We start from the raw sequence: 47683 nt of genomic DNA, 5'->3' as shown, positions 1-47683 counted from the left end.
GAAAAGCAGATGCGCGACCTGCTGCCATGGCTGCATAAAACGCTGGTTCCTGCCGGTACCGGCCACACCAGCGTCAATATGATTGTCCCGGAATAATCACTGACCACGGTCTGAACCGATAAAAATCCGCTGGCGCGCTGCTGGCGGATTTTTTTTGCCCATTATTCGATCCCGCTCGACACTTCCACCGCATAAAAATAGTAACCTTGCGCAATCAGTCAGGGCTGTTACCTGGCAGAAGCACAAGGATGCTGCGCAATGAAAACCACCCCGCATTACTGCCGGTTTGACCACGGCACCGTGACCCTGCCTGAAGGTTATCTTGACCGGACGGTAAATGTGTTTATCCCTGAACAATCCGGCGCACCGAGCCTGAATATCTCTCGCGACACGCTGACCGACAATGAAACCACGGCAGCGTATATCGATCGCCAGCTGGTATTGCTAAGCCAGCAACTGACCGGCTGGAAACTACAGCTACGGGAAAATGCCTGGCTGGGCGATCAACCACGGGCGGGGGAATGTGTGCACAGCAGTTATCTGCACGCTGGCCGTCGTATCTGGCAGCAACAGGCAATATTTGCCGTCGATCAGACGCAACTGCTGGTGTTTACCCTGAATAAATCCAGTCCGCTCAATGCCGATGACACTCAGCTGTTCAGCAGCCTGCTGGGCAGCTTTGCTGTTCAGCAGCCTGCTGGGCAGCTTTGCTGTTCACCGTTAACAACAAGGATTGTTGCTATGTATGAAGCCGCACGCGTCGGTGACGATATCGGTCACTCGCATGCGCTGGCCGGGATGCTGGCTGGCACATTGGTGGGTGGCCTGATTGCGGCGGCCGGTGGCATTGCCGCCGGAGCCCTGTTAGTTGTCGGGCTGGGCGCTGCCTGTTGCTGGTCGCTGCCAGTCTGGCGGTCGGTTATCTGGCCGGCGAAGCCGCCGCTGCCGCACGCGACGAGATTAGCGAGAGCGGCAGGCACAAGGTACGCAAAAGAGGCACCATCCGCAGCGGCTCACCCGACGTATTTATCAACGGCAGGCCTGCCGCGATTGCCGGTGAGAGTGAGGTACATTGCGACGACGACAGCCACTCGATGGAGATGGCCGAAGGCTCATCCCGCGTTATCATCAACGGCTGCCCGGCGGTGCGCATCGGTGACCGCACCAGCTGCGGCGCGAGGGTGAGTACCGGTTCGAACAATGTTTTTATCGGCGGCGAGCCGGTGCAGACCGGGAAGATCAAAGCCGAAGTGCCGGAATGGCTGTATCAGGCCTCGGATCTGACCTTGCTGTTCGCCGGCCTGCTCGGCGGTGCGGGCGGCGTGGCGAGCAAAGCCGGGGCGCTGGCGAAAATGCTCAGCAAACTGCCGGGAATTAACAAGCTGGGGCGTGTCGCCTGCCGCGCCGGGGCGCTGATGGCCGGCGCGACGGCGGCAGGTATCGTCGCGCGTCCGGTGGATATCGTCAGCGGCCAGAAGTTTCTCAGCGGCGACGACGAGCTGGATTTCGTCCTGCCGTCGCGTTTAGCCGTGCAGTGGCAGCGCTGCTGGCGCAGCGGCAACCCTGGCTCAGGCGTACTGGGCCGCGGCTGGAGCCTGTTCTGGGAAACCCGCCTTGAACGCTGGCACGACGGACTGGTGTGGCGCGCACCGTCCGGGGATTACGTTTCCTTTCCCATGGTGCCACAGAGCAGACGCAGCTGGTGCAGCGAAGAGAAGTGCTGGCTGGAGCATCACGCCGACGACAGCTGGTCGGTATACGACATCAGCGGCGAACGTTATCACTACCCGCCGCTGGCTGACGCCCCTTCCCTGCTTTCGCGTATTTCTGACGCCTGCGGCAACGATATCCTGCTGCACTGGCATAGCGACAACACCCTGCGCGAACTGATCGACAGTGCCGGGCAGCGGGTGACGTGCCGTTATCAGAACGGACGGCTGACTGGTGCCTGGCTGGATGACGACATCTGCCTGGTCAGCTACGCTTACGACGACAGCGGCCAGCTGATAACCGTCAGCGGTCGTGGCGGTAGCGTGCGCCGCCGCTTCGGCTGGCGCAACGGGCTGATAAGCAGCCACGAGGATGCAAATGGCCTGCTAAATGAATATTTGTGGCATGAACTTGAAGGCCTGCCGCGTGTGGTGGCGTACCGCAACAGTGCCGGTGAGAAGCTGGGTTTTCACTACGATTTTGCCGGCGGCCAGCGCAGCGTGCAGCGCGACGACGGTGCGCGGGCAGAATGGCTGCTGGACGACGATGACAACATTGCCTGCTTCACCGACTATGACGGCCGTCAGACCAGCATGCTGTATAAAGACGGGGAGTTGTGCGGTCTGGTGCTGCCGGGCGGCGGCGTTCGCCGTTGCCAGTGGGACCGCTATGGCCGCCTGACCAGCGAAACCGACCCGCTGCAACACAGCACCCGCTGGCGCTGGCACCGACTGAGCGATCGCCCGGCGCAGGTATTCCATCCGGACGGCAGCCAGCAGCACTGGCAGTATGATGCTTTCTTGCGGCTGGTCAGCGAAACCGACGCGCTGAATAACGTCACCCGCTGGCACTACCCTGATAACGAGGAGAGCCTGCCCTGCCAGGTCACCGACGCCACCGGTGGCGTGATTTCGCTGAGCTGGAACCGTCAGGGACTGCTGACCCACCACACCAGCTGTTCCGGCAGCATCACCTGCTACCGTTATGACCGATTCGGCCAGCTGGTCAGCACGGAAGATGCACTGGGCAATATCACCCGCCGCGAGTGGACCGCTGCCGGACAACTGTGTGCGCTGATTTACCCTGACGGCAGCCGCGAGACGCTGGAATGGAACCCACGCGGCCAGCTTAGCGCCTGGCGCGACCCGGCTGAAAGCGCGACACACTGGCAGTACGATGCATTCGGGCTGCCTGTCGGCATAACCGACCGCATCGGCCGCACCCTGCGCTGGCACCGCGATCCGCGCGGTAACTTACTGCGGCTGGAGAATGGCAACGGCGGCGAATATCACTTTGCCTATGACGCAACGGGCCGCCTGATCGCCGACAGCGGCCCTGATAAACTGCGGCGCTTTTATGATTATGGCGATGACGGTCAGCTGAGCATGATGCGTGAGGCCGGTCAGCCCGCCGCCGACGGCGGTATGGCGCAGCGTTTTCACTACTTTCGCCACGACGAGGCCGGACAGCTGGAGTGGCGCGCCCATGACCACGCGGAGTTTTACTATCACCGCGACAAACGCGGCAGATTGACGGAGCTGGAGCGCAGACCGACAGCGGAAGGTGCCGTGCGCGGCGTGGAAGCCGACCGGGTCAGCCTGAACTATGACCACGCGGGCAACTTGCTTAGTGAACGGGGTGTCAACGGCAAGCTGGATTATCGGTGGGACGAGCTGAGTAATCTGTCGTCGCTGACACTGCCGGGCGGGCAAGCGCTGTGCTGGCTGCGTTACGGCGCAGGCCACGTCAGCGCGGTAAAGTTCGGCGAGCAAATGGTCAGCGAGTTCACCCGCGACGCGCTGCAACGTGAAACGACGCGCAGCCAGGGTCAAAGATTGCAAAGCCGCGAATATGACCGGCGGGGACGCCGCATCCGGCAATACGGCCTGTTGCACACACAGCCTGCGCTGCCGGAGCGGCAGATTGCTGAGCGCGCCTTCCGCTATAGCCTGCGCGGCGAACTGGCAGGCGTCCGTGACAGCCTGCGCGGCGATATCAGTTATGGCTACGATGCCGAAGGTCGCCTGAAGAGTCATTATGAACCGCGTCAGGGGCTGGCGGGTGCTCACTTTACTTATGATAACGCGGATAACCTGGCTGATAGCGCGCATCCGGCCACCCCGGATAATCGTCTCCGGTGCTGGAACAGTCTGTCTTTCAGTTACGATAGCTGGGGCAACCTGACCTGTCGGCGTAACGGTCTGCAAGAGCAGTGCTACTGTTACGATGCGGATAACCGACTGACCGAGGCGCGCGGCAGCGGCCCACAGGGCAAGTTTACCGCCCGTTATTATTATGACGCGCTGGGACGCCGCACCCGCAAAGAAGTGACGACAGTTCACGGCAGCACAACCCGCCATTTTCTCTGGCAGGGTTACCGGCTGTTGCAGGAGCAGTCCGGCGAGCACTTCAGTACATATATTTATGACCCGGACGAGTACTGGAGCCCGCTGGCGCGGGCTGATCATCTGGCAGATGACGCTCAGGGGGATATTTACTGGTTCAGCACCGACCTGAACGGCGCGCCGCTGGAAGCCAGCGCGGAAAACGGGGCGGTACACTGGAGCGGCCACTACACAAGCTGGGGCGAAGTCATCCGGCAGAGTGACGGCTTTCTGCATTCAGTCGGAAAACCTCTGACACTGCGCCAGCCGCTGCGCTATGCCGGTCAGTACGCCGACGATGAAACCGGGTTGCACTATAATCTGTTTCGCTACTATGATCCGATGGCGGGACGGTTTACGACTCAGGATCCGATCGGGTTAGAAGGCGGTATAAACTTATATGCGTATGCGCCTAACCCGCTGACGTGGATTGATCCGCTGGGGTTGAGCCGGGAGTGTTCAACAGTACGAACCCGGCATGTACCTAACCGTCATATAAGGCGCCACAACAATATAGGCAACAGTAAGTTTACACCTAAGGAACTAAGTAAGTTACAAATTAAAAGCAAATACAAAAAACCGGGCCAATATCAAAAGTTGGAAGATAGAACAATGAGAGACCCAAGCAGAGTAATAAACCAGGCAGATGGAAGGATTAGATATGAGCGTGACTATGATCGCGTAATTGGTACCCGTGGTGAACAAGGTCATGTCACGGTGTATGATCCAGCTAAAGATAAAATTATAACCTCATATCCAGCAGATTTTTAAAGGTGTGTATATGATTGATTTTTCATATTTATCTGATAAAACCGGCGTTGAACCATCATTTATTATCAAAGACGCTGAACTTAATATCTTCGAGGAGGCTTTTATATATCTTAAAGAAAAAACAGGTATATATATTGATCCTTACAGTAAGACAAGAGTATATCCAAGCCACCAAGGCATTTTGATAGAATATTTTAATAAAAGTGTCGAAAAAAGAGCTAAAGAATTTGTCGAATATTTAAAAATTTCGCAAAAAAAGGATGAGGTACTGATAGCTGATGGTGATTAATCTCTTAAAAAATTGCGCCGTTCGCAAAAAGTGTTTAGAAAATGACCGGCTAATATCAATTTTACAAGTTCGGATGGCTTATGAAATATGATGTAAAAATGAACGTCTATTATAACTAAAACCGAAAGTACAATTCCAAATATGGGCATTTTAATTTGCAAGATCCGATAGGGTGAAAGGCGGGCTGAATCTTTATCAGTATCCGCCAAATCCACTAAGCTGGATCGATCCGTTTGGTCTTGCACAAATATTCGACTCTGATATTGCATTTCTGCTTATCCCGGAACACATGTTGGCGATACAGATCATTCGCCTCCTTATTTGGATGTATAAGATTCCGGTCATGAAACTCGTGTACTTATGAACCGAAATCTTCTGGCTGATTTTAATCTCATCAGCGTGCGGGATTTATCAACGACAACCTGAAAATGAAGGTAAATTTCAAACGGAATCGACGAGGAGAAAAAGATGGCGAGAATATGGCATAAGCGCAAAACGGGTAATAGTTTCCGCTTACCCTTAATTACATACCTGATTGCCAGCGGCCAACGCATTGGCTGGCCGCAATACCCTACACCTTAAACACCGAAAAATCCCTTGCCAGTTCAGTGGCGGGAAAAATCTCCCGGCATTCGGCCAGCAATCTTTCACTGTCGGCAAAATCATAACGCGCGCTGAAATGCGTGGCGATTAGCCGCTTTGCACCCGCCAGCTTTGCGGCAGTCGCGGCCTGAACGGTAGTGGAATGACCGCGGCTATTGGCTTTTTCAGCCATCGACGCTTCCAGCGTGGTTTCATGCACCATCACATCGACATTCGCCGCCAGTTCGCTGGCTGCCGGAGTGGGTGCGGTATCACCGAATATCGCCAGCGATTTCCCTTTGATTGATGGCCCCAGGTAGTCCTGCCCGCACACTTCGCGCCCGTCTGCCAGCAGCACGGTTTCGCCACGTTTCAATTGCTGGAACCAGTTACCCGCCGGAATGCCCTCCGCTTTTAAACGCGCAGCGTCCAGCACACCCGGTTTATCATGTTGTTCTATGCGATAACCGTAACACTCAATCACATGCGACATCGGCCATGCGCTAACCCGTATCTGGCCGTCGTCGCACACTTCCCCGGCGGTAATTTCGACTATTTCCAATGGAAAAGTGACATAAGAAGCACTGAGGCTCAGCGTGGTCTCGACAAACGCTTTAATCCCCACCGGGCCATAAATGGTTAATGGCTCCGTCACTCCGCCCATTGAACGGCTGGTCAGCAAGCCCGGCAAACCAAAAATATGGTCGCCATGCAGATGCGTGATAAAGATTTTTTCCATTTTTCCCGGCTTCAGCGGGCTGCGCATCATCTGATGCTGCGTACCCTCACCGCAGTCAAACAACCAGTAACCTCCGCTGCCACTGTTGCCCAGTGTCAGCGCGATAGCGGTTACATTTCGCTCCCGGCTGGGAGTACCGGCACAGGTGCCGAGGAAAAGAAGTTCCATGCTGAATAATTCCAGTTTTACTCATCAAATCAGAAGACTGAATCGGCTATATTAAGCCAGTTAATCCCCACCCTATCACAACCATAGACGCAAACTTTGCGGCAATCCGCCGAGTGGCGTTACACTCTATAGCAATTTCCTACACAACTTATGGAACAGGTTCGATGACCAAACATTATGACTACCTTGCAATCGGTGGCGGCAGCGGCGGAATCGCCTCCATTAACCGCGCGGCCATGTACGGACAGAAATGTGCGCTGATCGAAGCAAAAGATCTTGGCGGCACCTGCGTCAACGTGGGTTGCGTACCGAAAAAAGTGATGTGGCACGCGGCTCAGATCGCCGAAGCTATCCATCAATATGGCCCGGATTATGGTTTTGATACCACGGTAAATCAGTTTAACTGGGATATCCTGGTTAAAAACCGCAGCGCCTACATTGATCGCATTCACACCTCCTACGACAACGTATTGGGCAAAAACAAAGTTGATGTCATTAAAGGTTTTGCCCGTTTTGTCGATGCGCATACCGTGGAAGTGAACGGCGAAACCATCACTGCTGATCATATTCTTATCGCCACCGGCGGCCGCCCAAGCCACCCGAATATTCCAGGGGCGGAGTACGGTATCGACTCCGACGGCTTCTTTGAGCTGGATGCCTTACCAAAACGCACTGCCGTGGTGGGTGCCGGTTATATCGCCGTAGAAATTGCTGGCGTGCTGAACGCGCTGGGTTCCGAAACTCACCTGTTCGTGCGGAAACATGCGCCATTGCGCTCTTTTGATCCGCTGATCGTTGAGACGCTGGTCGAAGTGATGAACACTGAAGGGCCGACGCTGCATACCGAATCGATCCCGCAAGCGATCGTGAAAAATGCCGACGGCAGCCTGACGCTGACGCTGGAAAATGGTAAACAGCAGACCGTTGATTGCCTGGTATGGGCGATTGGCCGTGAACCGGCAACCGATAACCTGAATCTTGATGTTACCGGCGTGGCGCTGAACGACAAAGGCTATATCAGCGTTGATAAGTTCCAGAATACCAACGTCAAAGGTATCTACGCCGTGGGTGATAACACCGGTGCAGTAGAACTCACGCCTGTTGCGGTTGCGGCCGGGCGTCGTCTGTCTGAACGCCTGTTTAACAACAAGCCCGACGAGCATCTGGATTACAGCAATGTGCCAACCGTGGTGTTCAGCCACCCACCGATTGGCACTGTCGGTCTGAGTGAACCACAAGCACGTGAGCAGTATGGCGACGACGACGTCAAAGTGTATAAATCGGCATTTACTGCGATGTACACTGCGGTAACGCAGCATCGTCAGCCTTGTCGTATGAAACTGGTGTGCGTTGGTAAAGACGAGAAGATCGTCGGTATTCACGGCATCGGTTATGGCATGGATGAAATGCTGCAGGGCTTTGCGGTGGCGCTGAAAATGGGTGCAACCAAAAAAGACTTCGACAATACCGTTGCTATCCATCCGACCGGTGCGGAAGAATTTGTGACCATGCGTTAAACGGTTCGCCTGCTTAACACATATACAGGGTGATAAGCTGCGGCTTATCACCCTTTTTTATCTCAGCAACGTCGTGGATGCCGTGCCAGCAGAGATTACTGATCAGGCAGCTGAATTTGCTCAGGTGAAATAGCCATAGCCTGCAACAACTCGATATTGCTGTAACCCTTCGTCAGAGCAATATTAATCATAGCCAAATCTGCATTTAAATGTTCAATACCCTCGTCATAAAGAGTAATGACACTCGCAGTGGACTTAATCTGGCCGAAACTGGAAACATTACCCTCGATATCAAAAACCTGAAGACCTTCAGCGCCTCTTTCAACAATCACATAAGCTTGTTTACTTCTGGCAATTTTTTGCGCCAGCATATCGCGTGGAATGCTGTTAATTTCTTCGGCTGATGTCCCTTGATAGATAAATTCAAAGGCACTATTCACCAGCGCACCATCCCGTTCAGACTGATTGGCTTGCTGCACATCGAGCCGATCCCCGCCCGATTTAATGATCTCGTCGGCAATATTAAGGATAACGCTTTTTACCTGAGTGTTTATCGCGCCATTAGCCACTGCTTTTGTCAATTCCCGGCTCAGGGCATCACGGCTTTGCAAGGCATCCTTAATAAATTCGGCAAGGCTATGGTAATAATTACCAAGCAACTTTTGCATTATATAAGGAATGGTGACTTTTTTGCTCTGAAAATCATAGGTCATCGCTGAGCCATGGCGCAAATAAACATTCGCCTGAAGATTAACTCCTGGCAGAGAAGGATCTTCAAGATTGTTCAGATTGGGAAAGACGGTCCCATTATAATCGGCATAACCAACAGACAGGCCGAACCAGAGATAATTATCACGTTGGTTTCCGCCAGGCACTGACCACTCAAGGATTCTGTCCATCACCGCCGGTACCGATAGCAGCCCAATCAGAGGACCAAAAATTCCCGCCTGCTGAAAAGCATTATTCAGCAAAATTGTGCCTGCCGGCACTTGTGTCAATGTATCCTGGACGGCGTGCTGTAGTGATTTGGCAAGCGTACGGGTTTTACTGGTGATTCCCAGTTCCAACGCCAGTGTAAATTGTAGGCCAGATTTTCCGTAAGGAAAATCAAGTTCAAACCTTCCCAGCTCTTGCCGATTATAACTCAGGCGCTGTTCATTCCAGTTATATTCAATTCCCTGTTGCTTAACACCTAATACGTAGCCATTCACGGCGTCAGAACCCGTTTTAATCACCGTTCCTATTTCGGTATGCCATAAATAACCTTCAATATGATCACCCGCCAGTACCACCGTAGGGGTAAATTTGAAATCAATACCGGTATCGGGATCCTTTATTTGCGGTCCGAATTGCAGGATCAGATGATTAGGAATGGAGTTCTGCAGGCAGTTCTTTATACCAACCAGTTTTTCCCTTAGAGGGCTGCCAGAGGGAACGGGGGGCTCAGCAACTGAGGGTTCCGCCAATCGCGAACCGTTTGCGACTGCGGGCAGTGAATACAATTTCACGCTGGCTGGCTCGTTACTTGCACTGACCAGATTAGCAGCCAGGGCTGATACTATCTGATTTTCATCTGCAACTTTTAAAGTCGGCACGGCCATCGGGCTAAAATTTTCTATATGTGACATGAAAACTCCCTACGGGTAATATCAATAGATAGCTTGCTTATTAGTAAGCAGGAAGAAGCAATCATCTATTGCTAAAAATAGACATTAATATACTATCGATATATCATGCGGACACTCCAATTTTAATTATTGTACAATATATAATTTTATAGATAATTAATGAGGTGTACTATCATAATTCGCTCAGATAAATGTCCAGTCAAGAGGCAGAATACAGGTATAAAAAAGCCCCTGGCGTTACATCCTGCTAAGGACGATGATCATGCAGAGGCATCACAATAAACTGGAGATTGACCCAGCGTTAACGCTCCCTGCCATTCAGTCGAATAATGGCATCCAGTAGACAGACTTTTTAGGTAGCGATTTTTGTGGCATATTTTGCAGACGTTTAAGTGTTTTAATCGTATCACCTCCCTGCTTAACCAGCACGGCAGCATAGCAACAACTGACAAAGGCACAGGAATCACGATAATGTTGCACCTCGTGTAAACAAGCTGCCGCTTTATCCATCTGACCGGTTCGGGAAAATAAAATCGCCAGCAGACAATTAATAATGATATCGCATGAGCTGTCACGTCCTTTCATTTCTGTTGCGTAGGTGATAGCGGCAGCAGGATCTCCTGACAGTGTCAGGATTACTGCGTACAGTATTTTTGCGGCAAAAAAATCAGGATTCAGAGAAAGTGCCACGCCCGTCATAATCTGAGCTTTCTCATATTCCTTATTCTGCACCAGACAACAGGAATAGTAATAATAAACTTCGGCACTTAAAGGCGAAAGAATAATCGCCAGCTGAAAGTCTGACTCTTTCTGCTTAGTGTGATTATCACGGCAAATCAGAGTCTTCATTGAAATAGCCAGAGCATTACAGGGCTCTTCAATCAGTACTTTATCCGTAATAACGTTGATGATCTCCTCCGCCTTTTCATACTTCATCAGCCCCAGACTGGCCAGCGAAAAATAGCATCCCGCAAGGTGACACAATGTCACAGTATCATAATTATCGAGCAACAAAGAGCGTGAATCGACATTTTTATAGGATTCAAACAGAAAAAAAGAGTAATTATTATAGTTATTTCTTATCTGACAAAGTTTATTATTTGCTGAAACCAATGCCTTAGCAAACTCTTTCTTTTCGCAGTGCGTAATTTTATGCAGCAATAAAGAAATAATATTGTTAAACCTGACGAGGTTAAGTGAGTTATCTTCAGAAAGCACCACGGATTCACGGAAAACTACCGTCAATAAAGCACTGTCAATCAGCTCAACTTTAATCACCGTATCTGACCCTGTTTTCAGCTCGATACCCGTGAGAAAATAACGCACGCCGGTTGTGCGTAAATTGTTAAAACTTTCCGTCAGATTATGGATGTTTACCGTTAACGCGGCCGGTAAAAACCGAAAACCTTTTTCCTCAAAAATAGCACTATGATTGATAATAAAATCAAAAATTATCATCGAAAGCGTTTTATCCTGCATGACAAAAGGAAAAATGGCTAAAGTGTCTTTCTGCTCAGGTAACTCTTTAACGGGCTGTCGCGTAACCCTGATCACATTCATGACAAAAAGGTAGCCTTTGCCATAGACTGTATTAATATAACGATATGTCGAACTTTCTCCCAGTAACTTCCTTAACACATAAATACAGCGAGAGAGAGATTCATCCGACACCTCACCACCTTTCCATACCTCCCGAATAATATGATCTTTTGTAATCACCTCACCCGCATTTTTAACCAGTAATAGCAATACGGCCATTTCCTTAGGTGGAACAGTAACAATCCTGTCTTTGTGATACAGGACTTGATCACCGCAAAGTGTAAAATCACTGAAACGATAATTTTCCATGTCAATTTATCCATTTTTTGTTAAACAAGTTTTTCTAAAAAATGTTATCAACTGTTATATCCACTCTTCTCATGAAGATGACAAGATATACAGATGCTCGACTGTAAAAAAGATAATATAACGGCATCAGTTAATATGTGAAATCATAGGGTGATTATTGAGTTATGAGGGTACCAACCAAGAACATTCTTAATATATTAAGAATATAATATTATTGAAGGGTAAAAAGAAGTAAATTTATCGAAATTTAAGAAGGGGAGCAGAGAAATATTTTCAGATGTCTTCTCGAGTTATTAGGCAGAGTTCAAAATATCATTACTGGCTCACAGTGGAGATAGCCATTTTTTGCCTCTTGCCAGAACATTTTAGAACGTTGATTACTTTCGGATATTTCGAGCAACTGACAAAGCTGCTGCAGACTTTTCTCATCACGTAAGGTGGTATTAAGGGTATCCCAGAAATTTTTCCTCTCTTTATCACTTAACCTGGCCAGCTGCTTACGCAATTCAGCTTGATGGCGCTGTTTACTACCCGTTCCTGGATTAGCCAGATAATCATGCCAGGTTTGTACCCCAGCAATAGCATAATGTGACGAGGCATTAGCATATTGCTTCACCCTGATGCAGTTAACCATATATTCATAGTGTCTTTCTGCCGTAAGGGAGCCCACTGAACCCGGCGAAATAGTCATGCAAACGCCCTGGATTGGGTGGTTCACCGCTGAGGGGGTCGAAACCCCACATCCTGCTGTCAGGATTAGCATCAGCAGAATTAGCTGCCAGTAAAAAAATCGTTTATTGTTGATTACCACTCGATTTTACTCTCTTCATTTATACCACCTTGTGATAATAAAATTTCTACGCGCCAGCGATCTATTATACCTTGCATCATCACATCCATAATCGTCTCCACAGGAACGGTTACCGGAAACTCTTCGGCGTCATCAACTCGACTGGGTGTATTACTGATTGAAATATCCATATTTTCCATTACGTTATAGCAAAAGGGATTTAAGCTGTTCCCTGGATTCATAGCTTATGTTCCTGATGCTGGATTGAATAGCTTCATTGTTGTAAACCAGATGTCTGATTAGTGTTGCAATGAATTCATCTGAATTGAATTCGATAAGCTGATCGCCGGATTTTACCTGAAAAAAATCATAAGAATGAAACGTAACTTTAGGCTCAGACAAAATCTGATGGCGTAATCTGTCACAGAGTTGTTCTGCCATTTTTTTGTGCCGTAAGGGTAGAGTCAGTAAAATCTCATCGTTTTTCGAGACTTTATTTTTTTTGTACCAGTCGATAACGATATTTACAAATAAATCATTATCCCGAAAATTTTCCTGCAACATAGACGTTATTCTCTCTGCCAGTAGAGACTCCATTCTTTGCTGCTCTTTATCTAGTGCATTGAAATGGGAAATAATATGACCAATGCAATAAATAAGCCCTGTTTCAAAGCCATGATTAAATGCTTCCTTTTTAATTTCGTCACTTTTCTGCCATGCCTGATTAATAATCTTCTTGGCTTCGTCTCTGGCAACAGCATCGATACTGCTCGTCCGTTTTCTGGCAGAAAAATAGTCACGGGTAAGTAACGTATCCTCAATTGCCGCCAGCTCAAAGTGAGACGGTAAATTTTTTTGCATGTTGAATCGCCATAAAAAAAAACACAGAATCAAATCCTGACTTATTTTCTGTAGAAACCTCCCTTATCCCTGCCGGAAACAGCAATCTTAACCGTTTGATAACCGCTTCAGGTAATAATGAATGAAGAGGTAACAGCTCAGCGTAGGCCAGCTGCCACATTTTTATCTCATCAACTTTTTCTCTCCCGTATAACTCCGCCGGTATAATGTTAAGCATCATAAAAGACCGCACTTTAGGTGTCAGAAAACCCTGAGATTCATCGTGTAAAATCCATGCACGATAACGCTGGCAAGCCATATTCCATGCAGCTTCACGCAACAAATACCAGTTGTCGATAACGGCCTGTGCAATACTGCCCTCCGTTATCAGACTGTTGTCTTCATCAAGCGAAAATTGTCGCACTAAGTTTTTATTGATAATGCCACGGGGAATTCCTTCACAGCATAAATCTGGCAAGCCGGTCCTTGAAGGATGGATCCATGACACAGGGTCAGAAATAATTCTTTGAGAATGAGTTGATGACACGATAGCACTCTACATTTTCTTTTTAATATTAAGGTTAAATTTTTTAAATAATCGCCGTTTATCAGCAAAGAAAATAATGGCGACCAGCGTCATTAACACGCCGATAATCAATATCATATTCTTAAATTTCCCATTATTTTTATTCGTCTTTACCGGTGGAAGTTGATACGTCTCCGGGGCAGGCGTCATGATCACCGAAATATTGTCATATTCGACATTTGAAAAACTGTTTTTCAGTAAACGTGTCGCATCCGCAATCAAATTCCCTGGTGCATTAATCGCGGTATCATAGCGTAATAAAACCGCTACATGCATCGGCTTACCTTTTTTCTCCGCATCAGTATTACTGATATCATAACTGACATGGACACGCGATGAGACGATACCACTGATTTGATTCAAGGTCTGCTCAAGGCGCTGCTCAATGGCAGAGTAGATTCTTGCCACTTCAGCACGCGGTGAAGAAATTAATGTATCAACTGGAAACATTTCTGCAATTTCTACCCGTGGCTTAGAAGGTAAATTATAGATAGTTGTCAGATCCACCGCCGCTGAAAAATCAGCCATACCGACATAGACACTGTAACCCGACTTGGCAATATTACGTTTACTGGCTTCGATGTTGTTTTTTTGCAAGAGCGCGACGACTTCATTGGCCTGATTTTGATCCAGGCCATTTAACAGAGCTTCTTCTTTACATCCGCTTATCAACAGCAATGTGGCCAGCAACGTCACTTTCAACATTCTCATCATTAAGCACGTATTAATGTATCGACAGCCGTGACTGCTTTTCTCGTCATTATTGAGTAGAGAGAAAGCTTAATACCATATTCTGACGTTTTTAACTGATACTGATATATCTCGTCAATATCAGTTGCTTTTACCGGATCATTGGCGCTGGCCAGTACGGCCATTTTATCCTGATATTCCGCTGCAACATGGTGGATATAGGCTTGCCTGAGCAAGCCTTCCAGCGATCCTGTTTCAACGTCATTACCCATTTCCTGCGCCTGTCCGGCATTTTCAAGGGAGATAGTTAACATTATTCATTCCATAAATTCAGAGGTTATCTGAAGTTAGCAATAATTGAAGTTGCGACATCCTTGTAACTTTTTACCACACCCGATTGGGTCTGCCGGTATACCTGGTAATCTGAAGCCAGTGATTGATATTTTGCCAGAATGACTGGATCGGATGAATCACCCGTCAATTTATCCAATGCCTCCTGCACCTCTTTATTTAAACTTATGACTTTTTCATTAAACTCTCCAGACAGATTGGTCAGATAGCCGTTCCATGCGTCGCCGACGCTAAAATTATTAGCCATATTGCCTCATTAACTTTGCTCAGGAAAAAACCATTGTTCTGCGGCTGTTTTTACATAACCATCCGCGCCATAACGCCAGGACTTACCTTTTAGCCGATCCTCTTCCAGTTTAATATCAAACTGAATATATCCTCCGCTCCACTGTTTTCTGAAATCAGTGACAATATCCTTAATCGCATTTAACTCACTATCATTAATTTTACCCACTACTGAAAAAGTCACACTATCGGCATTTTGTCTTTTATTAAAGTAAGGAGTAATGCTTAATATTCCCTGCTCCGCAGTATTAATGATACTGTTATCGCTAATATAACTAAAGGTGAAGACCTTTACCCAGCTAAACAACATCGATAGTTTCGCTGAAATATTATTAAGCTGAGCAACAGGAATCATTTCTGCCCGCTCCTGACTCAGGATAATTTCAGGTTTTGCAGGGTCATCAAACCGAATGCCATGAAACCTTACCTGCGGCCAGCGCGCCATTATCTCGCGGGAAATTTTTTCCTCTTCTGCTTTAGCGTTAAGCACGGTGACATCACGACTATCAGGGTTTTTAATCAGTGATTGCCATGCCCGGTTACTGCTTTGTGCCGTGCGTGCAAAAATATAGATCCTGCCGTCACCGCCGACAAAGCTGTTAAACTCTTGAGGTTTTCCTCCTAACGCCAGCGTCACGGAGTTTATTTCACACTCATTGCGGTCATAAAGAAGATAACAACCACTCAGCCCCATCACAGCCAGCAACAATAACAGCAACATTTTTTTCCACGGCTTGTGCGGCACTTTTGCTGGCGCGAAAATGTCGTTATCGCTGGCCTCTTCACTGCGACTGACTTCTTCGAGCGGCTGTTGCCACTCGCTGTACTCGGGGCGCAAGACAAAGTGCACCTCGTCGACATTGATCAATTGATGAAAGTTAACCGACCTTGTCACAGCCTGGCTTTCGTTCCCGGTTACCAGCTGCGGCAGGGACATCGCGGCGCTAAACAGGATGTCGAATCGGGTGTTAATCCTGTCATCCAGCACATAAATAGTGGCAGGATCATCGGTATTCTGTTGAACAGATTCAAGGGTATGACGATCAGCAACGATATAGGTGGTTCTTTCCTCGCGAATCACATATTCGCAGCCCACCAGCAATGTATTCATGAAACGTATCACATAATGACGCTTCACGTCGTCAGAATCCATTTCCATCATCTGTTGATTACCGCACGCCCTTAAGATTATGACGCCACGATATCATGTCAAAATTATCGATACTTGACAGAATAATGATGAATTCCCATCTAACTTTTTGAGTCGAATTTTCTCGCTACCATGTTGATGGTAACGAGTGACACAACGTTTGGCGCAGAGCAACAGACTCACGAAGGTATAGCCTTGTTCTGATGTCATTGTTATTAATCAGAAGTAAAAAGAGACTAATTTCCATCTGAATAGCGGGCAAGAAAGGGAAAAAATTTACTGTGTAAATCTTTTCCCTCATTAAAATTAACCGTCAACACCTGCTAGTTTTTTCTCTACCAGTTGATAAAAATCAGCCACTTCTTCAATTATCGCCATCTCACTTTCACTGATGGCAATATTGAAGGCATCTTCGGTTTCATAGACGATATCGGTCAGCATCAGAGAGTCAATATACAGATCCATCGCCAGCAGCGATGAGTCAGTAATTAACTGACTGTCCAGATCGCTACATCGGGCAATAATCTGTTTAATATGCTCACGACGCGTCATCGTTATCTCTGCATCCTTATCACCACTAAAACCTTCAATACTGACCATTATCGCTGCGCCTTATTTAGGAATAAACGACAGCCTGACCATTGCATCCTGCTCAGTAAATTTATTCATTATCAGCACCCGTTGATCAAATGCTGAGCTGGCGTTAGTCGTTTTTTGCGTCAGCAGATTCATGCTGTTCTGCAGGCCGTCGGCATGTGAATAAAAACCGCTTTCCCAGGCATTATATTTCGCTGAGTTAAGGGTAATCGGCGTGTTGGGTCCCCCGCTCCCCAGGTCAGTAAGCGTCTTAACGATATTTTCCAGAGGTTTGAGGTCGACCTGTATCCAGTAACCGCTTCCTGCATCACCTCTCAGGCAATCCGACGGCAGCCCCAGTTGCTCCAGCCAGTTTTTGGCGATGGTCAGAGTGGTAGTACCATACTTTCCATCGGCATCGGCCTGGGGAAAGAGTTGACCATTTTTGCCACTGAAACGGTCAATCAACGCTTGCACCTCTTTGGCAAAATCATAATTTTTGAAGTTCAACTCGCCTTCTTTTGCGCCGGGTGAAAGATAGGTTGATAACTCCCCTTTCAGTTTTACAAACGCCTTATAAAACTCACTCATCTTATCGAACGCCTGACTAAACACTTGCAGATAGTTGATTTTCATCTGCCGGATCGTTTCCAGATGCTTCTCTATTAGCTCATTGCCGCTAAGCACATCGTCGGCCTGGTGATGGATATCATCGTCGAGCGTCTCCTGGATTGACTGGCGCATAAGGTGATATTCAAGTTCATCATTGGCGTCATCGGGGTGGGTTAGCAGATCCATATTACCCCGGCGGAGCTGATCTTCTGATGATGCCAGATAGCGGTTCAGCATGAGCCTGGCGTTATCATTACTGACTTTGACTTGCGCAATACTGAGGTCAATTTGTTGCTTTTCAAGCGCCAGCAAGTTGTCATTTTTAACTGGCTGCTTTTCCTCAACCAGAGGAGTCAGATTTCGCATAGATGAAGAGGACGAACTAATGTCTAAGGACATAATAATCTCGCTTTAGAAAGACCCTCTGACTGAGAGGGCGAAGGGTCAGGCGCGCAGGGTCAGTAAGTTGATGGTGGTGTTAATGCGGCTGTTATTGGCATTCATCATCTCCCCAATGGTTCTGATAATGACCTCCTTCAGCGCATCGGTTTTGCGCTTGTAGTCATCTTCGGTCGCCGCCGTCTGCTGAAAAACACGTGAGTTCTCCTCCAGAATTTTTGCCTGCGCATTGTTGGCAGTAGCGCTGCGCTGTGCTTCTGCCTCAATCATGCCTGACGCCGGCCGTTGCGTTTGAGTCAACAATGCACCTTCCGACTGCGTTTTTTGCAGCTTATGTTGTGCCGCACTCAAACTGTGATTAAGCTGCTCCAGCTCAACATTCTGATCATCGTTGCTGGCAGTAAGATTCTGAACTTCTTTTACCAGTGCCTCCATCTGCCTGTTCCGCTCAGCATCAGCCTGAACCAGCGTTTTTATTTCGCTTTCTTTAGCCGTAATCGCTTCCGTATTCGCTTTCAGTTTGGCCGTCAGTTCACGACGCTCACTCATCAATTTTGACACGCCGGTAATATCGCCGTCGGCTCGCGCTTTTATCAAATCCTGCTCAATCACCGTAAGCTTTGCGTTAATTTCCTGGTTTTCGGCTGTCAGGATTTTCGTTTCTTTCGCTAAACTACGTTGTTGTGTACCACTCTGGGCATTGGCATTTTCCAGTTTTTTTATGGCGGCATTTTTTTCAATTATCAGGGTCTTATTCTCACTGACTGAAAGATGCAAAGACTCCTTTTGCTTGACGATTTCTGCTTCTTTTTTCATATGAATACTGGTGCCCTTCACCGTTTTGTAGGTGCCCGCACCAGCAAGTGCAAAGCCGAATATGCCGGAGCCTATTGCCCCGTTTAAGCCGTTCTCACCGGCTTTTTTGGTCTTGTCAGAACCGGCCAATACAGAACTGAACTGACGCAAAATATTTGCTGCCTTGAATTCACTATCGACCTTCAACAGCAGCACCAATATATGTACCAATTGATCGAGCGAAGCGATCATTTTCAAGGACCATTTATTGGTATTGGACCAGTCATGATTTTCAGGCGATTCTTTTTTAACTTCTGCCAGCAGAGCGGGAGTAAAAATATCAAGTAGCGCATTCAGCTCTGCGGTTCTTTCTCTCATTGGTTTACGCAGCTCAGCTGGCATATTGCTAATCAGCTGGGCAACGGTGGTTGAGTGGTTAATACTCTGCCAATCGGCAAAAACCCTACGTGCAGCAGTCGACGTTTTTCCTGTTAACTTGAGAGGGATATCAGTTAATACGTTTTCCGCCACTTCAGTTTGCCAGGCGCTATGTAATGAAGTAATCAGTTCCATATTTTCCTCTTATATTGCTCGTACGATAGACATTTTCGCCTGATGGCTGGATTGAATTAACTCACTGAGTTTCTCCCCTTTCACTTTAATTTCAGCATTATCTTTCTTCAGAATATCCAGCAAGTCATCGAGTTTTTTGGATAACAGGTTCATCAGTTCGCGACATATCTGATATTCAGCCATCGCATCCAGAGCTTTCTTACTGTGTGCGCCGATAATAATGCCATTAACCATCTTATTGGTGACATCACTTAGCGTGATAACCTCGGCAGCTATATTGGCGACACGCGCCGCTTTAAGAGGCGTGTCAGGAGAGAGATGCAATTTTTCCAGGGTTTTGGAGGCTAAATCATCCAGCATCTGTTTGGTCTGCAGAGCGAAATCTTTCATCGCTTTACCGGCATTTTTCAGTAACTTTGGCATCTGTTGCAGTGCGGATTTAATCGCCGTTTTAACATAGGAAACCACTGCCCTGGCCAGCGTTTTGCCAAAACTTTTGTACAGCGCCTTACCGGCACTTTTCAGGATAAATGCCGCAGCCACAATCACTGCCACCGTTGCCGCTGCCGCCACCGCGGTGTGGATAGTGCTCATCATATTGGCGCCAGTGGCTTTATCGATGGCGTTAAGTAATGCGCCAATGGGCGTGTTATCGAAAATATCGCTGACCACATCTTTCATCGCGTTCATTAATGGCATAAAAACATGATCCATTAACGGCCCCATCACCTTCTCGGTGATCGAAAAACCAAACAGCTTCTCACTAATCGTATCCGCCACCAGCAAGCCGAGGCCAAGTGCCATCAGTGGTGCACCAGCCCCGCCGAATACCATCGTCAAGGCTCCCAGCGCAGTGGCAATGCCGCCAAAAATCTTGGTGCACTTGCTCATCTTCTCGGCCGCTTCAGCAGCCTTTTTCTGCTGCTCATCGAACTGCCTGGCTTTCTCCGCTAAACTGGTGCGCATCGCCTCCATGCGTATTTCGTTGAGTTCCCGGTCATTTTTTAGCTTATCAATACTGTTTTTACTAAAAACGGCAAGTATCTCCGCCATACGTCTCGACAGGTCCGCCGCAAAAGATAATTCCTTCTTCTCCTCGCTAATTATCTGTTCGAGATTTATCACCACCACACCAGCGTTATTGGAACTGATTACGGTAAGTTTTTTGATCAGGTCCCCATGCTGAATAAGCAGTGCCTGCGACATGTCCAGTTTGCTTGTGACTTCAGCCTCAGCCTTTACCACGGACTGTGAGGTGGCATTAATCGCATTTTTGGCCTGTCTGATTTTCTCCTGAAGCGCAATATAACGTGGGTCGTCCTTATCAACGCCCTCCAGCGCAAGGCTGCTCAGCTCTGACTGCAAAGAGGTAAGTTGCTGTTTCAGCTCTTTCAATAGGGCGGTATTTTCCTCCAGTGAGCCGATTGCCGTATCCAGCTCGAACATGGCGACCTGCAACTGCCCGACAGCCTTATCTATGGCTCGCGAAAGATCGGTGACTTGCTTTTGATGTTTCGCCGCATTATCGACCAGCTTTGAGATCAGTTCGCGCCTTTTTTTTCTCAAGTCTTCTGCACTGTTAATATCAGATTCCGCGTTGCTATTTACCCAGCCGGCACAGGTATCATCAGATTCGGTTAAGCGCAGCAGAATATTGCCATCTTTATCGAACTTTGCTGTTGACGCGACTTTGCGCAGCACATGATTGCTGTCCGTACTGTTATCAAAGTTATCTTCAATAACTTGCTCGGCGATATCATGAATAAAGCGGGCATTTGCTTCAGACACCTTATTAATATCGCTAAATCGGTTGGAAACCCTGCCACCTGCCGCCCGATCGCTATTTAGCGGATGTTCTTTGTTGCTGTAAAAACTGGCAAACGTTCCATTAATGGAAAAATCTGTTAGATCAGACATGACTAACTCTCCTTAGCAGCCTCGGTTGATTTTTTTTCTTTACTTAATACCTTTCGATTCTTTTTGATGGTTTCAAAATAAACCCGTGCTTTTTTTACCAGATCTTCATTCAGACATTTTTCAATCACCACTTCAAAACATTGCAGTGCTTTGATCACATCTCCCATCAGCAGCTGGCATTGTCCGCTGTAAAAAACCGGACTGTAATCATCTTTGGAAAAGATATAAGCCAGAGAATAAAGATCGCATGCTTTTTGGTACTTTTTTTGCAACTGATTAACCGCACCCAGACCAATAAAATAATCCGGATTATTCAAATCATACATACACAGCAGGCTAAAATAGTGTTCAGCCTCATCAAGCCGCCCCTGATAGTAAAAGTGATGGGCGTGGGCATAAATATCTTCCATCGTATCATCCGGGATGCCCTGCAAATCTTTCAGTAATACACCTTGCTGTACATATTCCATTAACATGGAACACATTTCAGCTTCATGGATTGTCTCGTTTTCCTGAGTCATCTCTCTTCCTTAGTTAAACCATCCATGACGAATGGTGTTATTAAAGCAAAATTGTGTTTTTTTTACTCACAAAGAACGCTCATCGTCAGCCGGGTTTATTGCACTTTGTGACCCCTTTTAAGATTTATCATCGATAACTTCTGCCAGCTGATTATCAGGGTGTTCAGCCATCCAGTTGTTCTCCACCTGTTCCAGCCAAAAAAGAATATCCATAACTTCGGTGAACATCTTCAGGCTAACAAATTCATGTTTTTTATGAGTACGACACAGCTCTCTGGCCAGTGAAATATTTTCAACCACCGGCACACCGACTTTTTCTGCATAATGACGCACCGCCAGCGCCCGCTGATTTTTCTCTATAAATGAGATAAAAGGGATAGGGGTGATCGCCGGATTAAGATAAATACCGATCGCAATATGTTTAGGATTGGCAATAACAACATTAGATTTCTTGATATCTTTCTTAAATTCTTCTGACAGTAGTTCCTGGTTGAGCGCTTTTCTTTTTTTCTTTATTTCCGGATTACCATTAATCTCTTTGGATTCGTTTGAAACCTCTTTCTTATCCATTTTTAGTTCTTTGATATAGAGTAAATATTCCGCTACGCAGTCGATAAGAATAATAACGAAAATACAACTAAAAAAGATGAGCAGCAGTGAATGCACCAACTGCCCCCATGCCTTTAGCATGATGGCCGGTTCTGACCAGACCAGGCTGACGATCAGTAAACGATTTTCTTGCCAGAAAAACAGCGTGGCCAGTACAAAGCAGCCGAGGTATAGCAATGACTTAATCAGATCCTTTAACGTTCTCAGATTAAATATTTTTTTAAAGCCTTTTAACGGGTTAATCGCGGAAAAGTTGAGCTTAAACGCCTTAGTCGCCAGCCTCATGCCGGTCTGGATAAGGCCCGGCAATAACGACGCGGCAATGCAGAGTACCGCAATCGGCAGGAATATTTTTATGCCAAACCAGACGCATTGCAAAATATAGCCCTGCAATGAGTAGTCATACTGACGCGCCACAATGCTGTGCAGAATGTCTGAAAACTCGCGCAGAGAGGTAAAATTGAGCACCACCTCGACCCCTGACAGCGTCAGGCAGGTGGTGATCAAATCCTTGCCCTTAAACGTCTGTCCTTTTTTGGCCGCGTCGCGTTTCTTTTTGTCGGTCGGTTTTTCTGTTTTACTGCCTGCCATGATTTTGTTCTCCTGCGCAGCCTCACTTTTACGTCAGCCACCGGGAAAAAAGATCTTTTCCAGCCCGATGACCTCAGAGGGCAGAACCGGTGAAAAGTAGAGCAACAGCACCATAAAACCGATCAAGGTTTTAACTGTTAACGCCATCGAAAATGCATTCATCTGGGGGGTGTAGCGCGCAAGCAGGCCAAGAAACAGTTCAGTGATCAGAAAGACAGAGATGACGGGTGCAGAGAGCCTGACGGCATGTTTCATCAACTCGCCGATAAATCTAATCACATTCTCCCAGCCGGGCATCGTCATCGATAACGGCGGCCACAGCCGGTAACTTTGCTGCATCACCTGCATAAAGGTCAGCATTCCTCCGGCCTCCAGAATAATTACTACTGCAATCAGGTTAAATAAGTTCGCCAGCTCAGAAGTATCAATACCGCTTAGCGGGTTCAAGGTGCTGCTCAGCGTCGCCCCGCGCTGATTATCGATCAGGCTTCCTGCCGCATGCAGGGTCCAGAAAGGCAGGCAAATAAAGAGGGCAATAATCAGACCAATAACGATTTCTTTGACCATCAAAGCACCATATTCCAGCACGCTTAATTGATAAACGGCTATCCCCGGCGCATGCCACAGCGAGGCGCCCAGCAAAAATGCCAGCGGAAATTTAAACAGTCCGGTCAGCGTAGAATTACTGAGATAAGGTAGCAGCATAAAGGCCGGAAACAGGCGGGCGGAACTTAGCAGCACCATAAACAGCCAGTTGTTCAACTCAAAATAGAGATCGGTTTGCATGTTTTCCATTATCTCTTTAGCGCGAAATAAATCACTTCCTTACCGTAAGATAATAATGTTTCGCCATACCATCCTGATAATAAAAATAGACAAATACAGACTCCCAGCAGCTTGATTCCAAAAGGCAGGGTTTGTTCCTGTAATTGCGTCACCGTCTGAAACAGACCGACCAGTAAGCCAATTACCGTCGCCACGACCACCGGCACGGCAGATAAAATCAGCACCAGCCAGATGGCCTTATTTCCCGCCAGAATGACTTCATTCATCAGAAAACCGACCCGGATGCGCTAAGATCAAGATACTGCTCAAGTAGTCCTTTAGAAATTAATGTCCATCCATCCATCACAACAAACAGCAATAGCTTAATCGGCACGGAAATCGTCACCGGACTCATCATCATCATGCCCAGCGTCAACAGGATGCTGGAGATTAATAAGTCGATGACGACAAAAGGCAGATAAATATAGAAACCGATTTTAAAAGCGTCTTTTATTTCAGTTAAGGCGTAAGCCGGTAGCAAGGCAAACAAAGAGGGCTCGGGCGGTTCTTCAGTATCGTCAGGCTCACCATCACGCTGCCGCTGAGCTTGCTCAAAGAACACCGCTAAATCGCGATCGGTATATTTATGCAGGTAAGATTTGTAGCCAACAAAACCACTGTCAATCCAGGATTCAATCGCTTCAGCACTGCTTAAATCAATCGGTTGCTGTTTGAAATGGTTATAACCTTCCTTCATGACCGGCATCATCACAAACACCGACAACACAAAGGCGATACCATTAAGGGTGATATTGGAGGGAATTTGCTGTAATCCAATCGCGTTCCGGACCATCACAAATACGATAGAAAATTTGATATAGCTGGTGCCACAGGCAATCAGAAATGGAGCCAGTGAAGAGAGAGCCAGAACGGCAATCAGCGAAATATCATTTTCCATAATGTGCCTCATAGCACAGCGTCTGAATTTCCACTCCCAGCCGTTCATCAACCATGACCAATTCCCCTTTCGCCAGCAGCGCACCATTGGCACAAATAGTGATGCTGTTTTCTCCCCCCGTTCCTGTCGCTATTACATCGCCGATATGCAGCACGGCTAATTCATCCAACGTCAGGGTCATTTGGTTAATAATAAAGGTGAGTTGCACCGGGATATTATTAATACCCATCAGTTGCGGCTGAAGTTCCTGATGCTTATGCAATGGCGTATATTGCTCGTGTTCTTCCTGTTCATCGTAGATATCTTCCAGCATGAGATAGTCCTCCTGTTGTCGGTATTTAGCTAACGTCCTGTCGCCTGTAAGCACCGTCTCGAGCAGTTGATTCACCAACAGCACGTCGCCCCGCTGTAACTTTTTCAGATGGCGATAACTCAGCGCGCTGCTGCCGAGCATAAAGTCCAGCCGGAATGGGATCATGCCATGCAGCAGTGACGGCAACGCCTGACTGATATGACTACGATAGTGCGCATTCACTGCCGTGAGCCATCCGGGGCCGCAACTGGTGTTAACTATCGGCATCGCTTTGTCACGGTAATCATCCGCGGCGACCAGAGATGAGATAGTCAGCGGCTCTTCGGCTTCACCCGGCAACTGCAATGTGAGAGCCGCGCCGCTGTAGTGAAACAGATCTCTTATTTCATCAGGCGAGATCAGATCGGCGCGTAAGCCGCTTTTTTCCGGCAGGCTTTTGCCAAACCAGGCACGTACATCGACCAGCAATTCGACACCGGTTAATTGCGCCGTTGCCCTGGCGAGCACGGCTCCGGGCGGCGGCGTAGTTATCTGCACCGGCTGGTACTGCATCTCCAGATAGCGAAAAAACAGCTTCAACGCGCTGGATTGCGCGTCGTAACGTCGTATCGCCAGGGCTTTCATTCTTCATCCACCTCAGGTGGCTGCTTATCCCGTTCTTGCTGCTGCCCATCGCCAGCACGATCTTCCCACAGCGTCATTTCTGTCACCGGAGGGCGGGTGATGATTGCATGCTGCAAACGGTGGCTGACCAGCGCGTCAGAAGGCGTCATGATCACCGATAGCTGCTGGCTGCTGTCACGCACAGAAGTCAGCACCACCCGGTGTTGACTTCCCCATGAGCTAAAGGAGTAGCTGATTCTGTTTTGCCCCTCTGCTACCGGGACAGATTTGATCTGCCGGGCGTGGGCCTCTGCCGGAAGCGGTTGCGAGCCCCTTTTTGGCTTTAAAAGCGGATCTTTTGCGACCCATCCCTCACCGCTTTGCCGCGCTGGCGACATGGCAGGTGAAGGCACGGTGCTGCTCTCTTCGCGACGAGCTTTATCCAGCGGGCGAGCCGTTGGCGCGTTATTGCTGAGTAATACCGTACCGCCCGGCGCTGCCAGCCCCTCGCGAGTCAAAGGGGCTGGCGCGGGACTGTTCACCTCATGCGGCTCCGGCAACGGGCTGATGTTGTGAGTCACTGACGGCGCATCGCGCCTGAGCCGCGCGCTATGTTCCGGATAAAATGCCGGAGCTGGGCTGCTCACAACAGGCGATATTGGTGTCGGCGCCACTACCGGGCTAATGTTGCGGGGCAGTGATAACGCATCGCGCACCAGCATCGTGCTGTGTGGTGGCAATTGCGCCTCTGGCGGGACGCTGCCGCGCACCACCGGCACCGACATCGGCAATGGCAATGGCAATGGCAAGGCAGCCTGCTGCATCAGCACAGAAGCTGGCGTCACGGATTGCGGCGGAAGCTGACTGTTACCCGCCTGAAAGTCGGTTTTCACTTTCAGCGCCGCATGATGGACGAAATGCAGTGCGGCAGGCGGCGGTTCCGCCAACATCCGTGGTAGTGGCGGCATCAGGCTGGCCAGCGGTATCGCTTCCGGATAATGCTCCTTTTTGGCTTTTTTCAGCTGTTCATCCAGTCCGTTACCGCAACCGGCATCACTGCTGCGGTCTGGCGGCCGAAAATCTGCCGCCATGCGGCCAGTTATCTTTGCCAATTTAGCTGCTCCTCAGTTTCAGACTCGTGCTGACGCTGTCTGCATTGCACCTGATGCTGTTGACGCTGCCGCAAATGGGCAGTCATTTTTTCTGACTTTCGCTGCAACTTATTACGCTCGGCTTTCAGGCTGGCCTGCTGCTGGCTCTGCTGCTCCAGTTGATAATGTTTATCCGCCAGCAGCAGTTCCATTTCCGCGACTTTGCGCTGCAAAGAACCTTGTCGCGCCTTATTTTCCAGAATGGCTTCGAGGCTGGTGCTTCCGGCGATAACCAGTGAGGACAGATGCCTGAGCAGCAGGTCACGTTGCTGGTCGCCCGCCGTAATTTCTGCCTGAATATGACGGGTTCGGTGCTGGACGGTTTGCAACGCACTTTCTTTGCTTACCACGCGCTGGTCAATCCGACGAATAACGACAGAGAGGTTATTTAACAAGCTGTTGCATCCTTATTAGCGTATCGGTGAGCGCGAACTGTTCCTCTACCGGCTGACAGAGGAAGCGGCGAATTTCAGCGCTGGCGTTAAAGGCCATATCATTGTCAGGATTGACCCCCGGCTGGTACTCGCCGAAGTCGATCAGTACCTGCAACTCCTCGATTCTGGCGAGCATATTACGTATGTTGCTGGCGTAAGCCTGGTGGCCATCGCTGGTGACTCGCTGGCAGACACGGCTGACGCTGCGCAATACATCAATCGCCGGGTAGTGATTTTTGCTGGCCAATTTGCGACTTAGCCAGATATGGCCGTCAAGGATTGAGCGAATCTCTTCCGCGACGGGATCGGACTCCTCTTCATTTTCCAGCAGAATGGTGAAAAACGCGCTGATGCTGCCGCGCTGCGTTTTGCCGGGTCTCTCCAGCAAAGCGGGCAGTTTTTCAAATACCGAAGCCGGGTAGCCACGGCGCGCGGGGGGTTCTCCGGCAGCCAGTGCCACGTCTCGCAATGCGCGGGCGTAGCGCGTGATCGAATCCAGGAACAGCAGCACGTTCCGCCCGCTGTCGCGAAAATATTCGGCAATGGTCATCGCCACCGACGCAGCATTAACCCGATCCAGCGCCGGATAGTCAGAGGTGGCATAGACCACCACACAACGTGATTTTCGCTCCATTCGCCGCAGCGCTTCGACAAACTCCGTCACTTCGCGCCCACGTTCGCCAATCAACGCCACGACAAAAACGTCAGCATCTGCATTGTTAATCAGCATCTGCATCAGTGTGGTTTTGCCGCACCCGGCGGCGGCGAAAATGCCCATTCTTTGGCCAATGCCGCAGCTCAGCAGGCCATCTATCGCCCGAATGCCAGTGATTAACAGCTCATGGATGCCACAACGTTGATCCCAGGCAGGGGGGGATGCATTGATTGGACGACGCTCCACCGCCGTATCTTCAGCCGCGGGTGACAACCGCTCAGACACCGTGCCTGATGGGGTGAGTACCGCGCCCGTCAGCATCGCTGACACCTCCATCATCAACCCGTGACCGGTTGGACTGATCACGATGTCGCGAGACAAGCCTTCAGACGATCCAATCAGGCTGAGTATGGTTGAATCTCTTTCAAAACCGAGCACCTGTGCTCTGGCGACGAGGGTTTTATCTCTGTCACTTTTCAGCACATTACACACTTCGCCAATGGTGACCCCTGTCAGCCGGGCTTCGAGGATCGGGCCGGTGACACGCAAAGGATGCGCCTGATAGCGCACCAGCGTTTGCCATGGCATTAGCGCAGTACCTCACAATATTTGCGCAGGCTCAGATAAAAGGTCTCGAGCGCATCCACAAACATCGCTTCATTAAGGCAGCTCTCTTCCAGTACGCATTTCAATACCGTTGAATTCTCTTCTTTGGCGATCTGCAACTGACCGGTTATTGAATATTTTGCCGGTTCAAGCAGCAGCTCAAGTATCCGATCGGCTACCTGAGAAAGAACATGCATGTTGTGCTCACAAAGCTGAGACCAGAGCACAACCTGTTTATCTACCACACTGACTAAAATGCCGGGCATACCGTCGAAATCTAACAAAATGGTAGAGTGACCATCAAAATTGTTGAGCAGCGAAGCATCGCAACCGCCAGAGCGGAGTGATTCACGTACCAGAGAGGCAATATCAATATCCATCTGAGAGTCCCTTATTATTGAATTGATTTGATTACATCAATTGAAATGCCTTCTGAAATTTCGCCAAAAGAAAGCACCTCAAGGTTTTTGAATTTGTTTTCCAGAAAGCGTTTCACAAAGCGCCGGATATCGACCGACGCCAGAATGACGTAATCCTTCTGGGACATGAGAATGTCGCTTAATCCCAGAGTAAAAGTGTCCATCAGCTTTTCCGACGCCGCGGGTTCCAGATTAAGAAAAGTGCCTGCAGCGGTACTGCGAATCCCCTGGCGTAGGGTTTCTTCCATTTCAACGGAAATTAATACCGCCTTCAGCGCGTTACCGACGGCAAATTTATGGCTGATATAGCGACACAGGGACGTGCGGACATGTTCAACCAGGGTAATGACATCTTTTTCTCGCGGCGCCCAGACTGAGAGGGACTCCATAATCAATTTGGTATTACGCACCGAGATTTTCTCGCCGAGCAATCGTTGCATCACCTCCGACGCGCGTTGCACCGTGGTGTGACGCATCACTTCTTTAATCAGATCGGGATAATCTTTTTCCAGCTTATCGATATGCGCTTTGGTCTCCTGCACGCCAAAAAACTCACTCACATTGCGCACCAGCGCGTTGGCAATGCAGTAGTAAAGTTCATCGACCGGCGTCCGGGTGTGAAAACCCAGCTCGGTAAGCTGTGATCGCTGTTCAGCCGCCACCCATACCACACCGCCATAACTGCTCCATGGAATGCCAAGATGCTCAAGCTCATCAGAGACATTCACTACGGTGATTTGGCCGAGCAAAATATCAAACTGCTCCGCCTGAATTTCATTAATCAGCAATTCCACTTTGTTCTGCTGCTGATTTTCAGCCGCACGAATCACCACTGGCGGCAGATGTATGCCGTAATCGACGAAAAACTGGCTGCGGAAACGGTCAGCGGCATCAAGTTGGTTAAGGTAATCACCGGCCAAAGGACTGACCCGAAGAATTAACGGGATAGTCACCGGCGTGACCTGATCGAGATTTTCAATCAAGCCGAGTTGGGTATCAGCGTCGGCAGCAGCAGGTATCGCTTCATCAGCGGCATCGCTGCTGTGCTTCGCACTGCCCGCTTTACCCCCCAGCGGAGTGTTTTTCGCCTCTCGCCACTTGAAGAAAAATAGCCCGCCGGGAATCAGCGCCAGCAGCAGAAAGATAAACAGCGGAAAGCCCGGCAAAAAACCGATAGCAACAGCAATGATCGCGGCGATGATTAATACAAACTGATTATTCATCAGCTGCGACATCATGGTGATGCCCATATTGTCGCCCTCGCCGCTGACGCGGGTGACAATAAATCCGGCGCTGATAGCAATCAGCAGCGAAGGAATTTGCGCCACCAGACCGTCACCAATGGTCAGCATGGTGTAGGTCGACAGCGCCGTGGACATATCCATGCCGTGCTGGTTTACACCCACGCTGATGCCGCCAATAAAGTTGACAAAAATAACCAGAATGCCAGCGATGGCATCCCCTTTAATAAACTTCATGGCACCGTCGAAAGAGCCATATAACTGGCTCTCTTTCTCAAGAATGCTGCGCCGCTGGGTCGCCTGTTCCGCATCAATCGAACTGGCACGCAGATCGGCATCAATGCTCATCTGTTTGCCGGGCATCCCGTCCAGCGAGAAGCGAGCCGCCACTTCTGCCACGCGTTCCGCACCTTTGGTGATCACCATAAATTGCACAATGGTCACAATGGAGAAAATGACGAAACCCACCACCAGATTGTCACCAATAACAAACAGACCAAATGTGGCAATAATTTCTCCGGCATCGGCATCATTCAGTATCAGCCTGCTGGTGCTGATCGATAATGCCAGCCTGAATAGCGTGGTAATCAGCAATACCGCGGGAAACGACGAAAAGCTCAGAATGCGATCAATGTAAAAAGAAGAGAGAAAAACCAGCGCCGAAATAACAATATTCAATCCAATCAGAAAATCGACCAGATAGGTTGGCAACGGAATAACCAACATGGCAATAATCATTACCACCAGCAACAGAATAAATAATTCCGGATGCTTCCTCAGATTGATAAAAAAATCATTGACCATGTCTGATACCTGATATTTCAACGGAGATTAAGTTTAATAATTTCTGCTCTCTGCCAGCTCAGCCTGATAGCCATGGCCGATCAACGATTTAAAATGCTGATGCAGCAGTTTTTGCTGGTCATCACTGTCAAAAATCACCGGCGGAAAATCGCGCACAAAATGATATATCTTCTGGATAAAACACACTTTTTCTCTCTGAGATATCCGGCTTAATATATTGTTTCCAAGCTGCCTCAGTTGATCACATAACAGACCAGCATCATGCAAAATGGGTAGAATAAACAGCAGCCAGTCATCTTCAGAAAAATTAAAACGGCTGAAAAAATTATCGTTACTGACGCGATGAATAAATAAAGCATCACTTGAACGAATAACTCTTATTTGCCTAAGACGCCCCAGTAAATTACCAAATTCAATATCACTACATCCCGGATCGCTGGAAATCATATCCGCCCATAACGCACTCTCCATAAAATTAATCAGCATATGACGTCTGGCTCCGCCAAACATTAATACCCATCCCTGATAAATCCTGCGTTCATTCTCGTCGCTCTCAATAAAGTTACGATAGCTCTCACGAATCACTGCCGCAGAAAGATTTAATTGCTTACCAAATAAACGTGCTTTCAGTGCCACATTGATCCCTGACTTCAGACGCGCCGGGCTGGCATCATTTTCAGCGCGGGCCAGTGCTTGCTCTATAATTTCGCGCTCGATTTCAGATAAATTGCGATGCTTCAGCATTTCCCGCAGAGCAACCACGCGATTACTTTCATCGGGAAACAGCGTTCTTGCCTCCTGCAGTAATCGCGCAGCAGAGTTTGAATCCTGGATTTTTACCACCCGCCACAATGCGGCAATTTTTGCGGCGGCATCATCATCCAGCAGTTCGTAGATCTCCGCAGCGGCAGAGAAATCGCAGCGCCCGGCAAGATCTCTTAGCCTGCGAACCTGGCTGATAAAGGCCGAAAACTCATCGATGGAATTAAGAAATTTTCCCGCACTGGTTATCAGGCTGTCATCATCCACCGCGCCGCCGGGACGGCTGCCGGAATTAGCCGGCGCGGAGCTCAGATTGCCGCTAAGTAGCGTGTGCTTTTCTGCCACCAGCGACGCAGACAGCATCGATCCGGACAGTGCACCCGTTGGGCTAATCACCGCTGCGCATCCAGGAAATTATTCATCCAGTCAAACAGCGGGGCATCAGCAGATTTATTGCGTAGGCCGGCCACCATTCGCGACCCGTCGCGCGCTTCACGGCCATCAATTTCTTTGGGCTGAATCAGAAAGATACGCACCATATTGGCACTGCGGTTCTGACGATAGTTAAACAGGCCACCAATCAGCGGCAAATCTCTCAACCCCGGAATTCCCTGCCGTAAATTGCTGTTTTCATCGCGGGTATAGCCGCCTATCAACAGGCTTTTGCCTTTCGGTACGCGTGCCACCGTGCTGATATTGGTACGTCCGACTTCCGGCAAGCTGCTCTCTTTATCGTTATCCTGACGATACTGATTACCATCTTCGACACTCAGCATCATTTCTATCTCTTCCGCATCGGTAAAACGCGGCAGAACACTGAGTGACGTTCCATAGGTCACCTGCTCAAGGCTGGTGCTGCGTTCGCCAATCAGTTTGGTGTAAAACGTCCGGCTGTTATCAAAAATCGCCGGTACATTTTCCTGCGTCAGCAACATTGGGCGTGACACCACATTGGCGCGGTTTTGCTGCGACAGCGCCATAATCGCCGTCATAAAGCTGGCACCATCGACAGTGCTGGAAAAGCCGCCATTAAATGAGGCACCAAACTGGTCGGTTAAATTAAGCGATCCGCGCCAGGTCACCCCCAGTTGCTCCAGTTCGTCTTTTTGCAGATCGACAATCCACACCGACATTTCAATATGACGTTTCGGTATGTCCAGCAAACTCACCAGCCGCTTGATATTTTTTAGCTGTTCAGGCGACCCCTTAATCAACAAGCTGTTGTTATCGGGATTAGCAATCACCACCATATCGCCTTCAACTCGCACAGCCGCACGCGTTGCCGGTTGCCATGTTGCTTGCAGCGCTTTGTCTGCCACATCATCGGTCATGGCTGGCGACTCCGCCCCCTCTTCTGCGGCATCCTCCTGCTCAGCCGTCGGTCGGTTTTCCATCTGCGTGGCCGCGACGCCGTTAAATGTCAGGGCACGAATCACCGAAGCCACGCCGGGAATGGTAATCACTTCGTCACGGTATTTATATTTTCGATCTTCAACGAAGCTGTTATATAACGGGATCGCCACCAGGCTGGTTGCTTCAACTTCTGTTACCGCCAGCTGATCAAGATACGTCGCGGTCTGCATAACTAATGTGAAATAGACCGGCGGACCGGCGAGATAAAAAGTCTGGCTACCGGGCTCAGAGCGTAACGGATAACGCTCGTCGTAAAGATCGGAAGCCAGCAAAAACTTTTTCAGCTCTGCTACTGAGCTATTCTTAAGACGGAAAACACCATTTTTTAATTCACTGGCATCATAAATATAAATCGTATTGCCGTCGTGATACCAGACCATTCCCATATTACCGGTGATATTATTCAGTAATGTTTCCGGAGCGGAGAAATCAAAGTTACCGCTGATTCTTTTTTTCGCCGCCAGATTGCTGACAATAAACGGTATTTTCATTCTGGCTGACAAGGCATCAAAGAATTGTTTCACGCCGTCTTTCGCGGCAACATAGCCCTGAGCAGGCATTTTCTCCGCAACCGGCGTGTCAGCAATCGCCAGACAGCAATACATCAGAGAAACCGCAAAAAAAAGTAACAGAAGAGTTGAGCGCTTCATTTAAGCAACTCGCAGTTGATCATTTTTTTTAAGTCCCTTGGCGGAATACCAAATCTGTTTTTAACATCCCCGGAAAAATGCGACAGCGATGCATAACCATGTTTCATCGCAATGGCCGTCAGATTTTGCTCATCGCCCATAATATCGAGAATGGCCCGAATTAAACGCCAGTCGCACATTTCCACCTTCGCCGTATTTCCCAATGCTGATTTACTTAAGCGACGGAAATGCGAAACGGAAAGTCCGTAACGTCCACCGATTTCCCGCAGCGATTTATATTCATCCGCCCGGGTCAGTAAATAATTCACGATCCAGTAGCACTCATTATCACGAATCAGCTGGACGATATTATCCATTCCCTGGCACTGCTTAACGCTCTGGCTAATTAACCAGTATTCAAATTTTTTGCGCGACAACTCTTCAGGACGTCGGTAACGGCTGAAACCAAACAGCGTCTCTCTTTTTTTGGCATGCCCAGGCGTGCGGCTACCGGCATCGATAAAAGCCTGCAATTTTGCCATGGCAATCACCTTTAATTCGACACCCTGCACGTTGCCGGATTTAATCAGCACTTTTTTACTTTTCACCGCAAACATACCCGTCTCACCGGCTGCCAGATTCAGGCGAACGCAGCAACCATTTTGGCTGATGATCATTTCGCACCCTTCTGTCTCGCTGGCTTCTAACCAGAATAAACGCGTCATGGCCGCTGGAAGTTCATCGCCTGGGGAAAAACTCACCGGATATAAGAAATCGCCCTCATACATGCTATCTGAGTCCTTTTAGTCTGACGTCCGCTGAAAACCAGTCGTTCACTCACTGCGACAAAAGTGAAGGGTGCATTGGCGCACCGGTTTCACTCTGGCGCTGATTATCTCTGGTCAGTAGCGAGCAAGCCTGATGAATATTTGATTAAATATCTAAACGGAGTGTCGTGACGATAGCAGGGCCAGCAACTGTGGCCCTGAGCAGGAAGGCGGGAGAAAAGTGCAGACAGTTACGCGGCCGATTTACGGATATAACACCACCAGGTAATCACACCGCATAGCGCGTAGAACAGCAGAAAGACCTTTAAAGCGCCTTCTGCCGATCCGCTTAGCGCCAGTGAAGTCCCAAAAGCTTTTGGAATAAAGAACCCCCCGGCCGCACCAATAGCAGAAATAAATCCCAGCGCGGCAGAGGAATCAGTGGCGGCTTCCTGTGCCGCTTGCCGATCATTGCCTCCGGCCTGTTTTACCCGACGCAGTGTATCGGCGCGAATAATCACGGAAATCATCTGAAAGGTGGAACCACTGCCCAGCCCGGCGGTAAGGAACAGGCCGAGGAACACCGCAAAGAATGCGCCGAATGCACCCTGCTGCCCGTCGCCCGGCAGAGTAAAGAAAATCAGCGTGGCAAAAATCACCATCAGCACAAAGTTGATTAAGGTGACTTTCGAACCACCAAAGCGATCGGAGAGCGCGCCACCGACCGGACGCGCCAGCGCACCGATTAATGGCCCCCAAAAGGCATAATGCAGGATCACCACATGTGGGAACTGTGTTTTCGTCAACATGGCGAAACCGGCAGAAAAACCAATAAAAGATCCAAAGGTCGCCAGATACAGTAGCGCCATAATCCACATATGTGGGCGCTTTAATACTGGCAGCTGTTGTGCCAGTGAGGCTTTGGCGGTGGCGATATCATTCATCAGAAACCAGGCGGCAACGGCAAAAATTACCAGCGGCGGCACCCAGATAAACGCCGCGTTCTGTACCCAACGCACGTCACCGGACGGGCTAAGCTGACCGGCACCGGACAAGGAGCCAAAAACCGCCATGCCCATCACCAGCGGAGCAACCAGTTGCATCACGCTGACGCCAAGATTGCCGAGACCACCATTCAGTCCCAGTGCGCCGCCCTGCAAATGTTTGGGAAAGAAAAAGCTGATATTGCCCATACTCGACGCAAAATTACCGCCCGCCACGCCGCATAATAAGGCGATAACCACAAATACCCAATAAGGGGTCGTGGGTTGTTGCACCGCATAGCCCAACCACAGCGCTGGCACCACCAGAATAATAGTACTGAAAGCTGTCCAGCGACGGCCGCCAAATATCGGAATTACAAAGGAATACGGCACACGCATAATTGCGCCAGCCAGTGAGGGAAGCGCCGTCAGCATAAATAGCTGGTCGGTGGTAAAACGAAATCCGGCTCCGGGTAAGTAAAGCGCAACGGTACTGAATAACATCCAGACGCAGAACGACAGGAGTAAACAGGGAATTGAAATCCAGAGATTTTTAGCGGCAATTTTTTTTCCACTTCGTTCCCAAAAATTTTTATCTTCGGGAGTCCATGTAGCCAGCACGCCGCGGCTGCTTTCGGCTTGAATGTCATTTTTATACGACACAGATCAATATCCTCTCAATGTTTTCTGACATGCTATTGGGAAAATTTGACCGGTTTTATGACATCACTTTTGCCGAGTGAATTGAATTCTGGTTGATCGCAGGTGAGTTTGTAAAGTGTTCTGTGAAATTAATTTCTACTCACTTCGGGTTAGCGAGACGGTAATTTCATTACGTCAGTTAACCCTTATTGAGTAGCACGTTAGCAAACTGAAATTTTATTAACTGATCACGCCGAAATAACGCGTTTATTCGCGAATGATAATAAATCGTTTTTGCAGTTATTTGATCTGTGAGGAGTGTATCGAATGAGTAAGTTTCTGGATCGGTTCCGTTATTTTAAGGAACTGGCAGAGCCCTTTGCCGATGGTTATGGTCAGACGCTGGCAACCAACCGCGACTGGGAAGACAGTTATCGTCAACGCTGGCAGCATGACAAAATTGTTCGCTCCACACACGGTGTGAACTGTACCGGCTCGTGCAGCTGGAAGATTTATGTCAAAACCGGCCTGGTCACCTGGGAAACTCAGCAAACGGATTATCCGGAAACCCGCCCCGATCTGCCGAATCACGAACCGCGCGGCTGTCCGCGAGGTGCCAGCTATTCATGGTATATCTACAGCGCCAACCGCCTGAAATATCCGCAAATTCGCCAGCAACTGCTGGAAATGTGGCGTGAAGCGCGCCAGCAGCATCAGGATCCGGTGGATGCCTGGGCAAGCATTATTAACGATCCCGAAAAAGCAAAACGTTACAAACAAGCACGTGGCCGCGGCGGGCTGGTGCGCTCCAGCTGGCCAGAGATGAATGAGCTGATTGCTGCGGCCAACGTCTACACCGCTAAAACCTTCGGCCCGGACCGCATTGCCGGCTTCTCACCGATTCCGGCGATGTCGATGGTTTCCTATGCCGCCGGTGCGCGCTATCTGTCATTAATCGGCGCAACCTGTCTGAGTTTTTACGACTGGTACTGCGATTTGCCGCCTGCGTCACCGATGACCTGGGGCGAGCAGACCGACGTGCCGGAATCCGCCGACTGGTACAACTCATCTTACCTGATTGCCTGGGGGTCAAACGTCGCCCAGACCCGCACCCCGGATGCCCATTTCTTTACCGAAGTGCGCTACAAAGGCACTAAAACCGTCGCGGTAACGCCTGATTACGCCGACGTGGTGAAGCTGTGCGATCAATGGCTGGCACCCAAACAGGGTACCGACAGCGCGATGGCGCTCGCCATGGGCCATGTGATTCTGAAAGAGTTTTATCTGCAAAAACCCAGCCGCTATTTTATCGATTATGCCCGCCGCTACAGTGACTTACCGATGCTGGTTATGCTGGATCAACGTGAAGATGGCTTTTATGTTGCCGGGCGCCAGCTGCGCGCCGCCGATCTGCTCGGCGCACTGGGTGAAAGTAATAACCCGGAATGGAAAACCATCGCCGTTGATCAACAAGGCGAGCTGGTTGCACCGCAAGGCTCCATTGGTTTTCGCTGGGGCGAAGAAGGCAAATGGAACCTGGAACAGCGCGCGGGCAATGATGGCCGCGAGGTCACGCTGCAACTGTCGCTGCTCGGCCAGCATGATGAAATTGCCAGCACGCTATTCCCGTATTTTGGCGGTATTGAAAGCGAACATTTCCGCCCGGTGGCACTGTCTGATGTGATTTCGCGTCCGATCGCCGCCAAACGCATTACGCTGGCGGATGGTCGCAGCGCACTGGTTGCCAGCGTATTTGATTTAACGCTGGCCAATTACGGTATTGCCCGCGACTGGGGCGATGCGCAGGTCGACGACAGCCAGAGCGCCAGCGATTACAGCGAGATCAAAGCCTACACCCCAGGCTGGGCGGAGAAAATTACCGGTGTGCCGCAGCAGGATATGATCCGTATTGCGCGCGAGTTTGCCGATAATGCCGATAAAACCCATGGCCGTTCGATGATTATCGTCGGTGCCGGTATCAACCACTGGTTCCATATGGATATGAATTACCGTGGCATTATCAATCTGCTGGTGTTCTGCGGCTGCGTCGGTCAGACCGGCGGCGGCTGGGCGCACTATGTTGGTCAGGAAAAACTGCGGCCACAAACCGGCTGGTTACCATTGGCCTTCGCCCTCGACTGGACACGTCCGCCGCGCCAGATGAACGGCACCTCATTCTTCTACAATCACTCCAGCCAGTGGCGCTATGAAACCCTGAGTACCGAAGAGATTCTCTCGCCGCTGGCGGATAAAAAGCGCTACAGCGGCAGCCTGATTGACTTCAATGTGCGCGCCGAACGTATGGGCTGGCTGCCTTCCGCACCGCAGCTCAATACCAATCCGCTTGGACTGGCGAAAGCCGCCGAGGCCGCCGGCCAGACGCCAAAAGAGTATCTGGTCAACGCACTGAAATCTGGTGATATCCGTTTTGCCGCCGAACAGCCGGATGCGCCGCAGAACTCGCCGCGCAACCTGTTTGTCTGGCGCTCCAATGTGCTCGGCTCGTCGGGTAAAGGCCATGAGTACATGCTGAAATACCTGCTGGGTACCGAACATGGCATTCAGCAGACCGATCTCGGTGAGCAAGGGCGTCAACGCCCGGAAGAGGTCGAGTGGCTGGAGCAAGGCCGTGAAGGCAAGCTGGATCTGGTGGTTACGCTGGATTTCCGCATGTCGACCACCTGTCTCTATTCCGACATCGTGCTGCCCACCGCCACCTGGTATGAAAAAGACGATATGAATACCTCGGATATGCATCCGTTTATTCATCCACTGTCGGCGGCGGTCGATCCCTGCTGGGATTCGCGCAGTGACTGGGAGATTTATAAAGGTATCGCAAAAGCCTTCTCACAAGTCTGCGTCGGCCATCTGGGGGTGGAAACCGATGTGATTACCGTGCCGTTGCAGCATGATTCCGCCGATGAGCTGGGGCAAACCGGCGATATTAAAGAGTGGAAAAAAGGCGAGTGCGATCTGATTCCCGGCAAAACCGCGCCAAATATCGCGGTAGTCGAGCGTAATTATCCGGAAACGTATCAGCGCTTTACCTCGCTTGGCCCGCTAATGGATAAGCTCGGCAACGGCAGCAAAGGCATTTTCTGGAATACCGAAGAGGAAGTGGAACTGCTGGGTCGGCTGAATCGCCGTCATGAGAGCGGCAGCGCGCAAGGACGTCCGGTAATTAACACCGCCAAAGATGCGGCTGAAGTGATTCTGACGCTGGCACCGGAAACCAATGGTGAAGTGGCAGTGAAAGCCTGGCAGTCACTGGGCAAATTTACCGGCCGCGACCATGCCCATCTGGCGCTGCCAAAACGCGAAGTCAAAATTCGCTTCCGCGATTTGCAGGCGCAGCCGCGCAAAATCATCTCCAGCCCGACCTGGTCCGGCCTCGAAGACGAGCACGTCTCTTATAACGCCGGTTACACCAATGTGCACGAGCTGATTCCGTGGCGCACCCTGAGTGGCCGTCAGCAGCTGTATCAGGATCACCCGTGGATGCTGGCATTTGGTGAAAACCTGATGGCGTATCGTCCGCCGATTGATACCCGCAGCGCCCAGCCATTGCTTAACCGTCAATCGAATGGCAACCCGGAAAAAGCGCTGAACTTTATTACCCCACACCAGAAATGGGGTATCCACTCGACCTACAGCGACAATCTGTTAATGCTGACGCTGGCGCGCGGTGGGCCGATTGTCTGGCTGAGTGAAGACGACGCCCGCGAGCTGGGCATTGAGGATAACGACTGGATCGAAGCGTTTAATACTCACGGGGCACTGTCGGCGCGCGCCATCGTCAGTCAGCGCATTAAGCCGGGCATGGTGATGATGTATCACGCACAGGAACGCCTGGTAAATATTCCCGGCTCGGAAATAACCGGCCAGCGCGGTGGGATTCATAACTCGGTGACCCGTATCAGCCCGAAACCGACCCATATGATTGGCGGCTATGCCCAGCAGGCTTACGGCTTTAATTACTACGGCACCGTCGGCTCAAACCGCGATGAGTTTGTGGTGGTGCGCAAAATGCGCCGTGTCGACTGGCTGGATGGCGAAAACAGTGACAGTGAACAAGCGGCAGTGGCCAGGGGGAAAGTGAAATGAAAATCCGCTCACAAGTTGGCATGGTGATGAACCTGGATAAGTGCATTGGCTGCCACACCTGTTCAGTCACCTGTAAAAACGTCTGGACCAGCCGTGAAGGCATGGAGTATGGCTGGTTTAATAACGTCGAGACCAAACCTGGCGTTGGCTACCCGATCGACTGGGAAAATCAGGAGAAATGGCAGGGTGGCTGGATTCGTAAGATCAGCGGCAAATTGCAGCCGCGTCAGGGCGGACGACTCAGCATTCTGGCAAATCTTTTTGCTAACCCGCATATGCCGCAGATCGATGATTACTATGAGCCATTCGATTTCGATTATCAGCATCTGCACACCGCGAAACCCGGCAAAGCACAGCCGATTGCACGTCCTCGCTCGCTGCTGACCGGCAAACGGATGGAGAAAATCCATCGCAGCGCCAACTGGGAAGACGATCTCGGCGGCGAATTTGCCAAACGCTCGCAGGATAAAAACTTCGCGCATATCCAGAAAGAGATGTACGGCCAGTTTGAAAGCACTTTTATGATGTATCTGCCGCGCCTGTGCGAGCACTGCCTGAATCCGGCCTGTACTGCCAGTTGCCCAAGCGGCGCCATCTATAAGCGCGAAGAGGATGGCATTGTACTGATTGATGAGGATAAGTGCCGTGGCTGGCGCATGTGCGTCAGCGGCTGCCCGTACAAAAAAATCTATTTTAACTGGAAGAGCGGCAAATCTGAGAAGTGCATTTTCTGTTATCCGCGAATTGAATCGGGTATGCCGACCGTCTGTTCCGAAACCTGTGTCGGCCGTATCCGCTACCTCGGCGTGGTGCTGTACGACGCCGATGCCATTGAGCAAGCCGCTTCCAGCGAAAGCACGCAGGATCTGTATGAGCGTCAGCTGTCGGTATTCCTTAATCCTCATGACCCGGCGGTGATTGCTCAGGCTGAGAAAGATGGCGTGCCGATGAGCGTCATCGAGGCCGCACAGCGTTCGCCGGTATACAAAATGGCGATGGAATGGAAGCTGGCGCTGCCGCTGCATCCGGAATACCGCACCCTGCCGATGGTGTGGTATGTGCCGCCGCTGTCGCCGATTCAGTCGGCTGCCGATGCTGGCGTGCTGGCGCAAAACGGCGTACTGCCGGATATCGAGTCACTGCGCATTCCGCTGCAATATCTGGCGAACCTGCTGACCGCTGGTGATACCCAACCGGTCGCCCGCGCGCTGAAACGCATTCTGGCAATGCGTCATTACAAACGCATGGAAACTGTTGAAGGTAAACACGATATCAGTGCGCTGGAAGAGGTTGGCCTGACTGAACAGCAGGCGAAAGAGATGTATCGCTACCTGGCGATTGCCAACTATGAAGACCGTTTCGTGGTGCCTTCCAGCCACCGCGAGCTGGCGCGTGATGCCTTCCCGGAACGTAATGGTTGCGGCTTTAGCTTTGGCGATGGCTGCCACGGCAGCAACAGCAAATTCGACCTGTTCAACGCTAAGCGTATTGACGCGATTAATGTCGATGCCAAAACCACCGGAGGCCGCCGATGAGATCGTTACTGATACTTTCCCGGTTACTGGACTATCCCGATGACGCTCTCTGGCAGGCAAAAGAAGAACTGCTGGCGGCGGTGGACGAGTTAGCGGAACTGAACGCCAGTCAGCAGGCGATGCTGAAGCGCGTCATTGAGTGGCGTATCTCCGGCCGCTTGCTGGATGCGCAGGCCGATTACGGCAGCCTGTTCGATCGTGGCCGATCGCTGTCGCTGCTGTTATTTGAACATGTACACGGCGAATCACGCGATCGCGGTCAGGCGATGGTCGATCTGCTGGATCACTATCGTCAGGCCGGATTCGATCTGAACAGCAATGAGTTGCCGGATCATCTGCCGCTGTTTCTTGAATTTCTCGCGCAGCTCAGCCCGGAAGAAGCCACCAGCTGGCTGGAAAGTATTGCGCCGATTCTCGCGCTGCTGGCCGCCCGTCTGCATCAGCGCGACAGCCACTACGCCCTGCTTCTCGAGCTGCTCACCCAGCTTTCCGGCAGTGACGCCAGCAGTGAGCATCTGCAGGAAAAGGTAGAGCAGGAAGCGCGTGACGATACCCCCGCCGCACTGGATGCGGTGTGGGAAGAGGAACAGGTGCGTTTTATGGCTACGCAGCAGGGGGATTGCGGCGAAACGCGTCAACATCAGCAGCGTTTTTCCGGCGCTGTCGCCCCGCAATATCTGAATATTGCACAAGCGCAGCCGAATTATCGGGAGGGAAAATAATGTCGTTCTTAAACCTGTTTTTCTTTGATATCTACCCGTATATCGTCGGGACGGTGTTTCTGCTCGGCAGCCTGTTACGTTATGACTACGGTCAGTACAGCTGGCGCGCCGGATCGAGCCAGATCCTGGATAAACGCTGGATGCGTCTGGCGTCAAATCTGTTCCATATTGGCGTTATCGGTATTTTTTTCGGTCATATCGTAGGCATGCTGACACCGCACTGGATGTATCAGTCATTTCTGTCTTTGCCGGCCAAACAGTGGATGGCGATGGTGCTGGGCGGCATCTGCGGCGTCACCATGTGGATTGGCGGTATGATGCTGCTGTTCCGTCGCGTGTTTGTGGCGCGAGTGCGCGCCTCGTCCAGCGTCGCCGACATTCTGATTCTGGCGCTGTTAATGGTGCAGGTCACGCTCGGTCTCGCCACCATTCCGTTTTCGGCGCAGCATCTCGACGGCAGTGAAATGATGAAGCTGGTTAACTGGGCACAGCACATCGTGACCTTCCGCTTCGGTGCGTCACACTTCCTCGACGGCGTGGCACCGATTTTCCGCGTGCATCTGGTGACTGGTATGACGCTGTTTCTGCTGTTCCCTTTTACGCGCCTGGTGCATATCTGGAGCGTGCCGCTGGAATTTATGACCCGCCGCACCCAGCTGGTGCGTAAAAGAGGGTAAGCGCGCAAAAATAACGGCATCCCCCGACGGAGGATGCCGTTATATTTTTAGCGGCTATTTCTTACGCAGACGTACAATTAGCAGCAGTAATAACAAGGCGATAAATACCCCCGCCGCAATCAGATAATCAACATAGCGCACGATAAATGGCGCTTCGCCACCGTTACGCAGAGTTTTAACCTGATCCGCTGAGATATCCTCATTGATATTGCCAAACTGATGGCGCACGTAGTGAGTCACAGCCGCGATTTGCGCATCATTTAATTGCTGATCAAACGCCGGCATGCCGACATCACTGTCACTGCCTTTGCGATGGATACCCTCAACAATCGTCATCACCAGATTCTGCGCCGTCGGGCCAGAAACCGCGCTGTTATGGGTCAGTGAAGGATAGAAGTTATCCGCCGTGCCTTGCCCTTCGCGCCCGTGACAGCTGGCGCATGCGCCGTTGTACAGTTCAGCGCCATCGGTTGAGCGGCTGTCAGCCAGCGATGCCTGATCGCCCTGTCCTTTCACCACCTGATTAATATCCACCTTTTCTGCTGGCTGAGCTGACGGCTTAGCAACCGGCGTAGCGATCGCTGGCACCTGCTTAATCCAGGCGGCAATGGCATGCAGATCTTTATCATCGAGATAGCGGAAACTGTGCTCAACGGCTTCACCCATCGGCCCGGCAGCCTGCGCTTTGCCAGCCAGATGCCCGGTTTTCAGGTAGCTGACAATATCGTCCTGACTCCAGTCACCAATCCCGCTGTTATCCGGGGTGATATTCGGCGCATACCAGCCACCCAGCGGGCTACCGGCCAGATACTGACTGCTGTCTTCGGCCATCATCATATTGCGCGGCGTATGACAGGTACTACAGTGCGCCAGCACATCGACCAGATACTTACCGCGATTCAGCTGCTCAGATAAATCGGGCTTTTTTTCAAACGGTTGATCATTACGGTACAGCAGATTCCAGCCCCACATGATTTGCCGGATATTAAACGGGAAACTCAGACGGGTATGCTCATCCGGCGCAAAATCGGCCGGTTTTACCGCCAGCATAAAGTAGCTGTACAGTGCATGAATATCGTCGTCAGTCATCCCCTGGTAAGCGGTATAAGGCATCGCCGGATAGAGATTGCTGCCGTCGGCGGCGACCCCTTTACGCAGCGCATCGGCAAACTGCTGCTCGGTATACTGTCCAATGCCATATTGCTTCGACGGGGTGATATTGCTGGCAATAATGCGCCCCATCGGCGAATCAATGGCGTAGCCGCCGGCAAAGGGCGCGCCGTCCTCCGTGGTCTGACGATGGCAAGCGCCGCAGTCTGCCGCGACGGCGAGATACTCACCGCGTTTTACCCGCGACGCATCGGCAGAAGAGGGTTCAGCGCTTAGCGCGGCGGTGCTGCCGAAAGAGGCCAGCAGCAGTGTGGCGGCGAAAAATTTACTGGTGATCTGCATAATTAAATCTCCCGATCGATGATTTCAGCCGCACGAATACTCAGTGCAACGCCGGTCAGGGTCGGGTTAATCACACCGGATGCCGGAATAACGCCGGTGGTCGCGAGGAAAAGATTGCTGTGATCCCAGCTGCGGCACTCATGGTTCACCACCGAATCTTTCGCGTTATCTCCCATAATCACCGTACCCATCAGATGGTCACGGTTCTGCCAGCCGGTGTTGTCCTCAATCACCGTGCCGCCCATCAGGCTGACAAACTTCTTATAATCTGCGTCCACTACCGCTTTAGCGGCTTTAACATAGTCATCAACTTCGTAGTTAACGGTCAGCATCGGGATACCGAGCGCGTCCTTGCGGGTGGTGCTGGGGCGCACGGTATTGCTGGCATGCGGCAGGATTTCAAACACGGTGGAAATATCCACCCAGCGCGCTGCCTGATGACGAATCTGCTTATCCAGTTCATGACCCAATACGCCATCCGCGATCAGTCGCTGAGCAATATTCATATTCGGAACGTTATTGGAAATGGCATGTTTAATCGCGGCGTGTTTTTTACGGAAATCGCCATCGCGGAAGTTGAAAATACCGCCCTGCTGTACCGCACCCCGACCCGGCCAGACCGGCTCATCCGCAAGGAATTGCAGGCCCATGCCAGTGTGATCCATCAGGTTACGTCCCACCTGATCGGAACTGTTAGCAACATCAGAAATCAGCAACAGCTTAGGGGTTTCCAGTCCGTGAGCCGCGACAATAAAGTACTTCGCCGTCAGCCGTTTATCTTCGCCTTTTGAACTGCGAACGTGTACCGCAACAATATTGCCGTCAGCACCTTTTTCCAGCTTCCAGGCAGTGGCATCGGTCATCAGCTGCGCACCGGCATCTTCCGCATGCTGAGCATGTTTATCGCCGCTGTACATCGAACCAATCGGGCAAACCGGCATACAGTTATTGTTGCCGCTGCAAGCCGGACGACCGTCATACGGACGCGTCGCGCGCGCATTCGGCTCATGAATAAAGTGGTAACCCGCCGGGCTGATGCGGCTTTTCAGGCGCTGGAACAGGTAAGTTTCCCCTTCCGGCTCCATCGGATAAGGCTGCGAACGCGGTGGAAAAGCGCTGCCGCCTTGCCCGCTCTGGTCATCGGTGTCGCTACCGCATACGCCCATTGCCAGCTCAGCTTTGACATACCACGGCTCTAACTCGCTGTACTCCATCGGCCAGTCACGACCAACGCCATACAGCGTTTTCAGTTTCATATCATTGGGCAGATAGCGCCAGCAGGCGGAAGCCCAGTGCCAGGTCGTGCCGCCCACCAGTTTCAGCATGCCGGGACGGAAATCAAACGAGCCGGTATTTTCGATATATTGTTCGTCGTAAGAGTGGTGCGCCCACGGCTGATTAGGATAAGGCGAGTTGTAGTTGGCCTTTTTCGGGGAATTACGGAAATTTTCGACAATTTTCCAGCGCGGAATTTTCTCACCGGCTTCCAGAATAATCACCGATTTGCCTTTGCGGGCAAGGGTGGTGGCGGCATTGCTACCCAATGCACCCGAACCGATGACTATCACATCGGCATCATAGTGTTTGCTCATGGTGTTGCTCACAATAAGAAGAAAAAGATTAATCGTTTTTTATGGTGGCTGGCGGCTGCGTCCAGTAATTGGTATGCCCACGCGAATAAGTCGGAATAACCGTGGCATCAAGCGTTGGCGTATACATCAGGGCATCGGTGTAGGTGACAAAGCGGGTGTTATCAACCGCACGCAGCGATACCGGCGTGCCGGTAAACCCGAGATACCAGGCGGAGACAATTTTCTTTACCGTTTCGCCAGCGAGGCGATTTTGCATCATCGGGTGACCATTTAACTGGTCGGCATCGGTAATATTCGCCGTGTTTAATGCCGCCACCAGCGCATGCATTTTTACCAGGAAATCGGCATCTTCTGACACCAGACAATGCAGCGCACGGGCAGACACTACCTGACTTAATGCCGCACGCTGGGTCAGTAATTTCGACAATGTATAGAACACACCCGGATCGGACGCGGCGGCGGGCGTTGACGCCCATGACAAAACCGGATTCAGTGCTGCAAACCCGCCAAGGGCTGCACCAGAAATGAGAACCTGCCTGCGAGTTATCATCTAAACCTACATTTTTGAAACATGAAAAGGTGATATATCTCACACTCTGTCTATAGATTTGTAAAGATTTATTAACTTCTAAAGTGTTGCAAAAAATGAGAACGGCGGTTAATTAACCTGTTGATTGTTAATGGATTTTAATAGATTACCGGCAGTAACTAACCTTATGGCGGCAGGAGAAAGGCAAATTTCACGCCCCGATTTGATAACCAAAAATGAATTCAGGGCGAGATAGCGGGCAGGGTCAGACAGCAACGCCGTTACAATAATGGCAATTCGGTGGTCTGTTTATAACACTGCATCGGAATATCGGTTTTAATACTGGAAACGCCACGAATACGCGTCAGATGATTAATCTGTAACTGACGATAATCATCGAGGCTGGCGGTAATCACCCGCAACAGATAATCACACTCTCCGGCCATCAGATGACACTCGACCACTTCAGGTAACTTCATAATTTCAGCCGCAAAATGATCCACCGTTTCAGCATCCTGCCGGGTCAGCCAGACGCGGGTAAAAATGGTGACATTACGTTGCACTTTAGCACCGTCAATCAGCGCCACATAGCCCTTGATCACCCCACTTTGCTCAAGCTGCTTAACCCGCCGCAGACAGGGAGAGGGTGACAGGCCAACCTCACGCGCCAGGTCAATATTTTGCATGCGGCCATCGCGTTGCAGCGCATTAAGGATTTTGCGATCGGTAAGATCCAGATTCATGGCATCAGCTTCCATTTTTTGCGAAAAATTAGCATTTAAGTGCCAATTGATAACGAATGCCTGGCAGATTAGCAACCCAATTTCACGGCGAAAAGCGTATAATTCCCCTCCTTCAGGAGGTGATATGAGCGACACAGATTCGGTCTGGCCGGTTGCCAGTAACATAACAAAAAAATCAGAGTTCTGGCGCGGTGTCAGAGCCAGTTTACCGGTGCTGTTGGGCGTGATTCCGCTGGCGCTGGTACTTGGCGCACAGGCGGCGA

Annotated in this window: 40 protein-coding genes and 4 pseudogenes; 10 read left to right on the top strand and 34 right to left on the bottom strand. The window is 50.2% G+C overall.

Annotated elements, in window-relative coordinates:
* The 5 genes and pseudogenes from NG42_RS23355 to NG42_RS23840 form a co-directional block, all read left to right on the top strand.
* Positions 1-96 (top strand): annotated as a pseudogene (locus NG42_RS23355) (23S rRNA (adenine(2030)-N(6))-methyltransferase RlmJ); the annotation flags it as partial.
* A 162-nt stretch (positions 97-258) separates the two neighbouring features.
* A pseudogene (locus tag NG42_RS22420) lies at positions 259-657 on the top strand (DcrB-related protein); the annotation flags it as partial.
* A gap of 84 nt (positions 658-741) precedes the next feature.
* Positions 742-4865 (top strand): annotated as a pseudogene (locus NG42_RS22415) (RHS repeat-associated core domain-containing protein).
* A 10-nt stretch (positions 4866-4875) separates the two neighbouring features.
* Positions 4876-5154 carry a hypothetical protein gene (locus NG42_RS05125; RefSeq protein ID WP_052898186.1) on the top strand — a complete coding sequence of 93 codons (279 nt, stop codon included), beginning with the start codon at positions 4876-4878 and terminating at the stop codon, positions 5152-5154.
* 149 nt (positions 5155-5303) lie between these two features.
* A pseudogene (locus NG42_RS23840) lies at positions 5304-5398 on the top strand (RHS repeat-associated core domain-containing protein); the annotation flags it as partial.
* Positions 5399-5725: 327 nt separating this feature from the next.
* Here NG42_RS23840 and rnz read toward each other — a convergent pair.
* On the bottom strand, positions 5726-6643 hold the full coding sequence (gene rnz, locus NG42_RS05115) for a ribonuclease Z (protein ID WP_052898184.1): 918 nt from the start codon (positions 6641-6643) through the stop codon (positions 5726-5728).
* Positions 6644-6807: 164 nt separating this feature from the next.
* Here rnz and gorA point away from each other — a divergent pair, with 164 nt between their 5' ends.
* A complete protein-coding gene (gene gorA, locus NG42_RS05110) occupies positions 6808-8160 on the top strand; it encodes a glutathione-disulfide reductase (RefSeq protein WP_052898183.1) in 1353 nt (450 codons plus the stop codon).
* A 95-nt stretch (positions 8161-8255) separates the two neighbouring features.
* Here the strand turns inward: gorA and NG42_RS05105 are convergent, their stop codons facing one another.
* The 29 genes from NG42_RS05105 to NG42_RS04965 form a co-directional block, all read right to left on the bottom strand.
* The gene (locus NG42_RS05105; RefSeq protein ID WP_052898182.1) at positions 8256-9788 is read right to left on the bottom strand and encodes a hypothetical protein; all 1533 of its coding nucleotides are present in this window, start codon (positions 9786-9788) and stop codon (positions 8256-8258) included.
* 318 nt (positions 9789-10106) lie between these two features.
* A complete protein-coding gene (locus NG42_RS05100) occupies positions 10107-11636 on the bottom strand; it encodes a winged helix-turn-helix domain-containing protein (RefSeq protein WP_082203836.1) in 1530 nt (509 codons plus the stop codon).
* A gap of 304 nt (positions 11637-11940) precedes the next feature.
* The gene (locus NG42_RS05095) at positions 11941-12327 is read right to left on the bottom strand and encodes a hypothetical protein (protein ID WP_053115672.1); all 387 of its coding nucleotides are present in this window, start codon (positions 12325-12327) and stop codon (positions 11941-11943) included.
* Positions 12328-12440: 113 nt separating this feature from the next.
* Complete coding sequence (locus tag NG42_RS05090) at positions 12441-12617, bottom strand: hypothetical protein (RefSeq protein ID WP_156322024.1); 177 nt, start codon at positions 12615-12617, stop codon at positions 12441-12443.
* A gap of 13 nt (positions 12618-12630) precedes the next feature.
* The gene (locus NG42_RS05085) at positions 12631-13287 is read right to left on the bottom strand and encodes a hypothetical protein (protein ID WP_052898178.1); all 657 of its coding nucleotides are present in this window, start codon (positions 13285-13287) and stop codon (positions 12631-12633) included.
* Positions 13259-13813, bottom strand: coding sequence for a hypothetical protein (locus NG42_RS05080; RefSeq protein ID WP_072133179.1), 555 nt, complete (start codon positions 13811-13813; stop codon positions 13259-13261). Before NG42_RS05080 ends, NG42_RS05085 begins: the two co-directional genes overlap by 29 nt.
* 9 nt (positions 13814-13822) lie before the next feature.
* The gene (sctJ, locus tag NG42_RS05075; protein WP_082203837.1) at positions 13823-14557 is read right to left on the bottom strand and encodes a type III secretion system inner membrane ring lipoprotein SctJ; all 735 of its coding nucleotides are present in this window, start codon (positions 14555-14557) and stop codon (positions 13823-13825) included.
* An 8-nt stretch (positions 14558-14565) separates the two neighbouring features.
* Positions 14566-14856 (bottom strand): type III secretion system inner rod subunit SctI, encoded by a 291-nt coding sequence (gene sctI, locus NG42_RS05070; RefSeq protein ID WP_052898176.1) that lies wholly within the window; start codon positions 14854-14856, stop codon positions 14566-14568.
* Between the two features lie 23 nt (positions 14857-14879).
* Entirely contained in the window at positions 14880-15140 is a 261-nt protein-coding gene (sctF, locus tag NG42_RS05065; RefSeq protein WP_052898175.1) for a type III secretion system needle filament subunit SctF, read from the bottom strand.
* Positions 15141-15149: 9 nt separating this feature from the next.
* The gene (locus NG42_RS05060; RefSeq protein WP_082203834.1) at positions 15150-16340 is read right to left on the bottom strand and encodes a PrgH/EprH family type III secretion apparatus protein; all 1191 of its coding nucleotides are present in this window, start codon (positions 16338-16340) and stop codon (positions 15150-15152) included.
* A 294-nt stretch (positions 16341-16634) separates the two neighbouring features.
* On the bottom strand, positions 16635-16928 hold the full coding sequence (locus tag NG42_RS05055; RefSeq protein ID WP_052898173.1) for an acyl carrier protein: 294 nt from the start codon (positions 16926-16928) through the stop codon (positions 16635-16637).
* A gap of 12 nt (positions 16929-16940) precedes the next feature.
* Positions 16941-17828 carry an IpaD/SipD/SspD family type III secretion system needle tip protein gene (locus tag NG42_RS05050; RefSeq protein WP_052898172.1) on the bottom strand — a complete coding sequence of 296 codons (888 nt, stop codon included), beginning with the start codon at positions 17826-17828 and terminating at the stop codon, positions 16941-16943.
* 132 nt (positions 17829-17960) lie between these two features.
* On the bottom strand, positions 17961-19283 hold the full coding sequence (locus NG42_RS05045; RefSeq protein WP_052898171.1) for a coiled-coil domain-containing protein: 1323 nt from the start codon (positions 19281-19283) through the stop codon (positions 17961-17963).
* Between the two features lie 9 nt (positions 19284-19292).
* Positions 19293-21200, bottom strand: a complete 1908-nt coding sequence (gene sctE / locus NG42_RS05040) for a type III secretion system translocon subunit SseC family protein (protein WP_052898170.1) — start codon at positions 21198-21200, stop codon at positions 19293-19295.
* A 2-nt stretch (positions 21201-21202) separates the two neighbouring features.
* Positions 21203-21721, bottom strand: coding sequence for a type III secretion system translocator chaperone SicA (gene sicA / locus NG42_RS05035; RefSeq protein ID WP_052898169.1), 519 nt, complete (start codon positions 21719-21721; stop codon positions 21203-21205).
* A gap of 117 nt (positions 21722-21838) precedes the next feature.
* On the bottom strand, positions 21839-22921 hold the full coding sequence (locus tag NG42_RS05030) for an EscU/YscU/HrcU family type III secretion system export apparatus switch protein (RefSeq protein WP_052898168.1): 1083 nt from the start codon (positions 22919-22921) through the stop codon (positions 21839-21841).
* A gap of 33 nt (positions 22922-22954) precedes the next feature.
* On the bottom strand, positions 22955-23716 hold the full coding sequence (gene sctT, locus NG42_RS05025) for a type III secretion system export apparatus subunit SctT (protein ID WP_241488308.1): 762 nt from the start codon (positions 23714-23716) through the stop codon (positions 22955-22957).
* Positions 23716-23973, bottom strand: coding sequence for an EscS/YscS/HrcS family type III secretion system export apparatus protein (locus NG42_RS05020; RefSeq protein ID WP_052898167.1), 258 nt, complete (start codon positions 23971-23973; stop codon positions 23716-23718). The genes sctT and NG42_RS05020 overlap by 1 nt, the downstream gene beginning before the upstream one ends.
* On the bottom strand, positions 23973-24644 hold the full coding sequence (locus NG42_RS05015) for an EscR/YscR/HrcR family type III secretion system export apparatus protein (protein WP_052898166.1): 672 nt from the start codon (positions 24642-24644) through the stop codon (positions 23973-23975). The genes NG42_RS05020 and NG42_RS05015 overlap by 1 nt, the downstream gene beginning before the upstream one ends.
* Complete coding sequence (sctQ, locus tag NG42_RS05010) at positions 24634-25581, bottom strand: type III secretion system cytoplasmic ring protein SctQ (protein ID WP_052898165.1); 948 nt, start codon at positions 25579-25581, stop codon at positions 24634-24636. Before sctQ ends, NG42_RS05015 begins: the two co-directional genes overlap by 11 nt.
* On the bottom strand, positions 25578-26672 hold the full coding sequence (locus tag NG42_RS05005) for a SpaN/EivJ family type III secretion system needle length determinant (protein WP_156322026.1): 1095 nt from the start codon (positions 26670-26672) through the stop codon (positions 25578-25580). Before NG42_RS05005 ends, sctQ begins: the two co-directional genes overlap by 4 nt.
* Positions 26660-27106, bottom strand: a complete 447-nt coding sequence (locus tag NG42_RS05000; RefSeq protein ID WP_052898163.1) for a hypothetical protein — start codon at positions 27104-27106, stop codon at positions 26660-26662. The genes NG42_RS05005 and NG42_RS05000 overlap by 13 nt, the downstream gene beginning before the upstream one ends.
* Positions 27096-28388: a type III secretion system ATPase SctN gene (sctN, locus tag NG42_RS04995; RefSeq protein ID WP_052898162.1), complete on the bottom strand. Its 1293-nt coding sequence runs from the start codon at positions 28386-28388 to the stop codon at positions 27096-27098. Before sctN ends, NG42_RS05000 begins: the two co-directional genes overlap by 11 nt.
* On the bottom strand, positions 28388-28786 hold the full coding sequence (locus tag NG42_RS04990; protein ID WP_052898161.1) for an InvB/SpaK family type III secretion system chaperone: 399 nt from the start codon (positions 28784-28786) through the stop codon (positions 28388-28390). Before NG42_RS04990 ends, sctN begins: the two co-directional genes overlap by 1 nt.
* A 14-nt stretch (positions 28787-28800) precedes the next feature.
* Complete coding sequence (locus NG42_RS04985; RefSeq protein WP_052898160.1) at positions 28801-30870, bottom strand: EscV/YscV/HrcV family type III secretion system export apparatus protein; 2070 nt, start codon at positions 30868-30870, stop codon at positions 28801-28803.
* Between the two features lie 33 nt (positions 30871-30903).
* A complete protein-coding gene (gene sctW / locus NG42_RS04980) occupies positions 30904-32028 on the bottom strand; it encodes a type III secretion system gatekeeper subunit SctW (RefSeq protein ID WP_053115674.1) in 1125 nt (374 codons plus the stop codon).
* On the bottom strand, positions 32025-33695 hold the full coding sequence (gene sctC / locus NG42_RS04975) for a type III secretion system outer membrane ring subunit SctC (RefSeq protein ID WP_052898159.1): 1671 nt from the start codon (positions 33693-33695) through the stop codon (positions 32025-32027). The genes sctW and sctC overlap by 4 nt, the downstream gene beginning before the upstream one ends.
* Entirely contained in the window at positions 33692-34351 is a 660-nt protein-coding gene (locus NG42_RS04970) for a helix-turn-helix domain-containing protein (protein ID WP_162231016.1), read from the bottom strand. The genes sctC and NG42_RS04970 overlap by 4 nt, the downstream gene beginning before the upstream one ends.
* 341 nt (positions 34352-34692) lie before the next feature.
* The gene (locus NG42_RS04965; RefSeq protein WP_082203832.1) at positions 34693-36087 is read right to left on the bottom strand and encodes a NarK family nitrate/nitrite MFS transporter; all 1395 of its coding nucleotides are present in this window, start codon (positions 36085-36087) and stop codon (positions 34693-34695) included.
* Positions 36088-36393: 306 nt separating this feature from the next.
* On the opposite strand from NG42_RS04965, the gene NG42_RS04960 reads away from it, so the two are divergent.
* From NG42_RS04960 to narI, 4 genes are read left to right on the top strand one after another with little or no spacing between them, the layout of a single operon-like run.
* Positions 36394-40170: a nitrate reductase subunit alpha gene (locus NG42_RS04960; RefSeq protein ID WP_052898157.1), complete on the top strand. Its 3777-nt coding sequence runs from the start codon at positions 36394-36396 to the stop codon at positions 40168-40170.
* Positions 40167-41705 carry a nitrate reductase subunit beta gene (gene narH / locus NG42_RS04955; RefSeq protein ID WP_052898156.1) on the top strand — a complete coding sequence of 513 codons (1539 nt, stop codon included), beginning with the start codon at positions 40167-40169 and terminating at the stop codon, positions 41703-41705. Before NG42_RS04960 ends, narH begins: the two co-directional genes overlap by 4 nt.
* A complete protein-coding gene (gene narJ, locus NG42_RS04950; RefSeq protein WP_052898155.1) occupies positions 41702-42427 on the top strand; it encodes a nitrate reductase molybdenum cofactor assembly chaperone in 726 nt (241 codons plus the stop codon). Before narH ends, narJ begins: the two co-directional genes overlap by 4 nt.
* Positions 42427-43104 carry a respiratory nitrate reductase subunit gamma gene (gene narI / locus NG42_RS04945; RefSeq protein WP_052898154.1) on the top strand — a complete coding sequence of 226 codons (678 nt, stop codon included), beginning with the start codon at positions 42427-42429 and terminating at the stop codon, positions 43102-43104. Before narJ ends, narI begins: the two co-directional genes overlap by 1 nt.
* A gap of 54 nt (positions 43105-43158) precedes the next feature.
* Here narI and NG42_RS04940 read toward each other — a convergent pair whose 3' ends face one another.
* The 4 genes from NG42_RS04940 to NG42_RS04925 form a co-directional block, all read right to left on the bottom strand.
* A complete protein-coding gene (locus NG42_RS04940) occupies positions 43159-44556 on the bottom strand; it encodes a c-type cytochrome (RefSeq protein ID WP_052898153.1) in 1398 nt (465 codons plus the stop codon).
* Positions 44557-44558: 2 nt separating this feature from the next.
* Positions 44559-46148, bottom strand: coding sequence for a GMC family oxidoreductase (locus NG42_RS04935; protein ID WP_052898152.1), 1590 nt, complete (start codon positions 46146-46148; stop codon positions 44559-44561).
* 28 nt (positions 46149-46176) lie between these two features.
* Positions 46177-46698 (bottom strand): sugar dehydrogenase complex small subunit, encoded by a 522-nt coding sequence (locus tag NG42_RS04930; RefSeq protein ID WP_052898151.1) that lies wholly within the window; start codon positions 46696-46698, stop codon positions 46177-46179.
* Positions 46699-46958: 260 nt separating this feature from the next.
* Positions 46959-47420, bottom strand: coding sequence for an Lrp/AsnC family transcriptional regulator (locus tag NG42_RS04925; RefSeq protein ID WP_052898203.1), 462 nt, complete (start codon positions 47418-47420; stop codon positions 46959-46961).
* Positions 47421-47683 lie beyond the last annotated feature (263 nt).

The sequence above is a fragment of the Winslowiella iniecta genome, from assembly GCF_001267535.1.
GTDB lineage: Bacteria > Pseudomonadota > Gammaproteobacteria > Enterobacterales > Enterobacteriaceae > Erwinia > Erwinia iniecta.
The sequence above is the reverse complement of the archived record's forward strand: the minus strand, read 5'-3'. Positions and strand labels throughout refer to the sequence as shown.

What these genes read in the sequence shown, in the direction of transcription:
- narJ (WP_052898155.1), top strand. Translation starts at nt 41,702, where the DNA reads ATGAGATCGTTACTGATACTTTCCCGGTTACTGGACTATCCCGATGAC.
- sctT (WP_241488308.1), bottom strand. Translation starts at nt 23,716, where the DNA reads ATGGAAAACATGCAAACCGATCTCTATTTTGAGTTGAACAACTGGCTG.
- NG42_RS04925 (WP_052898203.1), bottom strand. Translation starts at nt 47,420, where the DNA reads ATGAATCTGGATCTTACCGATCGCAAAATCCTTAATGCGCTGCAACGC.
- narI (WP_052898154.1), top strand. Translation starts at nt 42,427, where the DNA reads ATGTCGTTCTTAAACCTGTTTTTCTTTGATATCTACCCGTATATCGTC.
- NG42_RS05055 (WP_052898173.1), bottom strand. Translation starts at nt 16,928, where the DNA reads ATGGTCAGTATTGAAGGTTTTAGTGGTGATAAGGATGCAGAGATAACG.
- sctI (WP_052898176.1), bottom strand. Translation starts at nt 14,856, where the DNA reads ATGTTAACTATCTCCCTTGAAAATGCCGGACAGGCGCAGGAAATGGGT.
- sctC (WP_052898159.1), bottom strand. Translation starts at nt 33,695, where the DNA reads ATGAAGCGCTCAACTCTTCTGTTACTTTTTTTTGCGGTTTCTCTGATG.
- NG42_RS05030 (WP_052898168.1), bottom strand. Translation starts at nt 22,921, where the DNA reads ATGGCAGGCAGTAAAACAGAAAAACCGACCGACAAAAAGAAACGCGAC.
- NG42_RS05015 (WP_052898166.1), bottom strand. Translation starts at nt 24,644, where the DNA reads ATGGAAAATGATATTTCGCTGATTGCCGTTCTGGCTCTCTCTTCACTG.
- NG42_RS04970 (WP_162231016.1), bottom strand. Translation starts at nt 34,351, where the DNA reads ATGATCATCAGCCAAAATGGTTGCTGCGTTCGCCTGAATCTGGCAGCC.
- NG42_RS04940 (WP_052898153.1), bottom strand. Translation starts at nt 44,556, where the DNA reads ATGCAGATCACCAGTAAATTTTTCGCCGCCACACTGCTGCTGGCCTCT.
- NG42_RS05045 (WP_052898171.1), bottom strand. Translation starts at nt 19,283, where the DNA reads ATGGAACTGATTACTTCATTACATAGCGCCTGGCAAACTGAAGTGGCG.
- sctJ (WP_082203837.1), bottom strand. Translation starts at nt 14,557, where the DNA reads ATGTTGAAAGTGACGTTGCTGGCCACATTGCTGTTGATAAGCGGATGT.
- NG42_RS05105 (WP_052898182.1), bottom strand. Translation starts at nt 9,788, where the DNA reads ATGTCACATATAGAAAATTTTAGCCCGATGGCCGTGCCGACTTTAAAA.
- NG42_RS04990 (WP_052898161.1), bottom strand. Translation starts at nt 28,786, where the DNA reads ATGGATATTGATATTGCCTCTCTGGTACGTGAATCACTCCGCTCTGGC.
- NG42_RS04985 (WP_052898160.1), bottom strand. Translation starts at nt 30,870, where the DNA reads ATGGTCAATGATTTTTTTATCAATCTGAGGAAGCATCCGGAATTATTT.
- rnz (WP_052898184.1), bottom strand. Translation starts at nt 6,643, where the DNA reads ATGGAACTTCTTTTCCTCGGCACCTGTGCCGGTACTCCCAGCCGGGAG.
- NG42_RS05060 (WP_082203834.1), bottom strand. Translation starts at nt 16,340, where the DNA reads ATGATGGAAATGGATTCTGACGACGTGAAGCGTCATTATGTGATACGT.
- sctN (WP_052898162.1), bottom strand. Translation starts at nt 28,388, where the DNA reads ATGCCATGGCAAACGCTGGTGCGCTATCAGGCGCATCCTTTGCGTGTC.
- NG42_RS05085 (WP_052898178.1), bottom strand. Translation starts at nt 13,287, where the DNA reads ATGCAAAAAAATTTACCGTCTCACTTTGAGCTGGCGGCAATTGAGGAT.
- NG42_RS04960 (WP_052898157.1), top strand. Translation starts at nt 36,394, where the DNA reads ATGAGTAAGTTTCTGGATCGGTTCCGTTATTTTAAGGAACTGGCAGAG.
- NG42_RS05095 (WP_053115672.1), bottom strand. Translation starts at nt 12,327, where the DNA reads ATGACTATTTCGCCGGGTTCAGTGGGCTCCCTTACGGCAGAAAGACAC.
- NG42_RS05090 (WP_156322024.1), bottom strand. Translation starts at nt 12,617, where the DNA reads ATGGATATTTCAATCAGTAATACACCCAGTCGAGTTGATGACGCCGAA.
- NG42_RS05020 (WP_052898167.1), bottom strand. Translation starts at nt 23,973, where the DNA reads ATGAATGAAGTCATTCTGGCGGGAAATAAGGCCATCTGGCTGGTGCTG.
- sicA (WP_052898169.1), bottom strand. Translation starts at nt 21,721, where the DNA reads ATGACTCAGGAAAACGAGACAATCCATGAAGCTGAAATGTGTTCCATG.
- sctF (WP_052898175.1), bottom strand. Translation starts at nt 15,140, where the DNA reads ATGGCTAATAATTTTAGCGTCGGCGACGCATGGAACGGCTATCTGACC.
- sctE (WP_052898170.1), bottom strand. Translation starts at nt 21,200, where the DNA reads ATGTCTGATCTAACAGATTTTTCCATTAATGGAACGTTTGCCAGTTTT.
- narH (WP_052898156.1), top strand. Translation starts at nt 40,167, where the DNA reads ATGAAAATCCGCTCACAAGTTGGCATGGTGATGAACCTGGATAAGTGC.
- NG42_RS04930 (WP_052898151.1), bottom strand. Translation starts at nt 46,698, where the DNA reads ATGATAACTCGCAGGCAGGTTCTCATTTCTGGTGCAGCCCTTGGCGGG.
- NG42_RS05125 (WP_052898186.1), top strand. Translation starts at nt 4,876, where the DNA reads ATGATTGATTTTTCATATTTATCTGATAAAACCGGCGTTGAACCATCA.
- gorA (WP_052898183.1), top strand. Translation starts at nt 6,808, where the DNA reads ATGACCAAACATTATGACTACCTTGCAATCGGTGGCGGCAGCGGCGGA.
- NG42_RS04935 (WP_052898152.1), bottom strand. Translation starts at nt 46,148, where the DNA reads ATGAGCAAACACTATGATGCCGATGTGATAGTCATCGGTTCGGGTGCA.
- NG42_RS05100 (WP_082203836.1), bottom strand. Translation starts at nt 11,636, where the DNA reads ATGGAAAATTATCGTTTCAGTGATTTTACACTTTGCGGTGATCAAGTC.
- sctQ (WP_052898165.1), bottom strand. Translation starts at nt 25,581, where the DNA reads ATGAAAGCCCTGGCGATACGACGTTACGACGCGCAATCCAGCGCGTTG.